The organism is Streptomyces sp. TP-A0356, assembly GCF_001417775.1.
Taxonomy (GTDB): Bacteria; Actinomycetota; Actinomycetes; order Streptomycetales; family Streptomycetaceae; genus Streptomyces.
In genome coordinates this window covers 1-53,588 of sequence record NZ_BBZJ01000039.1, presented here as the reverse complement: position 1 = coordinate 53,588, position 53,588 = coordinate 1, and the positions used below count along the sequence as shown (strand labels likewise).

Genomic DNA, 53,588 nt, shown 5'->3' with positions numbered 1-53,588 from the left:
AGGCCACCGACCCAGATCTCAAACGCGGTCTGAGCGGCAGTGAGATGAAGGGAGTTCCTGGAAGAACGTCGGCGGGAACCCTCCGTCGGCCGTGTGTGCAAAGCGGTGAATGTGATGTCCGAGTCCGGCGTGATTTCAGCCCCTCGTGTCGTGGTGGGGGTCGGCGGTTCGCCGGAGTCTCTCACCGCCCTGCGCCGGGCTGCCGAGGAGGCCCGGCTGCGGGGAGCGCAGCTGTGGGCGGTCTTGGCCTGGGAGCCGCCCGAGGGGGACCTTCCGGCACACCGCTCCCATACACCTCTTTCTTGCTCGACGAGTGGCAGCGCCGGGCGAGAGAGAAGCTGGCAACTGCGCTCCCGGAGGTGTTCGGCGCCGACGTGCCGGATCTTCCCCCTGATGGCTCTCGTCGCTCGGGGTGCTCCGGGACGTGCGCTAGTGGAGATCGCTGAGGACGAGCAGGACGTCCTGGTAGTCGGTGCGGGGCGGCGCCGGCGGCTGCATCGGGTGCTGCGGCCTTCGGTGAGCCGGTACTGCCTCGCCCACACCACCTGCCCGGTCCTTGCGGTGCCGCCCTCGCCACTGGACGCCGGGCTCAGGGACGTGCACCGCCGTAACGTCCTGGCGCTGAGGCTGGACACGCGCCAGACGCTGAAGGCGTTCCAGACGGTTCCGCCCGGAGCCTGAGGCCCGTGCGGGCCCGGCTACTCATGTCGTGACGGCGGATGCGCGCTCGGGCTTCTCCGGGCGGCGTTGCGGCAGAGTGAGGAGCATTGTGAGGCTGCCGCCGAGTGTCCTCGGCGTTGAGGGTGCCACCGATGGCCTCCGCGAAGCCGCGTGCCACCGCGAGGCCGAGGCCGACGCTGGCACCGCGCGGTGAGTCGCCGTAGCGCTGGAACGGTTCGAAGATGCCGGACTTGGCCTCGTCCGGGACGCCGGGGCCGCGGTCGACGACACGGACCTTTAGGCCGGAACTGACCACCAGTTGGAGAGACGAGCCGACATGAGATGCCGAAGTTGGAAGGGCGCACGCCTGCCGTCCTCCGCTGCGGTGAGAACCAACGAGACGACCACGTCCGTCCGGTTGTCAGCGGCGTCTACTTCTTTCTCACCTTGCAATAGTTACCCTCATCGGGGTCTCCCATGTGCCTCCAGAGCACAAGCTTTCCCCCTTCCCTGCTCACACCCAGCCCGAGATAAGTTTTGTCGAATACGAATTGCACCCCCATTCCGTGACCCCAGTCACCGGTCTGCGCTATAGCCCAAGTACCGTCTACAGAGGCAGGAGCCGCGTCCGGTCCGAAGCCGCAGGAATTCTGCGCAGAGAAGGTTCCGTTGCTACGCAAAACCAGTTTCCCGCCCCCTGCGGCTTTCCACGGGCCGATCAGTTGCGAGGAGTTGACGCTCACAGATGCAGGTTGATCGTCGGGGTGGTACAGAAAAGTGGCAACAATACCGATCAGAAGCGCAGCGGGAAGGAGGCATCCGAGCCAGAGAACCTTCCGCGCGCCCCTTCCGGACCGGGAACCAACTGCAGAGTTTTCCACTGGATCAACCTTCTCTTGACTGCCGCTTACCCGGCAGCATTCCGCACCCATCGTCGCGTCCCCCTGCCCGGCGGGATAGTACCTTCCTCGCCGACGGAAAGTCACGTCATGTAGGCGATGTCTAACACGCGCGGGGAGTGTTTTGAAGAAACTGAAAGCCCGCTTGTACCGCATACCGGTACAAGCGGGCTGGTGATCAGTTCGCGAGCTCGACCATTCCCGGCGGAACTTCCCCTACCTGGACCGTCTTGGTCCAGAAGAACTTCTCCTCGATGGTCGCTCCCGGTCCACTGGACGTGTTATGACCGTGCTGGGTCCACGCATGCTCGAATGATTCAAAGCCGCTCTTGTTGTCGACGTAGAAGTCGACCACCGCCGTGGATGTGCGCGGGTTGTAGGAACGGACTGTGACCGTCTCGGTGTACGAGCCCAGGAAGCCGTCGACCGGGGGACGTCCGAACAACCCGTGACTGATGCCGGCCAGCGCGTCGAGGGGGAGATTCTGCAGGCCCGCGTCTGAATAGTCCTCGTGACGTGTGACCCCCGCGGTGGTGCAGTAGGTATCACTCATCCTGCAGTTGTCGAGGATGTCCTGGTTATGCGGGTCCTTTTCGAGTTCCCGGGTCAACAGGTCGCTCTCGTCGAACCTGATCGTCGGGTACCAGGTTCCCATCCCCCAGGCCCACAGCGAGGTCATCTCGTACGGACCCACATCCCGCATGTCCAGTTCCGGCAGCGAGTAGCGCTTCTCCAGGGCGGCGTAGGCCGCCTTGTCCTCCGCCTGGGACCGCTTGATGTACTGTCAGTACGAATCGCAGCCGTGGTATGCCGGCCGGCCTCGGCTGTAATCGTAGTTGCCCATGTCGGCGAGGTTGAGGCCGCCGTATCGCGGATTGCCGTTGTCGTCGACCATGTTGCCGTTGCTGTCGAAGCCGCCCTGGTAGACCCAGTTGTTCTCGGCGGTGAGCCAGGAACTGCCGTCATCGCCTTCGGCGCCGGTGGGGTCGCTCAGGGTGATGGGGTCGTTGCCCGCGTAGTCGTATCCGCCGAGCTGGTCTGGCAGGCCCTGACGGACGCGCAGCGCGAGCGCCTGGAGCAACTCGGCATCCCACCGCCGGCCCCGGAACCGGAGGAGCCCGCCAAGGCCCTAAAGGCGACCTCTGGAGCCTTCGAGCGGGGCATCGCGGCCCTGGCGCAGTACAAGACCCGGGAAGGGCACCTGAGGGTCCCCAGGGCCCACGTAGAACGCCTGGAAGACGGAACCGAGGTCAAGCTCGGGGTGTTCCTGAGCAACAGCAAGACCAGGCGCGCCAAGCTCACTGCGGACAAGCTCCAGGCACTGGCGGACCTCGGGCTGGAGTGGGCGGCGGCGTAGGGGCGCTGAACCGGCTTTGCCCTCGTGGTCATCTGCGATCGCAGGTGCGATCGCACTTCTGCGGTGAAACCCCACCCTCACGCATCCATAGGTGCGTTAGGGTGGGGTCACCGACCTAGTTGACAACTAGTTATCAACTAGGCGACGAGGCCCCCGCCGCTGCTACGGCAAGGGCCCCGAGCCCGCATTCCGGGCTCCGTCCCCAGCTCAACGAGAGTGAGCTGGGGACGGCGTCAGGGCTGATGCCAGCACCACGTGCGGACCATCTGCCCCACCCAGAAAACGGTGGCCGACACCGGCGCCATCCAGAGTCGGATACTTCGCAGAACCCTCTTCCAGTTCGTCGGCTCTGGCCTCGCGTGCTTCCCCATGGAGTCCCCCTCGGGACGGTGAGACCGACACCTTGCTGTCGGACCCCGGGCCCGAGGACCCGCTCGTGCGGTCCCCTCCGAAGGCTCTTCGCTGGGAAGCGAGCAACAACTTACACGTTGTCAGGGGCACCCACGGGCGCTTTACAGAAGGCAAGTTGGCCTTGTCGTCAGACGAGCTGGCCCTGTCGGTCAGCACAGCGTTACCCGACCGGGCGGTCGGGCCAATCCCATCGGCTGCTGAGGCATGAAGGTGGTTGGCACTGAGCCATGTTCATGGATTTCCGGCAAACCGGGCAGCCGGACGCCCGGGTAACTCAAAGTGAGCAAGAGATGCGGTGTGGCGACGCCACATACTGCAAGCGGCAATTTCTGTTGAACACCAAGAGCCGGCGGGCGAAGCTCACCACCGACAAGCTCCAGGCCCTGGCTGACCTTGGGCTGGAGTGGCGGACCCCGAGCGCTGTGTGCGGCCCGGGGTCCTTCGCTGTCCCGGGCTGTGACTTCGCGCTGGAGTGCGTGTAGGCACTGGGAAACGCATCTGCTGGGCCCCGGGGCCCAGTACCGGCTACCAGTGGCGGTGGAGCTGGGTGCGTTCGGCGGCGAGCTGGTTGATGAGTTCCGCGTCGCTGACAGGCAGGGGCCGGCTGAGACGGTTGGAGACGTCGCGGTGGAGGCGTAGCCCGTCGCCGACAGCGGCGAGGAGGGTCGACCACAGGGGGTTCTCGGGGGCTGTGTCGCTCTCCACCAGCGCCAGCAGTTCCACCTTGTCATCGTGGTCCAGGCGGCTCAGCTGGTGCAGGCCGGTCTTCTGCTGGATCTCCGACCAGGTGATGGTGCGTCCCTCACGGGCCGCCTTCTTCAGCGCACCGCGGACGGCCAGGGTGAACTTCTCCACCTTCTCAACGCGGGCCTGCTGGACGTGGCGTTCCCTGGCCTCGGCCTGTTCGCGCTCCTGCGCTTCGCGCCGTTCGGCCCGCTCACACTCTCGGGCTGCTCGCTCCTGCTCCTCAGCACGCCGGGCGCGGGCCTCGGCGGCAGCGACGGTCTCCCTCTCCTCTGCCGAGGCGTCAGGGTCCTTCACCAGGTCGACCGCCTGCCAGTACAGCGCGGGGGTTGACTGGTCCTTCAGCCGCTCCACGACTGTCCGCCTGAGTCGTGCGCGCTCTTTCAGCCAGCGCTCACCACGGCCCAGAGCGATGCGCAGCCTTGCGACGTCGTCCGGTCTCTGGTCGGTCTCCAGGATCTGTCGGATGACCTGCACTGCGGCCAGGATTCGCCCTGGATGGTCGCGTAGGGCGACGTCGAGGTGAAGCAGCGCTTGCTGGACAGGATCGGCCTGCCGTGCAGCGGGTGCGGTACGGCCGGTGGAGGGAGCGACGGTGACGATCACCCGCTCGGCTGGAACGGTCATCCGCTGCGTGACGTCGGCCGGCGCGGAAATGGCGACGGGCTTGGTCGTGATAACCAGGCTGTCGGAGGTCAGGACGACTTCGTTCAGGCTGCTGCTCCAGTTGCTGCCTTCTCCGGGAACCTGGGTGCCGAATCGCATGGTGCGGCCGCCGCCGGGACGGTCGTCGAAGCGGATCCTGTGGACGTAGCCGCGCTGGGCAAGGACGCCGTCGGCGATGCGTACGCCGGGCCCCAGGATGGTCTCCCACGCGTCATTGTCCCAGGCGACGGGCCGGTTTCGGTCGAGGTGGACCAGAAGGCTCCGCCCGTCTTCCAAGCGGACCACCACAGCGGATCCGAGGGGCTCGGGGTAAGTGAACTCAGCAGCGATGTCCTGGGCTCGCAGCCAGGGCACCAAGTGATGCTTGACGAAAAGATGGTTGGCGCTGTTTTCGTCCCGCCCCTTGCGGCCGCACTGATGGTCGGAGCCGTCGCTTCTGTAGTGAGCGAAGTGGCAGATTTTGTCGGTGCACCGCCTGGTCATGAGCTGACGGCCGCAGCCGCCCTCGAACATGGTGCCGCACCAGAAGGTGACACCTTCGTGCTCAAGCTTGAAGGCATCCAGTTCCTCAGCGGTCTCGGGACACAGCGCCGGCTCGTCGGAGTCCGGGCTCCCAAAGACCGCGGTACGGATAAGGCGTCTGTCCATCCTGCTCCTGTTGCTCCAGATGAGTGGCTTCTCATCATTGTGCTCCTGGGCACTGACAACAGGGCTGCACGATAGTTCCCGCTGACCGGTCCGATCCGCAGCTCCCGCCTGCCCGCAGAGCCTGGGGTTGGCGGGGGCCAGCACGGCCACGAGCGCGTGGGAGGTTCGCGGACGGAGGGGCGGGCCGGGGCCGGTCAGTCGAGGTCGGTGGTGCCGGAGGCGGCGTGGGGTCGACAGGTTCTCCTTCGCCGACACTTCGCGATGTTGGCTCGCCAGGAAAACTCTCACGGTGCTGCGCCCCGTGGACGCGCATCACATGCCGCGCCCTGGTCCAACGCCGCAGCGGGATCAGAGGCTCCAGGAGACCAACCGGGGCAGGCACCTGCACATCCCGGCCATCACCACAGCGTGTCTGCTGTGTCCTCTCCCAGGGCGGAATCCACGTGGGCGTGAAAGGCCACTTCTGCGAGGAGGCCGGGGGTCGCTGCGTAGGCGGCAGCCGCCGAAATGGGCTGGCCGGTGATCTCGATAATGCGGTTCAGGACAGCGACAACTGCCGCTTTCGTATCACCGGCTGGTGCACTTACGTCGTGGGGATGGAGCATGGGCAGTGGATCCTCGCGGACCCGGATGAGCGTGTACCCGGCAATGCGAATGGCGTCGGATTTGCGCCTGTCGCGGGCCTCGGAATCGGGCTGGGCGTGCCAGTAGCGGCCATCGAACTCGACGACGACACGGTGCGCGGGAATGAGGATGTCGACCTCCCAGCGCCTGCCAGCCGCAGTCAGCTTGGCGCCGGTCGGCTGAGTGTCTGGGAGCAGGGCCTGGAGTTCGAAGCCGAGTGCGAGTTGTCGGCGGGACACGCGAGATAGGCGGCAGTGGGGGCAGCCTGAGCGCAATGGGCCGGTGCGGGCGGAGCAGGAAGTGGTCCACACGTGCAGAGGGTTTCGGCGGCAGCGCCAGGTGATGCTGCGGCTGCTGGACACGGTGACCTGCCACGATGTGAGGCCGTCGTTGAGACTCGGGTCGAGTTCGGCAGCAACATCCGGGGCGCGGGCCGCTAGCGCGTTGGTAACCGAGACCAGATGGCCGGCGCAGTATGGGCACCCGCTGCCAAGGGTGGTGCGGACAGACGGCGCGGCTTGCCATCGGTGGTCGGGACCTGCGGGGCACGCCCACCAGACTTTGGCGCGTGACCGGCCGGAGACCGTGCCGGGGGTCCGCGGAGCATTGCAATCCAGGTCGAACTGGGCCGCAACGTCGGGATACTGGGACAGACGGTTGGTGACCGACGCCCGTCGGCCGGCGCAGAAGGGGCAGCCGTTACCCGTTGCCGTGCGGTGCACCACAGGTGAAGACCAGACGTGATCGGGACCCTCCGGACAACGCCAGGTGACGACCCTGCGCGTCCCGGCGAGGACTTCCTCGGGCGTCAGTCCATCGTTGAGTGCCGGATCGAGCTCGGCAGCGAGCTCGGGGTGACGCGCGGCCAGACTGTTGGTGACCGACAACTGGTACCCGGAACAGCAAGGGCAGCCCGTTGGATTCGATGCGCTAGTCCGAGCATAGACGGCGGCCTGCCACCGGTGGTCCGGGCCAGCAGAGCAACGCCACCACACCACACGCTTGGAGCCGTAAGAGACCTGCCCGGGATCAAGACCCACGTTGCGGTCGACGTCGAACTCCGCCGCCACCCGCGGGTGCGTCACCGCTAGCGAACGCAACATGGGGTCGAGGCGATTGCCAGAACACCACGGACAACCCGCAGGCCGCGGCTTCGTCTTCGTGCGGGTGTGCACCGCCGCCTGCCACACATGCGCAGGATCGGCAGCGCAGCGCCACCACACGCGCGCGTGACTGCCCGGTAGCAGTTTCTCCGCCCGCAACCCATCGTTGAGCGTGGCATCGAGCTCCGCCGCGACAGCCGGGTGCAGCACGGCAAGGTTCCGGCCGACGCTCGGCCGTTTTCCCGCGCAATAGGGACAACCATGGCCCAGCACGCCCCGGTTGTATGGAGACGCCTCCCACTGGTGATCCGCACCCCGCGGGCACACCCACGCCACTTTCCCCCGGCGCCGCAACGACACGAGATGCGCCGGGCCCGCCTCCTCAGCCAGCTGCGCCACAAGCTCCGGACGGTCGGCCACCGTCTCATCCACCCTGTGCCCCCTCCTCCGTGTGCGAGGAGGGCAGCATGGCGTACGCCACTGACAACGACCGCCGCGCCGGCTCCCGTACACGGCCACTGTCTACGAGATCACCAACCTTGCGCCGGAGACAGCCCCCGTCGTAAAAGGGCCACTGCCATCTGGCAAGACCGGAGCAGAGCTCATCACCGAGCAGACGCAACGCCTCGCGCAGCTCGCCGCCGAGCACCGCGGATCTGCCCGCATCGTCGGCGGCTGCCGTCCGCAGGACATCAGTGCAGCCATCGCGAAGTGGATCCTGCGCAACACCGAGCTCCAGAAAGAGCTGCGTTACGACGCGGCCCCGACCTCCGTCATGGCCGAAGCGATCCTGAGGCGACTTGGACCCACGGACGAAGAGCCCCGCCTCAGTGCCCTCGTCATCCTCGACACGCAACGCGCCGCGCAACCAGGCCCCGAAGGCCAAAGGGGTCACACCCATGCCTGACCGGCGAGGACTTGGTCGAGTAGGGGCCGGTCCATTTCCAGTGCCTCAGCGACCTGGTCCTGCCCGACAGCCGTGGCGGTGCTCGAGGCGGCGATAAGCCCCTCGGCCCACAACTGCCGGAGGGCCACGCCGATGTGCCGCTGAGCGTCGTGGAGGGGGACTGCGTCGTCCGGCCAATCTTCTCGCAGCTGACTGAGACCGTGGCTGGCGGCCTTAACGACCGCGGATGGGTAGTTGTCGACTTGCTCGAGGACGTAGTTGCACTCGCCCCGTTCGATCAGGACGTAGACGGCGCCGGTGTAGGCGCTCACGCGGACATGGGCATCGCCGAATGTCCAGGCCCGTTCGCCAGGTTCGCTGAGCATGTCGTCAGCGAGCCAGAGGTTGAAGCAGTCGGTGACGCACCACTCGTCGGGCGCGATCATGACCCGGTCTTCTCCCGGGTACCGCACGACGACGGCGAGAGCTCCGTCCTCTTTGGTCGTACCGCGGCCGAAGACGGTGTCACCCCACTTCTCTACCGGCTCCCAGATGACGTCCTCTACAGAAAGGTCCGCGACATACCAGTCGGGATCGTCCATCGGTGGCCTCCTTGCCGTGCCGTTGGGGAGTCGTTTGCGTAAGCCCACAAGTTTGGCTGGGTTCATCGGAGTGACATCGGCAGCACCGTACGCATGAGTTGTTCGCCGCGTGTGGTGATGGCCTCAAAGTAGCTACGGTTCATGGCCGCGAAGTTGGTCGGGTAGGTGGCGACCGCGCTGCGGGGGACGAGATCGGCGGGTGGCGCGGGCAGGCGTTCGTCCTTCATGCCGAGGTAGGCCAGGGCGAAGCCGTGGATGCGTCCGCTCGAGGCCCATTCGTGAAGGCGTGCCCGGGCGGAGTCCTGTGCCTTCCGGTAGATGGTGCCAAAGGAGCGGTTGAGACGACCGAACATGAAGTGCGACGTCTTCAAGGAGAGTTCGCCTTGTCCTGCGTCGCAGGAGACGATGAAAGGCACGTCGTAGACGTGCTGCGTGTGGTGCGGTGAGCGTCCGGGTTCGAGGACGGACAGGCCGAGGTTGTCGTAGACGCCGCCGTCGGTGAGCAGCACGGTGTGCTGCTGGTGGTGTCCGTCGCGGTGCTGGAAGGTGAAGGTGCGTTCCAGGGCCGGCAGGAGGGCGGGATAGGCGGCGGAGGCGGCCACGGCGGTGGCGACGTGGATGGGTTCGGTGATGGTGCCGTAGCGGGAGCAGGCGCTGCGGGTGCTGCCGAAACGGACGGCGTTGGTGGTGGCAAGGTCGGTGGCGGTGAGGACGACGTCGAGACCGGGGTGGGTGACGTCAGCCATGGTCTTGGTGCCGAACGCCTTACGGGTGAGGACGGCGGCCAGGGCGTCGGTCCGGTTGGCGGGGCGGGCGACGCTGACGCCGCCCCCGCGCGTGAGTATTCCGCGTGTGCCGGCCCGGGCGGCTGCGGTGAGATTGCGTACGGCCGCAGTCGCCGGGGCCGTTGTCTCTGGCGGACTCACTCTTGCGACCTACCTCCCTATGGCCAAAAGGCTGAAGAAGCACCTCTCCAGATTGGAGCTGACGAGGCCAACACACCGAGTTGTAGATGGGGAAGTCGTAGAAGAAGTTCACGAGCTCTTCGCCACAGAACGCGCTGAGCAGCATGACGTAGACGACACTGCCGTCGAGCTGGAGAATCCCGCACCGCGTAGCTCACCGGCCTTCCAGTGTCGGTGGCCGTTCCACGACGGCCATGATCCGCCCTCGCGCGGCCTCAGTCGCAAATCGCGGTGTTGATCCGGCCGCTGAGCTCCCTCCATGATGCGAGCAACTGATCGAGGACGCATTCGGTGAGGCCTTCGACGAGGTTCCCGCCGCCGGGTGGCGGAGCGAGCTCGGCGTACTGCAGGTAGAGCCATCTGTTCGCCCAGGCCTTGCCCGATTCCGGCTTGAGGGCGGCGTACACGGCTTGGTCGGGAACGAATGCGCCGATGAACGGGCGAAGTTCGGTCTTGAAGACGTCGATGGCCGGTTCGGGCTCACCGGCCTTGCGCAGACGATAGCCAAAGCCGACACTAGCCCGCGGCCGGCCGTCCGCGGTGAGCCAGTTCCGCCGTGCCAAGGCCACTGCCTGCTCCGGGTAAGGCGGCCTGCCCGGGCGCCTTACCGATTGGTACGCGTACGTCTCCTGGAGAACCTCCACGTCGGCGCCCAGCGTCATCTCGGCCACGATCTCCTCCAGGCGACCTGGCAGAGCCTTCGTCAGGCGTTCCAGGACCCGTGCAGAGGCTGCTTCGGCTTCCTTTATAACCATTCCGTGGGTCAGCCACAGTCGTGCCGCGTCGTCGTCCAGCGCAGTTATCCGATTCATCCTTTGCAGCGTTGCTAGATAGTCACAGGCAGCAGTTCGCGCGGTGTGACCGTCGGCGCTGGCAGGGTGTGGCGCGCTGCACAGGGACGCTTTCAGGTCGTCGGCGAACTGGCTCAAGGTCATCGGATGGAATCGCTGCGAGCGAGGAGGACTGCCGTGCAGTGTGAGGAACACGAACACCGGTGTCGCCTCGTGGGCGTAGCTGTCGGCCAGTCGCTCGGTTTGCCGGCGGCCTTCCGTCGCGTGCACTTTGAGTTCGATGACCAAGGTGCACGCCTCGGTTCTGATCACGATGTCGGCCCGGGTGCCGGGCGGCTGCTCCACTTCCTGGTGGACCTCCGCCTCGGCCAGTGCCTGCGCCGGCAGGTCTCTATGCCCGGCTCGCCTCAGCATGGAGGTGAGCAGGCGTTCTCCGAGCTGGTGGGGCTGCGACGGGTCCAGGAGCCAGGCGATCACTTTCTGATGGTGTCGTTCGAGATCCGCAAGGCCGAGGACCTCCAACGCGGTTGCCCTTCTCGGCCCTCCGAGCCCCGCATCCCCGAGTCGGCGCAGTTCCCTTTCGATCCAACCCCAATCGGGATGGCTTCCTTCGGCCACCATGTCCCCCCTTGACGTCTGACAAGACTCTCGGCTGTACAGGCCACATCGCCGCGGGACGGGCACTCGGCCAAGTCCTCGCTGATGCTCACATGAGGTCGGTGTATCCGACGGCCGGTTCGTGGTCGCCGGCCAGGCCGGCGCTGGCTTGGTTCTCCTGGTGGCCCTACCGGGCTTGAGCCGGCCTCCTTCAGCTCTCTTCGGAGAGAGAAGCTCGCAGGGTGTCCAGGGAGAGTTGACCCTCTGGTGTGTCCGCCAGCCAAAACGTCCAGCCATTGGCTCCAGCACCGACTGCGTTGGCGGCTCCGGAGGGTGTGTCGTGGGCTTGGCCGTCGATGATGATGCGTCCCTGGTCGTCGACGACAGCGGTCTGGTCGTAGTCCTCCCAGGCGGGAGTGAGGACAGTGCCTTCGCTGATCAAGCCGGCGTCCAACAGCTCCGACAGCTTGACTCTGCGGGAGGGGACTGTGCTTGTGGAGCGTTGCGTGGGCACGGTTGCCGTCACCTGGTAGACGGGGTGGTAGGTGGCGTTTTCCAGCTGCACGAAGGCGTCCCGGATGACCTGCGCCATGAGGGTGCGGCGGGCGGAGAGGAAGGATTCGAACCCCATCGATGGCCAGTCCTCCGGCAGGGCGTGCAGGTAGAGCTGGCGAGCCAGGGCCTCGGCGGGAATTCTTTTGGCGGCCAGCTGCTGGGGCCAGTAGTCCATTGGCGCCTGGTCGGAGATGGCGATGTTGTCGGTCCATTCCAGCAGTGCCATGTTGGCGATCTGGTTGATGCGCGCGGTCTGGGTGATGCCGAGGGTCTTTTGTAGGTACTTGCGGGGGAAGAGATGGTGGCGTTCGACGCCCTTGCGGGCGAGGATGGCCGGGTCGAGTCGGGTGCGCACCTTGGTGGTGGACAGCAGGACGTCGGCGTCCAGGATGTTTAAAGCCGCGATGTAGGCGAGCAGGGCAGGGGACTTCGCGGCGGAGCTGTTGAGCGCGTTGGGCAGCGTGATGCTCCAGAAGTCGGAGGTGAGGGTCTCGTGGACCACCCGGTCCAGAGCGGCGGTGAAGCCGCGCGTGTCTGCGGGCTGCAAGTCCCGCAGTAGGGCCAGGTCCTGCTCCATCTGGGTTTCCACGGAACCTGAGTAGCGGCCCGTGAGCTGGGCCATGAAGAACCAGCGCGCGATGGTCGAGCGCAGCTGGTCGATGGGGACGGCGTAGTGGACGCGGCCGATGAGCCAGAGCGCGTAGCTGTAGAGCAGCGTGTTCTGACTGGAGATCATCTTCTCGCCGCGGAAGCCGGCGTGCTCCAGGCAGAGGAAGAACTCGTGCCAGTGCTTTAGGTCGAGGACGTGTTCTTGTGCCTGCTGCAGCCGTGCGAAGCGTTCTTCGCGCCGTGCTGGGGACAGTTTGCCGGTGGTGTCGCGGCCTCGTAGGGCGGCGTACACCTGCTTGAGCACCGCGGAGTCCAGGCCGACGGCGGCGACTACGCGCAGCAGCTGGGGCGGCTTGGGCTTGATGTACCAGTTGAAGGGTGACGCGCCTTGGAGGGAGGGGACCCGGGATTCTCGGCAGAATTCCTCCAGAGCGCGGCGTCCCTCTTCCCAGAAGACGGAGGTGAGCGTGAGGATGAAGTCCGCTTGGTCGAGCTTTACGCCTTCGCTGTTGATCCGGACGAAGATTTCCGCGACCTGTTCTTCGTCGATGTCGGCCGAGAGCACGACACCTTTGAAGGGGTAGCTCTCGAGGTCGTGAAGGCGGTCGAGCGCATCCTGGATGTGGTCTTCTTCGTCCTCGGCCAAGGGCCGTTTGTCGTTCAGGCGGGCCAGGAAGTCGCGGATGACCTTGCGGCGTCCCGTGGCGGTGTCCCACAGAACGCTGATGTCGGGGAGGTACTCGGGATCCTTCTCGATCGCCGCGTCCGTGACCGCGAAGGTGGCGTCGGCAGGGCGGAAGGCGAGCCGAATCCGGGTGGAGCGGTAGTCCTCCCTCATGACCGGGGTGCCGGTCATGACGGCGAAGAGGGAGGTGAGGCGCTGCTGGCCGTCGACGATGAGCCGGTGAGCGGCCTCCGGTTTGTTTCCTTCGCCGATCTGCCGGGCGCCGGGTTCGACGCCTGTCTCCCAGAAGAGCAGGTAGCCGACCGGGAACCCCTTGTACATGGAGTCGAACAGCTCACGCGCTTTGGCCGGCTCCCATACGTAGGGCCGTTGCAGGTCGGGCAGAGCGATCTCGCCGCGTCGGATGTCGGTGATCAAGTCGGCCACCTGGTGGGTGGTGTCTTTGAACAGCACGGTGGCCATCGACGGGGCCTCCTTTGGCGCGCGGCAAGATCGGGGCTGGGGAACGGATTGTTGTGCGTTTGCCGTGGGGGTCAGTCGGCCGTGGCGAGGAACGGGCTGGGCTGACCAGTCCAGGTGATGGCGAGTTGTTCACGGGCGCGGGTGGCGGAGACGAACAGCAGGGACCGCTCGCGCTGGAGGTCACGGGCGTACTGCAGGTGGTCCTCGGCCTTGTCGATGACGGCGTTGGGCTGGGGGACGTAGTCGGCGCCGACGCCGACGATGGCCACAGCCCGGTATTCCAAGCCCTTGATGCGGTGCATCGTCAGGACCTGAACGCCGGCGTCAGCCGCGGGGGCCTGCCGCGACTGGACGTGGACCGCGTCGACGCCTGCCTGGGCCAGAGCCTGAGCGGCAGCCACGGCCAGTGCGTTGGTACGGGCCACCACCGCGATTTCGTTGCCCTGGATGCCGTCCTGCTTCCAGCCCTCGATCCGCGCGACGAGCGCCTGGAGCTCGGCGGCCTGTGCCGGGTAACCGGCCAGGTGGGGGGTGGCTCCCTGCAGGACGGAGCGGTAGCCGCCGAGGTCCTCGGTGCCCTCGTCGAGATTGTCGAACTTCTCCTCACCCAGCAGCCGTAGCGAGGCGGCGAGGATTTGACGGGTGGTGCGGTAGTTGAGGGTGAGCTTTTTGGAGCGGCCGACGACGTCAATGCCGTGGCTGCGCAGGGAGGTCTTGTTGTCGTAGATGCGCTGGTGTGCGTCGCCGACGATGAACAGGTCGTCTTCGCCGACCGGAACGAGGGCGCGCAGCAGTTTCCAGTGTGCCGGGTGGAGGTCTTGGGCTTCGTCGACGACGATGTGTCGATAGGGGCGGGCGTCGTCGTTCCAGCCGGAGGCTATCCGGGCGGCCTGGGCGGCGAGTTGGGTGATGCCGACGGCCTTGTCGCGGTCCAGGCGGCGCTCGAACTCCTCGATGAGGCTCCACACCTGGGCGCGTTGGATCCGGTTGAGGCGTCGGCCGCGTCCGGCCCTGCTTGCGGTGAAGTACTGGTCGCGGCTGCGGACGTCCTGGGCCAGGACGACCTGCTTCCACTCGGCGTCCAGGAACCGGCCGTCCCAGCCGAGCTCGTTGTGTTCTTCGGCGAGTTCCTCCCAGCGTCTGCGGATGTCGGCGTCGTTGAGTGTGTGGAAGCTCTTGGCGCCGAAGGCGTCTTTGACCGTGCCGTAGGCGACCTTGTCGATGTTGCGGACGTCGACCCGGGCGGTGAGCTGGCTGCCGCCGAGGTCTTCCAGGAGGGAGCGCAGGAGGTCGGCGAGGGTGGTGGTAAAGGTGGTGAGCAGGATGGCCTGGCCGGGGGGCAGCCGGTCGGCGAGCGCCTTGACGCGGTGGAGGGCGACGACGGTCTTGCCGGTGCCGGGACCTCCGGTGACGCGCACGGGCCCCTTGTAGGGGCTCTTGCGTTCGGCGAGGGCGCGTTGTGCGGGGTGCAGGAAGACGCGCCAGGCGGACAGCGGTTCGGTCATGATGCGGCTGAGGGCGCCCACGTCGCCGGTGACGACGAAGGCTTCCTTGGTCGCGGGGCGTTCGTTGGCGGCCTCGTAGTCCTGTGTGTCAACCTCGTCCGGGGTGGCGGCGGGGGCGCTGATCTCCTCCCAGACCTTCTGCACGCTCCAGCCGTCGGCGAGGCACAGGATGACGTCGCGGGCGAGATTGGGCAGGTGCTCGACGAAGCCGAGGATCGCCTCTTCGCTGTGGATCTCGCGCAGGGCCGGGATGATGGCCGCATTGACGCCAAGTTTTTCGAAGTCGGCGTCGGAGACGTCGGCGAAGACGGAGGGCGCCTGTTCCGCTGCCTTGGGGGCGGGTTGGCCGCTGAGGGTGCCGGTGAGGCTGCCGAGGTTGATCACCTCGATACCGCCGGTGACCTTGTTGATGTCGAAGATGATGTTGGAGGCGAGATCGTAGGCCTCGTCGTGGGGCTTGACCGCCACGAGGTAGTAAATCTTCTGCGAGTGGTGCATCAGCACGGCCCGGTAGTTGTCGTTGACCCGTGCGGTGCGCACCCGCGCGTCCTTGGCGCCCTTCGGGGGCTTGAGGTTGAGCCCCTTGGTGTCCTTGTTCTGCTGCATTTTCATGATGAACTGCAGCACCAGAGGCTGGACCGATCCGTCGAGCGCGTCGTAGGACTTGCCGAAGGTGTCCGCCATGATCACTGTCGCCCCGGACATCAGCATCTCTCCAAACGCTCGATCAACTCATCCGCCGTCACGCTCTGCGCGTGCGCCACATGCCATCCCGCCGCCACGAAGGCGGCGTCGCGGTGCGCATCTTCGTCAATGAAGACCGCCACCTTGCAGCCAGGCCAGGCCAGTTCGGCCTGGAAGGTGCCGTCGTCCCACTCGTAGCCGACTTCCGGTACGTCGGTGCCGTGCCGGTGCGCCTTCTTAGCGAGGTCGGCCAGCAGTTCCTGCACATGCAGCGAGGCGTACTCCATGGCCTGGGCCCATGCTTCCGGCAGCTTCCCGGGAGCGCCTGCTGTGGTGGGCAGTGCCCCGGCGAAGAGGGCGACGGTGTGGGGGTCGACCTGCTCGGCGGTGGAGAGGGCGACCTGCTGGAAGAAGCGCGGCAATTCGTCGGCGCCGCTGGGGGCGAGCAGTTGCAGCAGGTTGGACCAGCGCAGCCAGTCCGCCCACCGGGCGCGGTGGTCGGGCTCGGTGAGGGCGTCGGCACGGTCGTCCAGCACGGTGAACACTGACCAGGCATGCATGCTGGGCCGCTTGATCGTCGGTTCGGGGCGGTAGTCGAGGAAGCCGACGATGCGCAGTCCGCCGGTGGTGCGGACGTCGATCGCGCCGGCGTCCCCGGCCGTCTGGGTGGGCAGTGGGGTCGCGCCGGTCAGAATCCCGGGCAGCAGTTCGCCCAGCTGCGCCCGGGTGACCGGTTGTCGCGAGGCCATCGCGTAACCGGCCAGCAGCGCCGCCGCGCGCCGCGACCACCGGGAGGGGGCGGGGTCGGCGAGGAAGGCCAGCAGAGTTTCGAGGGGATTGCGCAGTGCGGGCTCAAGAATGTCCTCGGCGCCGGTCGCTCCGAGCACCTGTTGGTGCACCTTCTGGGCCGTGGTGAGCAGCGTGTGGCCGACCAGGGGCGTGGACGGGGTTTGGGTTTGGCGTCCGGGGGCGGCTTTGTCGACCGCTTCGGTCCATGCCTTGACGTCTTCCCAGGTGAACTGCCACACGTACGTGCCTGCGGCGCGCAGCGCGGTCCGCTTGGCGGCGTCGTCCGCGATCCGGTTGATGTGCGTGCTGGCGTGGTAGGCGTAGCCGTCCAGGAAGACGGCGACGCGGGTGGCCGGCCCGTCGGTGCGGGTGAGCAGGTAGTCGGGCTCGCTGGGCTCGGTGGTGTGCTGGCGGACGTGGTCCTGCAGCAGCCAGCGGGTCGTGGCGCCCTCGGGCCCGGTGAAACGCAGCTCGTACTCCAAGCCCCGCTCCCCCGCCCGCGGTGTCACGGAGCCGCACTCCTCGGGCCGGCTGCCCCATTTCACGAGGGTGCGCACGAACTGTGCCTCCAGCTCGCTGTCGGCGAGCTGGTCGATGCGCACGCCGGACAGGGTGTCGACGCGGTCGGTGGCCCACTCCTGCAGCAGTTCCTCCAGCAGCTCCTTGGCGACCCGCGAGGAGACGTGCGGGTGCTCGCTGCTGGAGGCGTGCGGCAGCAGACAGCGGTGGCAGGGCGTGCGCTGCCCCTCCTTTTGGCAGGGGCAGTCGCGCAGCGCGGCATAGGCGAGGGTGAGCACGCGGTGCAGCACGGCCGGGTCGGCGAGGTGCTCGAGATAGCCGGTGCCGCCGGGCATGGAGTCGTGCAGCACCAAGAACCGGCGGCGCAGGTCCTCGGTACCGGACGGCATGGAGTCCTCGACGATCCGGATGTGGTCGGGCGCTCCGCCGAAGTGCCGGGTGATGCCGAGCAGCAGGGCGGCCTTGAAAGAGGCGAGCTTGGTGTCCAGGTCCATGGAGGAGAACGGCAGCAGGATGCGTAGGGCCTGGGTGGTCAGCTCATGGGCCAGCACCAGGCGGACCACCGGCTCGGCCGTGATGCCGTCGTCCCGGTGACTGCACCAGCCACTGTGGCGTGTACCGATCCGCTCGGCGACGGGGTCCCAGGCCTGGGGATGCGCGCCGCGTACGGCGCCGCACTCCGGGCAGGTCTCGAAGCCGGGGACCTGCTCTTCGCTGCCCGCGATGGTGTGCTCGGGCCCGGAGCTGGTGGCGGGGCCGAGGTTGAGGGTGCGGATAGTGGCGACGCGGGCGAACTCCACGCCGAACGGCACGCTTCCCCTGCGCCGCCAGGCGCGCAGGCCCTGCGGCTGGTCCGGGTCGATGTCCACCAGGGTGACCATGGCGAAGCGCCGCTGCTCACGCTCGTCGCGTTCGTCGGTGAGCCGGGCGTCCTCGCGCCGCTCACGGGCGGTGACACGCTCGGGCACGAGAACGTTGTGGACTGCGCCGGGGTCGGCGATCCGCGGCGTGCGGCAGCGCGGGCAGGCCGTCACGGCCAGGCCGGTCTCCTCGGTGGCGACGAAGCCGCACTCCGGGCACAGTCGCCACTTGGCGTACGCGGTCTGGCCCTCGCCGGCGGAGGAGCCGAGGTCGAGGCCGTTGACGATGTACTTGTAGCCGTCGGTGTGGAAGAAGTTGCCGGGAGCCAGCTCGGCGAGGGCCAGCCGGGCGCCGCGTCCGTACTCGGTCAGCTGCTCCTGGAACTCGCCGTCGCTGTCCTTCCACCACAAGGTGGCGTCCAACAACGTGGCGTCGTCGTGCAGGGTGTAGTTGGGCAGCAGACCGAGGCGGACCATCGCGTTGATGGAGTTCTCGGCGATCAGCGCATCGCGGCGCCTGCGCACCGACGTCTGCTCGGCGTACAGCTGGCGGCGCAGCGCATCCCGGTTGGCATCCCCGGTGGCGGTGGCGAGTTCGTCGAAGGCCCGGCCGATCTGCCGCAACCGGGCCGCCAGGGCGTCCACGCGCTTGCGCCAGGCCGTTGCGGCGGTGGCGACGGCCTGTTCCAGCCCGCCGGCGGCGAAGACCTCAACCCCCTGCTTCGCCACCGGCGTCATGGCGGGGAAGAGCGAGGTGAAGGCGTCGACGAGTTCGGCGTGCCGGGCCTGGGCGACGTCCAGGAAGCGACGGAACCAGCCGTCCTCGGCAAGACCGCGCCGGAAGAGCTCCCCGATCCGTGGCGGCATGGGCCGCTCGGGGATGGCGGTTGCGTGCCACAGGCTGCGGTCGGCGGCCCGGTCCAGCAGGAACGCCAGGTACTGGCGGTGCAGGATCTCGGAGGCGTCCAGGTAGCAGTCGGGCGGAATGATCCGGCCCGCCAGCATCTTCTCGGGGGCGTGCAGATAGTACTGGTTGCGGGCGCCGCGCGGCACGAAGGTGACGGCGAGCGAGTTGCCGGTGCGGCGGCCGGCCCGGCCGATGCGCTGCGCATAGTTCGCCGGCGCGGGTGGCAGGGAGGCCAGCAGGACCGAGGACAGGTCGCCGATGTCGATCCCGAGTTCCAGGGTAGGCGTGCAGGTGAGCACGTTCGGGTCGAAGGCGGAGGCCCGGTGCTTGAACGCCTGCTCGACCTCCTCGCGGCGGGTGCGGGTGAGTGCCCCGGTGTGCTCGGCCGTGAGCACGTCACCCGGCCAGTCGACCGAGTACAGGTGCCGGTAGTAGTCCTGGGTGTAGTCGCGGTCGTCGGGCACGAATCGTCCGCCGCACTGGAAGCGCAGGCAGGGCGTACCCAGCCAGGCGTCCTGGCGGCCGGCCGGTACGGTCTGCCGCCACGTGCAGGTGTCGCAGCGCACGCCGCAGTCGTTGACGCCTGGGCCACCGGTGCTGGTGGCGGTTGCCTCATCGGTGAGGCTGTGGATGAGGACGTGGCGGGGCCGCAGCGCATAGACAGTGGCGCCGCCGTCGGCCGGGTAGGTCGCCAAGACCTCACGCTGAGCGAGGAGTTTCATCGCCGCGGCGACGACGGCTCGCGCTTCCTTGCGGTCGCAGCCGAGTACCCGGTGCCCCCAGTCGGCGAACCAGGTGCCGTCGCGGTTGAGGGAGTCGAAGTCGGTCCGTCCGGTCTTGCCGGAGATGGGGAAGGTGGGGGCCGCCAGGCCGCGTGGGAAGGCTGGCATGCCGACCGGACGGCCGCCCCAGATCGGCCAGCGCCGGGCACCTGCCTGCTCGATGTACGTGCTCAGCCACGGGTGGTACAGGGCGCCGCGCAGTCGCATCCGCTCCAGCAAGCCGCGTACGAGGACCAGATAGTCGGCGTCGTCAGCGGGCAGGGTGATCTGCCCCGGCAGGCGCTGGTGTATCTCCCGCAGCAGGGTGCACAGCGTCTCGGGTTCGGGCAGGAGTACCTCTGCGGCGGCGGTGCGGGTCAACTCCAGGGTGCGGCCCAGCCGGGAGCGCAGGCCGAACTCCAAGAGGGTCTGGAAGACCATCCGGCCGTGCAGCATCTCCTCCCCCGCCTCGCTGAAGCTGTCGGAGCCATCGAGGAGGGTGCGTATCTCCGGGTTGTCGCGCAGGTCCGGCGGCACGATGGAGGCCAGTTGCCCCCTCTCGCCCTGTCCCGCGGCCTTGACCACGGCATCGGCGGCGTCGGCGGCCAAATCGTGCACGGCGACGGGCGTACCGGGCTTGAGCTGCGCGGTGAGCAGACCGCGGAAGGTGAAGCCGAAGCTGCGGTTGGCGATGAACGCGGCTCGGTGGGTGGCGTCCTGTACCGAGTCGGTGAAGACCAGCAGCTTGCGCTCGTCGCCGGCAAGACCTCGATCGGAGAACAGCTGGGTCGTGGTCACCGACGCCAAGGTGGCGGTGCCCGCACCCAGGAACCGCATACCGTCGTCCAGCCCGCACGACGGGCACCTGTCACCAGTCCCGGCGGGCAGGGGGCCGAGCGGGGTGATGACGGCAACAGTCTCGTCGGTGGGGACGGTGCGCAGCGCCTGGTCCTCCGCGTGGAGGTGGACCACCGCCTGTTCCCCAGGCCGGGCGCGCAGCATCCAGCGCACGGCCCGGTTGCCCTGGGCGGAAGCCCGGTAGATCTCCAGGGGCTTGATCTTCAGCTGCTGCCACTCCAAATCGGTGGACAGCGCAGCCCATCCGGAGCGCCCGCAGTGGCGGCAGTAGACCGCGGGCAAGTGGGCCCGGTAGGCCGGTGCGACAACCCCAGCCTGGATGCCGCCCAAGGTCGCCACGTCTGCCGCGGCATCGACCTCGGCCGGCGGATAGACGGCGAGGTTCGCAGCGTTGGGCGGGGTGTCACCGGTCGGGCCGTCGTCGTCGAACCAGCGAAAGTGCGGCTCGGGTGTCGCCGCCCGGATGACACGCCGTACCTCACGGACCCACAGCTGGGCTTCCACCCGCAGGAACGGCATCAGCCGGCCGGTGTCCGCGTCGAGGATGCGCGCCTCCGACACCAGGGCCAGCAGCCGGGCCAGGCCCATCGCGACCAGCGGCATATCAGTGCGGGCCGCCTCGTCCCACGCGGCACCACCGCCGCGCTTGGCGAACTCGCGGGCGATGTCGGGAACGGTGACCGGAGTCGCACCGGCGACGTCCAACAGAGCCTTGATGAGGTTGTGCTTACGCAACGCCAGGCCGAGGGCAACGGGGTCCGCATTGTCCAGGCCTACGACCAGGCGAGCCAGCTCGTCCAACGCGGATCGATCGTCGAGGGGGTCGGGGACGGCCGCGAGGTCCGCCGGAGCCGGGAGCGGCAGGAGGAAGTCCGGCTCGGCGACGAACTCGGCAGGCGACTGCCGGTCCTCACCGATCAGGGCGCTGTTCGGGAAGGGCGTGCCGAAGACCTTTTCCGCGAACTCCAGGAGCAGTTCCCGGTCCGACTTCTCCGGACCATTCAACGTCGCCTCGTCGGTGAACGGGCCCCCGCCGAGCGTGGCGGACGTGGCAACAGGGGTGATCGAGCCGAGAGGACGCTCGGGGCGGGCAGCACGCGTGGCCGCACCAAGACGACGCAGCAGCATAACCACGTCCGTCCCCTGAGCGCCGTCATAGGTGTGGAACTCATCCAGGACGACGTACGTGAGGGATTCCGTCTGCCACAGCGGGACATCGGGGATCCGCTGGAGGAGCAGGTCCAGCATCTTGTAGTTGGTCAGCAGGATGTCCGGCGGATCGGCGCGGATCGCGTCCCGATCGGTGATCAAACGGCTGACGGACGGGTCGCCAGCGAGCGTCGTGGAACCAGTGTCACGTCCGTATGTGGCGGGGTCGTTCCCGTCCTCGTCCTCGGCAGGGCGACCAGAGGCACCGCCGATGTAGATGCCGGCAGTGACGTCCTTCAGGGCGGCGTTCTCTGTGAGGAGCTCGTCGATACGCCGGGCCTGGTCATCGGCCAGGGCGTTCATCGGGTAGAGGAGCAGCGCCTTGACGCCGTTATGGCCAGCGGCGCGGGCACGGGCACAGTGGTCCAGGATCGGGATGAGGAACGACTCGGTCTTGCCAGACCCGGTACCCGTGGTGACGAGGGTCGGCTCGGGCGTGTGGCCGCCCTTGGTGGAGAGGCGCTGCCAGGCGGTGGCCTGGTGGGTGTAGGGCCTGAAGCCCTTGGGCCACCAGTCCAGGACTTGCTCCCACCCGGGGGTGGCTTCCCGGAACGGAGTGCGCACGCGGAGGTAGGGGCCGCGGAAAAGCCGGCTCTCCGGCCGCTCCAGGAAAGCCTCGAGTTCGTCACGGACGTCGTCATCGGCGAGCGCGAAACTCGTCGTCAGGTACGCGGCCAGGGCACGACGCAAATCCTCGACGGCCAAAGAGGGAAGCATGGCGGCTTGTTACCTGCTTTCCGAATCAGCGGAGGTGGGGAGCGAGTCGGCGGCGAGGAGGTTGCCGTGATCGCCATGCTCTGCGGCATAAGCGGCGTAATCCCCGTACTCACCGGCCAGAAGGCGGGCAGTGAAGGCCGCATGTGCCCTAGTCATCTCGGCCTCGCGGTCAGGTTTCACCCAACCCTCGGGGATAGCGGGCGTGGGATCACCGTTACGAGCAGCCTTGACCCAGGCCTTGACGAACTCGGTCTCCTCCTTGGTCTGGCGGATACCGACATTGTGCGTCGCAGCGCCGATCTTGTGACCGTCAGCGGCGAAGAACATCTCCCATTCGTACTTGCGCAACACGGCGAACTGCGAGCGGTACATCGCGCACAGCTGCTCAGCGGTCAAGCCGAGCATGACGGCGACGACCGCGTCGGTCTCTACTAGGGCCATCCGGCGGTCGTACTCCGTGCGGAGGGGCGTTGTCATCGACCAGGTCGGCTCGACGTGCTGAATCGCCGGACGGGTGGACGACGGATTGGTCCAACGGTCCAAGCGCCAGGCCGGATCGAAAAGCTCCTCCCAAAGAGCGGCGTAGTCGCGAATTAGGCAATTCAGACGGAGAGTTCGGAGAAGGAGGGGGTTGGTTAGTGGGTGGGAGAAAGGTGCGGGGAACTGCGCGACGAGTTCAGCCCGGATATCCGCCTTACCCGACACCTTCACGAGATAGTCAAATGGCAGGCTGGCCCACAGACCAGCAACTATTGCGGTATCTCGAACCGCAGGCATCGCCAGTGTTTGGACGGCGTCGACGTGTGTCGGCCCTGGCGGGAAAAGAGCAGCGTGCAACCCTCGCTCAAGCTCCGACGAAGTCATGCGCCGCCAGGCAACCCGGAAGTATCCCGTTGCAGCCCGATCACCCCACGGCTTGACAACCTTCGAAAATTCCTCCGGACATGCACGAACGTAGTTTGTCCGCGGCACTGTGAATTCCGGCAGGCTCTCCAACGCGACGACAGAGTAATCCTTGTTCGATTTGCAGTCCGGATTGGGCTGCTTATTGAACGGGTTACCCACGCTAAAATGTGGCCCCTGCAGCACAACTTCCGACCAGGACGACGGGAATCCCGTCCCCCACCTAATCACCCCATCTTCTTTTGCAATTTTCTCATTCAGCGCCGACGTCGACCAAAATTCAAAATCAGCCAGGCGCTCCGGAAATACAGAAACGATCTCCAGCGCCTCATTGTCGCCAACCGTAAGCGGACGCATCATCCTGGCCTTAAGGGGATCCGCCCCCTCCCCATCAATCAAAGCCGCCCAGCTTGCCAGAATCGAATCATTAACCATTATGGCGCGACTTGAATGCGGCCTAATATCCCATCCCCCAGCTTCATATTGAAGACCGGGGGTTTCGCCGCTCCCATCATGATCCAGGGAGCGTTCGACGGTATCAGGAATGAACACCCAACTCATATTGATAAAGTCTGGCTCTCGCGGAGTTCCATAGATATGAATTCCGTACTCGAATGTATTATGCACCTCATCAAACAATCGCGCCTCATTTCTAAACTGAAAATGCCTACGAAGTCGTCGATATGCGGCGACTCGCAGTTCACCAGCATTAGGATCGGTAAAGTGTGCTTCTGGGTGCAGCAGACCAACGACTCCCGCCCCGGCGAGGCTTCGCCAAGTCCGCTCCATGAAATTCATATACAGGTTTGTGCGGAGCCCGCCGAGTATGGCATGTTCGATCGGTGACCGGAGTGTGGTGGTCAGTCCAGCCCATGAGCTAAGGTCGCCGAGGTACCTTTGCACGGCTACAGGGTTAGCAAGGACAGCCGCACGCCTCTCGCTTTTGACTTTTTCTGCAGCCCTCTCCGTCAACGCGAACCAAGGATCCGACTCTGCAAGCGCAATATGATCTTCCCAGTCGAGTCTCACCCAAGGAGGGTTACCGACTTGCAGATCGAACCCGCCGCGTTCAAATACGTGGGCGAACTCCAACTCCCAGTGGAAAAAGCCCTCCCGGCGGCTTATGGCGTCTACCTCAGCCAACCAGGGGAAGTTCACGGCGATTGTCGGCAGGTCAGCGCACTGGCTCAGGAGCCGGTCGTACTCATCGTCCAGCCCGAGCTGCTCGAAGTCACCTGTGTCGGCGAAGAGGCCGAGCGTGTCGTCGTGCCCGGCCGCACCGCCGCGTCCACGGCTCGCCTTTGCCTTAGCTGGCGGAACGCCGAGCGCGGCCTCGCAGAAGGCCAGCCACTCATCCATGCTCGGCGGTTTCGGTGTAGTCGGCTGGCCGATCGGCCAGAACCACAGCGCGCACCAAGCATCCATGACAAGCTTCAGTCGGCTGAGTGGCGCTCCCGGGGCCCTCAGTGCGCTCTCAACCCGCTCGCGAGAGACGGCACCGGATGAACGCGGCAGGGGCTGGTCATCCGAAACCCGCCAAACCTGGATGTCACGGCGGATCTCTCGCTCAGAGACGATGAGGCGACGGCGGGCGAGCTCCCATAGCCGTTCGACGCGGGTAGCAAGTGCTAGCAGCCGCTTGGCCTCAGAGGCCAAGGGCGTCTTGGTGACTGCCGTACGCCAGGCGGCAAGGGCGTCACGCTCGTCCTTGGCCAGTTCCTTCGCATACTTGGCGTCAGCAACCGTGCCCCAGCCCTTGGCCGGCAGCAGAAAGTGGTGGATATCCTTGCCCGCCTGGAACTCGCCATCTTCGGCTCCGGTCCCCTGAGGCCGGTCAGTCGGGACGGTGGTCAACCATGCCTTCTTCTTCAACGCCGCAGCGTCATACACCGCTCGCCGCGCGCCAATCAAAGAGTTGCCGCGCCGTAGGTGCATGCCGAACCAGGGCGCCTTCAGCCCTTCATGCATGGCGTTGAGCCACAGAGAGACCTCGGCGAGTTCTACAGCCGTCTGGTTGAGGTCGACGCCGTAGCAGTTGTGCAGAGCTAGGTAGGCCTTGGTCTTCTGCAGCTCCACCTCGTAGCGGTCCGGCGGCAGTTGCTCGCCAACCTCGACCATCCGCCGTCGCAAGTACTCGGCAGCGAGCTGATTGATGGCCTCATTGAGGAACGCGCCCGAGCCAAGGGCGGGCTCGCACACGGTCAGGTCGAGGATCTCCCGGGCCGTCGTAGTCTTGCCGTCCTGGTCAAGGAGTTCAGCCAAGGCGTGCTTGACCGTGCTACGGGTGAGGACCTCCGGCGTGTAATACGACGCGGAGCGCTGCCGCTCGCGCCCCGACAGACGGAAGACGAACGAGCCCTTCTTGTGGAGCACCCGCTTGAGCACTCCGGTCAGCTCGTCAGGGCGCTTGACGAAAACCTCCTCGGCGTAGTTGTCGGCATCCTTCACCGGCACGACCCAGGTGCCGGCCAGCCCGTCCGAGTCCGGCTTGGCAACCTCGTACAAGTCCTCGTCGGCGAAGAAGCCGGTGTAGGACATAAGGCCCTCATACACCGCGCCGAGCTGGTTGATGCCGAGCTGTGCGTAGGAGATGAAGCCCTTGCCGGTGGCGCCGCCAGCCTTGGCCCCGTTCTTGCCCTGGGTCAGCATGAGGAGGTTGAGCACCCGCCAGAGCACCTCGTTGCGCAGCCGGGTGTCGATGCGCTCGCCGTCGATGTTGACGGAGCCAATCAGCGGGGTCGCCTCGGCCTTGAACAGGTCGCTGCGCAGGGCCTCGAAGCGGAGCCCGTCCACGTCCGCGACGGTCTCGGCCGGGACACTCTCCTCCTCCAGGGCACGGTGGCCCTGGTCGACGAGGCGGAAGAGCAGGTCCAGCGACTCGTAGAAGTGGAAGCCGTCCCGAGACTCCTCGGGCAGGTCATATGAGACGAGCTCTCCCAGGCGCGCCAGGCCGTAGCCGTCCTGGTAGGCGTCGTCCTTGGCCGGGAGGATGCCCAGTTCCGGGCGGGCTTCTGCGTAGAGGAGGAAGAGGATGCGGTACAGGTAGCGCAGCGACTCGCGCGAGAGCCGGGTGGCAAGCTCGCCGCTGTCGCCCAGCTCGGCCGGGTCTGCCCCCTGTTCGGCGATGCGGGCAAGGATCTCCTCGGCGATCAACTCGATCGAGCGCCGCAGACCCTCGCGTAGCTCCTTGGAGACACCGACGGCGTGCTTGCGGCCCTTGTCGACCAGGCTGTCCAGGAAGCCAGCAACGCCGCCCTCGGTCAGTAGCGACTCGACGCCGAACAGGGCGGAGATGGCCTCTAGTTCCTCGCCGTCGGCGGAGAGGTTGCGGTCCAGGGCCTCGTCCACGCTGACGGCGAGGAACCGGCCCTCGTGCCAGGCGGTGCGGTCGGCGAGCAGCAGCGAGCCGCCCGCGAGCAGCAGCACGAAACGGGGAGCGTAGGCGTCCTCGCAGCCGAAGAGGAAGGTGACAGCGTCGGCGCCCCCGGTGATCTGTTGCTTGCCGTCGAGGGCGATCGCGTCGAGCAGGAGGGCGCCGCCGTCTTCGGGGTCGGCGACGAGGAGTTCGGCGTCGGTGCTCCAGGTGACGTCGAGGGCGACCAGTTCGGTGCCGCCGGGGCCGGTCATCGCGAAGGCGACCGGTACCTCGCGGGCCTTGTCGGCGTGGATGACCTCGAAGACCGTGCGGTGCAGGCGCGTGTGGGCGCCCTTCTGAGGCTCGGACTCCGGCGTCTGCGATGTGCCGGGGGTGACATAGGCGAGCGCGGCCAGCAGGCGGTCGTTGAGAGCGCGCAGCTCAACGCTGTCGGCGGTCTCCGACTCGGTGATGCGGACCTTGGCCTTGAAGTACTCCCGGCCCAGGCCCTTCACGCCGGACCGGGACGACGGTGCCCCGGCCCGGTCGGCGGCGGCCCAGCGCTTGCGCAGGTCGGTGAGGTCTTTGGTGAACAGTTCGGCGAGGTAGTGGGCGGAGATGTACTCACCGCGGTTGATGATCGCTTCGAATGCCACGGTGTTCACGCGCCCTTCTGCTCGGTGCCGACGGCGGGGACCAGGACCCCGATCAGCCGGACCATGGATTCGCCTTGGGTGGCCAGCTGCTCGATGAGCTGTGCGACCTCTATCGCCGTCTTCTGTACGCGCTGTTCGGCGTGACGCCGGCGGACGCCGGTCACCTGCTCGTACGTCGACTCGCTCGCGATGCGCCAGGCCGCCAGCCGCTTCTCGTACTCGGCCAGCTGCTCGAGCAGCGGTTCCTCCTGCACGGCCTGCAGCTGCGCCATGTGCGCGCGCATGGCCTCGACCGCGGCTGGGACGAGTGCCTGCAGGTCGGTGAGGTCGCCGGTGAAGGGCCGGTTGAGCATCTTGGGCTTGACTCCGGCCCGCTCCAGGACGCCGACCAGGTCGTCGTCGAAGCGGGGTGTGCCGGTGTGCAGGCCGGTCACGCAGGACCAGGCCAGCACGGTGGGGTGGCCTTTTGCGTTGGAGTACATGCCCTGCATCAGGAAGACGGGCTCGGGCACTTGCGCGGTGATGACGGGTGCGGTGTTGCGGGCGAGGCGGACGAGGACCTTGTCGGTGAGCCACTCCACGACCGGGTGCTGGTCGGTGAGGTAGCTGACGTCCGGCCAGCCGGAGGTCTCGGTGCGTTCCTGCTTGGTGATGGCGCCCTTGCTGCGGTTGCCGCTGAGTTCGCGGGCTCGGTCCAGGCGCTGCTGGGCGAAGCCCGCATCGAAGGTGAGGCGAAGCTGTTCGAGGACACGGCGCTCGTCGAGGTAGGACTTGGGCAGCACGAGCAGGCGGCGCTGCAGTTCCCGGTCGGGGGTGAAGACGAGCATTTCGGGGTGGTCGGGATCCCAGCGCTTGTCGATCTTCTGTTCGGGGTTGCCGTAGACCTCGGCGAGCGCCTCTTCGACGAAGGCGCGGGTGGAGGCGAACAGTTGCGGCACCCGGTAGTCCTCGGCGGCGCCGGCCGGGGTGTGGCTGGCCATGAACAGCTCGAACGGGTCGGACGTCTCATCCGGCAGCACGGTGTCGAAGGAGGCGCCGGAGGCCAGGCCCTCCATGATGGCGGTTTTCTCGGCCTCCTCGTCCCTGAGGCCAAGGATGGAGGCGGCCTCGCCGAGAGTGCGGTGGACCTCGTCCTCCCGCTCCAGCAGCCGCTGGGAAACCTTGCGGTCGGCCGACGGGTCGTCGGGGTCCTCGTTCTGCAGGAGCAGGAGCAGGGCCCGGATCTCCGGGGAGTGCTGCTGCCCGTAGCGGTCGATGCGGCCGTTGCGCTGCTCGATGGTGATCAGCGACCAGGGCAGGTCGTAATGGATCATCTGGTGGCACTGGCGGTGCAGGTTGACGCCCTCAGCGGCGATGTCGCCGGTGAGCAGGACCCGCAGGTCGCTGCCGGCCAGGGAGAAGTCCTTGACGATGCGCTGCTGCTCGTCGTCGGAGAGGCCGCCGTGCAGCTGGCGGACGGCGCCGGTGAGCTTGGTGCCCTGGGTGAAGCCGAGGGCGGCCGGCAGGGCGTCCTGGAGCATCCGCAGGGTGGCGCGGCGCTCCGAGAAGATCACCACACGGGTGTCCGAGTGCGGGCCGACACCGATGGTGTGCTTCAGCTCGTCGACCAGCTGCTGGAACTTGCTGGCCTGCTCCACCTTCACCTCGGCGGCCAGCTCGCCCAGCGTGACGAGTGCGGCACGCTCACGGGCGCGCTCCTGGGGGTTCTTGCCGCCGTCGATGGAGTCGATCCGGTTCTGCACGGTCTCGGCGAGCGCCTCGTGGGAGGAGAGGAACGCCTTGAGCAGCGTGTAGGGGAACAGCCGGGCGCCCTTGCCGGTCACCGGGGCGGGTTGCCCGTCCTGTGGGTTGATCCACACGTTGTACAGCTCGTCGAAGACGTGCTGCTCGGCGGGCGAGGCCGTGCACTCGATGGACATCGGCTTCTTGCGGGTGGCCCATTTGTGGCCGATCTCCGCGGAGACGTCCGGGGACATCTTGTGCCGACGGATGTAGAGGTGCTCCAGCTGCTTCTCGTCGTAGTCGCTGGTGTCGGGGATGGCGGTGGGATCCAGCAGGCTCAGCAGCTCACCGAAGGACGCCCGATCGCCGTTGTGCGGCGTGGCGCTGGCGAGGACGAGGGCGTCGGTCTTGGGGGCGAGGAGCTGGGCGAGGCGGTTGTTCTTGGTTCCAGTGTTGATGAGTTTGTGGGACTCGTCGATGACCACGGCGTCCCAGTTCACCTGCATGAGGTGGCTGCGCCAGCGGTCGGAGCGGAGGGTGTCGATCGAGATGATCGCCCGCTTGTAGTAGGAGAAGGGGTTGCGGCCGGCCGGGATGCGCTGCTTGATCTGTTCGATGCCCGCGGAGTCCAGACGTACCAGGGGGATCGCGAAGCGGGTCCACAGCTCGTGCTGGAACTGCTCCAGGATGTGCTTGGGCGTGACGACCAGGATGCGCTCGCCGCGGCCGCGGCGGATCAGCTCGGACAGCAGCAGGCCGACTTCCAGGGTCTTGCCCAAGCCGACCGCGTCGGCGATCAGCAGCCGGGGGCGCAGGCCCCGCAGTGCTGCCTTGGCGGGCTCGCGCTGGTAGGCGAGGTCGTCGACGAGGTGGGTGCCGACGGTGGCCAGGCGCTGCTCGGACAGCGGCAGCGGGGTCTTACGGATGAGTGCGTCGATGAAGAGCCGGGAGCGGCGGCACTCGGGCGAGTCGTCGGCGACGAGCTCGGTGTCCTCGGGGCGCAGGGGGGTGACCTGGTCGAGGTCTGGGTGGGCGAAGAACACCGCGCGCTGGTCACGAACCAGGGGGGAGGTGCCGCGCACATCGAGGCGGGTGCCGTCCTTGGCGGTCTCGGAGACCTCGACGACCAGCCAGTCCTCGTCCCTGGCCCTCACCTGCATGCCAGGGGCGAACTTCGCAGCGCCTGCCGCGCCCTCTACGGCGGTCGTCACCGGCGTGTCTCCTTGATCGTGCGGAATTTTCGATGGTCAGCGTGGCCGCTTCGGCTTGCGTGGCTTGCGCGGCTGTCGCGGCGTGGGAGGTTTCGGCGGTTTGGGAGGTCTGGGTCGTCTGACTGCCGATGCCATCAGTCGCTCAACCCCCGTAGTCACCACGTCGCTTGTTGATCCGGCCCCGCCAGCGTTCGCTCCAGGGATCGTCCTGCTGCGGGGGTATCGCAGGATCCGCCGCGGGCGTCTGCGTCAGAGGCCGGCGTTCCGGCCTTCTGGGTGCGGGCGGCGCGGGCAGTGACGGGGTGGCGGTCGGAGGGTCCAGCGGGGCCGTCTGCCGCTCCAGGACGTCGGTGAGGAACGCCTTCGGCAGCGGCGGGTAGGCCTGGCTGTCCGTGGGCATGCCCTCTTCCAGCAGCCGCTCCATCGCCTCCTCAAGGACGTCGTGGGCGGTCGGCCGGTCTTCGGCCTCGTAGGCCAAGGTGTGGGTGACCAGGTCGTACAGGCGCCCTCGCGGCATCCCGCTCAGATCGGGCGCGACGTCCAGAGTCCGCTGGGCCGCCACCTGGGCGTGGAAGGGTGGGTGCCCGGTCATCGCCTGGACCAGGGTCGCCCCAAGGCTGTAGACGTCGGCGGCCTCACTGGCCTTGCGTGAGTCCTTCGCCTGTTCGGGGGCCATGTAGGCGAGCGTGCCGAGGGCCGCGTCGGCGGTGGTCAGTCCGGTTGCGCCTCCGACGTGCGAGATGCCGAAGTCGATGACCCGTACTCCGTCCCCTGCGACCAGCACGTTGCTGGGCTTGAGGTCACGATGCAGCAGTCGGACGGAGTGGATGTGCATCAGGGCGTCGGCCAGGCCCGCCGCGAGCCACCACGCGCCCAGTTCGCTGACGGCTCCGTGCTCCTCGATGAGGCTGAGCAGCGAGGGGGCGTGGACGTACTCGGTGGCGATCCAGGGCTGCCCCGCGTTCGCGTCCGCGTCGACGAGAGCTGCGGTGTGAAAGCCGCCGACGCGGCGAATCGCCTCCAGCTCCTGGGCGAAGCGGGCACGGAAGTACGGGTCATCGGCGAGCGCAGCCTTGATGACCTTCACGGCGACGGGACGGGTCGAGCGGTAGCCGAGGTAGACGACTCCCATCGCGCCCTGGCCGAGCCTGCCGGTCAGGCGGAAACCGCCGATATTGCGCGGGTCGGCTTCCCTGAGCGGTTCCAGCACTTTCAGCCCCGTCCCCCGGCGTCTGCGGCTCTGCAGCCCCGCCATCTGCGTGCATAGTGAATCGATGGCGAGAGTACCAACAGTTTCGAGCCGTTCTCCCCGCCTCCCGCCAACTCTGCACGCACTTTCTTCACGTCGATAGGGTCGGGCAACCAGGTGTCGGTGGTGGCATAGCGCCGACAGGGCAGATGTCCCACTCGCGATGACCCGCTCGCGCACCGCTCCCCCTCCCTCTGCTGCCGCCGTTGAGCCCCGTGCCGCACGAAAGACCGCCGTGATCCGCCTGCCGTTGTCAGCCCGGAGGGGCCGCCTCGGGCGGTAGCAGGACGCCGCTGGTGAGGGACTGGGTGAGCAAGCCGTTGGTGTCCGCGGTCAGCTCCGCGACCTGGCGTGCCAGGGCCCGTAGTGTGTGCAGGTGACGGAACGCCAGGCCGTATTTGCGTTGTTCGTCAAGCGGCAGCAGGGGGACGCGCAGGCGCCGCGGGTCGATGTGCAGCGATGTGGAGCCGGTGGAGGCGCTGTTGACGTTGTCCTCGGCCGCCAGGAAGCCCGCGAGGAACCAGGGATCGAGGCGTTCGGGGTCGGGCCGGATCAGGTGGATGTGCAGGCCGAGTAGGCATCCCGCGTCCTCGTCGTCGGCGACGCGAGCGGTGCCGCCTTGGGGGGCGCGGATGCCCGGGATCAGGACGTCTCCCGCCTCGATGACGGTGGAACCGGCCAGCGGCTGCTCGTCGGTGTCTGCGGAGGCGCGGCTGCCGGTCGCCAGATCGTGTCCGGTGAGGGTGCTCAGGCCCGCCTGCTCCGGTGGGAGGGGGGTGTCGTGGGAGCCGCGTCCTGCAGGCACGGCTCGGTGCACGGTCAGCGCGCCGCCTCGTGCGAGGTCGGAGACCGTCGCCGTGCGCCAGGAACGGGATTGCTCCTCGGCCGGCGTCCATGCGGTGTGAGCGCTGGCTTCGGCCAGGGCGAGGGCACTCTCCTTCAAGCGGTCCTCGAGATGACGTGCGTTCTTGGCCACCGCAGCCGGGTCGGCGCTGGGCGGGGTGACCCGGACGTGACGGGTGGGGGTGATGTCGACGAGGTCGTCGAGGAGTTCGACGACGGGCACGGCGCACGCCGTGCCGGGCTGGTCGGTGAAGTGCGCCGGGTCCGCGGCGAACGCCTGCCAGTGATCCAGCACGGCCGTGCTCAGTCCGGTCCAGTCGAGCGGCGCCCTTCCGCCGCGTGACCGGTTGGCGGGGTTCGCGGAGCCGTGCAAAGTGGGTGGGTCGTGCGGACGCTGCTCGGCGGTGGTGTCGATGAACAGCACGGTCCGCCGGTCACTGCTGCCGGGCTGGGGGCGCTGCAGGATCCATAGTTGCAGTCCGATGTGCAGCGGCGTCGCTGCACCCGGCGGCAGGGAGACCACGGCGCGCAGTGCGCCACTGCGCAGCAGCTCAGCGCGGACCCGGCGGCCGGAGGCGCGGGAGGCGGTGGCGGGTGGCAGCAACATCACCGCGAAGGCCCCCGGGATGAGATGGGCCAAGGCGTGCTGGGTCCAGGCCAGTTCGGACTCCGCGCGCGGCGGCACGCCGTAGGCCCAGCGGGGGTCGTAGGCGAGTTCGTCGTGGCCCCAGTCGCGGTCAGCGTACGGCGGGTTGCACAGCACCGCGTCCGCGGCCAGGTCCGGGAAGGCGTCCGCGCGCAGGGTGTCGCCGGCCCGTACCGCGACGTGCGCTTCGGGTGCGGCAAGGCGCAGCCGTACGGCGGTGCGTTGGGCCTGGACCGGCAGAGAGTCTTGGGCGAACAGGCCGGTGGCTCCGTGCCGTGCGGCTGCGACGAGCAGGGCACCGCTGCCGCACGCGGGATCCAACACCCGGGCGGGGTAGGGGCTGTGGGGGTGTGGGGTGAGCAAGCGGGCCATCAGGTCGGCCAGTTGCTCGGGGGTTTGGTAGGCGCCGCTGGCGGCGCTGTCCTCCAGTTCGCGCTCAGCCAAGACGTCGAGCGCCGCCTGTCCGCTTTCGTCGCGCACGCAGTGCAGCAGCGCGCGGAGCACGGGGGCGTCGGCCGGAGCGTAGGTGACCGTGTCCGCACCTGGAACGGTGTCGGCGAGTTCGGCCACCGCGTCGTGACAGCGGGCGGCCAGCTCTCCATCGGGGAGGTCGCTCAGTGCGGCCAATGCTTCCCGGTCGTGTTGGGCGCCAGCGAGGACGACGGGAAGCAGCCGCGTGGGTACGCCGCCGCTGCCGGCGTGCAGGCGCAGTGCGGCGCGCAACTCCTCGGTGGCAGAGGCGGCGGTTCCGTGGCCGCGTGAGCCGAGCCAGGCACGGACGGCTTCGAGGTCGTACAGCGGGCTGGTGTCGGTGCCGCCGGCCGGGGCCGGGAAGTCGGCGTGTCGGCGGCGCCAGTTGCTGACCGTGGCACGCGTGACTCCGGCGAGCCGCGAGATCTCGGCCGCGGTCACCTGCGCGGAGGGCTTCGGCATGGCACTCCAGGCCTCGAGGTGGACTGACCGCACACACACTACAGCATCAACCTCATCGAGAGTCCTGATTGACAGTGCTTTCATGGCAATGCTTATCTGTTAACGCTTCCGCTAGCGGCGCAGCCTGGGCTGTGGTGCCAGCGTTTCTTCCGCATTCCGATGCTTTCTTCACACGCAGATGGGGGACCTACGCATGTCCACGCCTACCTGGGCCCAGCCGCCACATCAGCCCCACCGGCCGCACCAGCCGTTCCAGGCGCAGGCCCCGGTACCGCCGAAGAAGGGCAAGGCCAAGACCTGTGCTGGGGCCGGCTGCCTCGGCATCGTCGGCGTCCTGGTCCTCGGCGGCGTGATCTCCGCTGCCGGCGGCGGTAAATCCGGCGGAACCGCCGACATGCCGGCCGCCGCGCCCTCCCACGCAAACGACGGCACCAAGACCGCCGCCCAGCACTCTGCGGCCACGAAGCAGACGCCGCAGACGGTCACCTACGTCGTCACCGGCACCAGCGGCGCCGACGTGCAGTACGGCCCGGCCGGGTCCTCCGCCCAGGGCACGGTGCCCATGAGCGTGACCAAGCCGCTCAAGAACCCGCAGTACTACTCGATCACCGCTCAGCTTCAGGGCGCAGGCCGTGTCACCTGCCAGCTGAAGGTCAACGGCAAGGTCATCTCGCAGTCCACTGCCGCGGGCGGCTACAACATCGCCTCCTGCGAGATCAGCAAGGACATCTTCAGCGACAAGTGGACCGACACCAACGCCGGCTGACGCACCACCGCCGGCGCGCCAGCCGGACTCCGGACGCGGCCAGAGGCGTCCGCTTTCCCGCCGACCACCGCCCCGCGGCCGCCTGCGCGGCTTTCGCCTCCGCCCGATCCCTTGCACGAAGGACACCAGTGAACCGGCCCAAGGTCATCGCCATCACCGCTTGCGGGTTGACCGTCCTGTCCGTCACGGCAGCCACGGTGGACCACGTCAGCACCCACACCGCGCTTGCGGCCGCCCGCCGTCAGGCGGCCGCAGCTGACCACCGAGCGCAGCAGGCCGCATCCCGCCCGGCCAAGGTCGTCACCAAGACGGTGGACAAGCCCGTCTTCGGCCGCTCCACCCTCCTTGGCGCCTACGCGGCTGGCACGATCTCCGGAGGCGTCTACACGGACGACGGCAACCTGACCTACACCGCCAGCGAGGCCACCTGCTCCCAGCAGTACGCCACGATCTCGCAGCAGCCCAACGGCGGCACCATCCATCGCGACGCCTTCATGAAGGCCTGCCTCGACAACGTCAACGACACCGCCAAGACCGACCCCGGGCCATGACCGGACGCGGGCGAGGAGCGCAGCCGTTCCTCAGCGTCTGCGCCCAGGTCCGCCCCGCTTTGCCCCCAGCCCTGCGCCGAACCAGACAACCACTACGGCGGACGGCGGGCGCCGCTCGTCACCTCCCGCTGCTCCGTTGCGAAGACAAGGACTGCCATGGGCCGCCGTTCTCCTCTCGCCCACGCACCCCGCCCCACCAGGTCCACTCGCCGCCAGGTATTCGTGAACGACAAGGTCAAGGCCGTCGCCGGGGCGATCGTGCTGGCCACTGACGCCTCGGTCGGCCCCGACCACGTGGCCTCCGGCTACCTCGCCACCACCGGCCACACCGGTCTGCGCGCCCATCTCTACCCCCGCTACCTCGTGCGCCCTCACTCCCGCGTGGTCGTCACCGAACTGCGCGCCGTGTACAGGGGACTCAAGGCAGTCCTGGGCACAATCCCCGGCCGGCCTATCGAGGTCCGCGTGGACAACCTGCAGGCACTGCGGTACCTGCACGGCTGGCAGCAGGGTGGGACGGACATGCCCGAGGGCTACGACACTCACCTGCGCTCCCAGGGCCGCAAGCCCAGCCTGGTCAAACTGCAGATGCTCGCCGAGTACACCCCGCACGTCACCTTCGTCCACGAGAAAGCCCACGCAGGTCACCCCCTCAACGAAGCCGCCGACTCCCTCGCCAAACTCGGCCTGCGCTGCCTGCGCGGCACCGTCCCGCGCACCGAACTCCCTCGCCTGGTCCCGCTGTGGGCCACCGGCGCTCTCACCGACTACCGGCGCTCCCAGGCCGCCTGAACCCGTGGTTGCCGGAGCCCAGACCACGAACGTACCGGGACCGAACGCGCAGGCCTGTCACCCGGTTCTTGCACGTCGCAGCCGGTTCCTGGCCTACCCGGTTGTAGGGGGCGCACCCGGTCCGCACTGCCCGCGCACTCGGAAAATCAGCCGGGGTGTGTCGCCGACAGCCGTGGGACTCTCCCAAGCCCTCACGGCCCCGTCCATTCATGCAGTGCCTGCCCGGCACGCCCGTAGCTCCGAAGGGACCAGCTCATGACGAGTCATCAGCAGCGCAAGCCCGCCACGCGAAAATCCACGCTTCACCGGCTGAAGGTTCCCGACGGGCGGACGGTCGAACTGCGCGACCTGGTCCGCCACCACTACCTCGAGCGCCCCGGCTACCAGGCCAGGCCATTCTCCCGGGATGGAATCGAAGGGCTGCTCATCACGGGCGGTATTCCCCGGGACAGAGCCGACTGGTGCACCGCGGTGCAGGAGATCACCGGTCTCGAGGTCAACGAGCGTAGTCACTCCGCGGCCGGTCTGGTCATCGTGCGCACTCATCGCGGTCTGTATGCCCTCAGCTACGGCGTGGGCTTCCACATGCTGGACCCGTACTACCGGGACGACGAGTTCGGACTGGAGTTCGCCACCCGCAGTCTGGACGAGGACGGCGTCATCAAGATCCGAAACCAGATCATGGACGGCCGGGGACGCGTCGACGAATACTCCGTCGCGCGAGGCGAACGCATAGACGGGTTCGGGCTCGACCGCTTTGGCTCCATCGTCAAGCGTCTGTGCGGCACCGTCAGCGGGATTCCGCTCACCTCCGTGCGCGCCGGCAAGGTACAGCAGGTCAAGGTCGAGTGCGCGGAGTCGACGATCAAGTTGCCGCTGGCGACCAGACCGGAGGAGTTCCTCAGCGACCTGCGTGCCGTCGAGGAGGTGTGCGCTCGAAAGGAACCTCTTCCGGAGCTGCGGTTCGTCGACCGCGTACGCAGGTTCGAAGCCTCAAGTCGCAAGGCAGCGGACGCGCAGAAGGCTCTGGAGGAGCTGCTCACGAACCCGGCCAGCCCCCGACTGGCTCTCGGCGTGCCGGAGGCCTGCCAGGACGCATTCGGCTCCGCCCAGGTGTTCCGGCTGACCAGGGCCGGGCGCTCCATGGACGTGACGGAACTCAGCCTCAAGGCTCTCCTGCGCTTCGTCGAAGACGTCGAGGCAGGCGGCCGGCTCAGGGCCCTCGGCCAGGTTCGGATCCTCATGTACAACGACGATGACGGCCTGACACCGGCAAGTGCGGCCACCAACGGCAGGGAATGGCTCATCGCGGACATCCCCGTCGGAGCCAACCGCTATTTCTACGGCCAGGGCAAGTGGTACGAGATCGGGGCGGGTTACCTTCAGACGCTGGAAGAAGAACTTCAGCAGCTCCTGGACAAGCGCTCGACGGTGTCCCTTCCACCGTGGCCGAAGGGCGCGCTCGGCGCACGCGGGCAGGACTCGCACGACGAAGGCTGGTACAACAGCCAGGCCGCAGCCCAGACGGGCTACATGCTTTTCGACAAGAAGAACATCGTCACTGAGAAGTTCAAGGGCGGCGGACTGGAGATCTGCGACCTGCTCGGGCCCGACAACCAGCTCATCTGCATCAAGAAGGCTGCCTCCAAGACCGCCCCGCTCAGCCACCTCTTCGCACAGGGGGTGGCCGCCGTCGAGACACTGCGCAGCGACGAGGAGGTCCGCAGCCGCTTTCTGGCCCAGGTGGCCCGCCATACTCCCGGACATCGCATGCTGGAGGATTTCGGCACTCTGCGTGTCGTCTTCGGCATCCTGCTCAAGGACGGCCAGGACATCACCGTCAACTCGCTCTTCGCTTTCGCCCAGGTCTCGCTCCTGCAGTCCGCCCGTCGGCTGCGGGCGATGAACGCCGAGGTCGAGATCGTGCCCATCCGCCGCTGAACACGACTGCGATCTGCCCTGTGGCGGCAGACCATGACCGCTGGTCTTCTGCCATGTCGGTCCGATGCCGCCCTCCTGCCCGCCACATCAGGCAGGTTGAAGGGCGGTTCCGCACCCGGAGGGCGCAGGAAGCACGAAGGAATCCACGATCAGCGATGTGCCATGACCACCAGTACGAGATCGGCCCCGCCTACGAGCAGGTGCGCGCCTGGCGTACGCAGGTGGGCTAGATCATCCGGACGCTGGAGAGTCCCCTGACTACTTGTAACCGGCAAGTTCTGATAGTTGTTCCGCTGGGGGGCGGGCGTAGGCCCGTCGCGGCGCTGTTGGGGTGCGCCGCAAGGGAGGGAAAGCACATGGCCATCACCACGACACGCGACCAGGTCATCGCCGACGAGCAGAAGGCAGTCGATCACGCCTACGACTGCTACACCGCGCGACTGGCCGAGATGAGCGGAACATCAACCGCTACGGCGTCGGCCACCGGCAAGGACGGCATCGCCAACCGCAAGGAGGCGGAGGAGCGGGCAGCGGCGTACGGCGGCCTCGGCAACGAATCTCTCGTCTTCGCCCGCATCGACGCGCCGGAGGATCCCGATGGCGACGTCAGAAAGTGGTACGTCGGCCGGCGTGCCGTCTCCGACGTCCACACCCGTGACACCGTGGTCGTCCTGTGGACCAGCCCACTGGCGAAGAAGTGGTTGCAGGCGCGGCCCGAGGCTCCGGGCGAGGTGCTACTGCGAAGGCAACTGCGGTGTGTGCGGCGCATCGTTGAGGACTATGCCGACGAGATCACATCGGCGGCCCCCGATCGTGCTCCCGCTGCCCTCCTTCCTGCAACCGCGGCGGTTCCGAAACCGCGGTCGGCCCCGGACGACGTACCCACCGGCGAGGACACCGCGCCCGCTGCCCCCGCACGGCGGGAGGCCGGCAAGGGCAAGAGGCCGGAGCACGCGCCCGCCCACACGCCCTCCGACATCGTCCGCATCCAGCGCCGCAAGGCCCTGCAGCCGGATGAGTTCCTCCTGCGCGAACTCCAGCGCTCGCGCAGCGGTCGCATGCGGGACATCGTCGAGACCATCCGCCGCGACCAGATGGACCTGGTCACCGGTTCCCCCTCCGATATCCTTGTCGTGCAGGGCGGCCCGGGCACCGGCAAGTCCGCGGTCGGGCTGCACCGCGTCACCTGGCTCGTCAACAACGAGCATTTCCTGGCCCAGGACATCCTCGTCGTCGGCCCCCACCAGCGGTTCCTCGACTACGTCGGTCAGGTCCTTCCCACCCTGGGCACCCGCAACGTCAACGCCGTCCAGCTCACCCGGCTGTGGGACGGTGAAGTCCTGGGCACCGACACGTCGGCGGCCCGGCTGGTGAAATCCGACGAGCGCATGGCGGATGTTCTGCGGCGGCGCGTGGAGCACGACTGCCGGCCTGAGGCGCTCGATGAGCTCACCACTGCTGCCTCCTTCGAGGGCGACGAGCCCGCGGTCGTCGTGACCACCGGCAGTACCACCCTGCGCATCCCGCGATCGGAGGTCCTCGCCCTCCTCGAAGAGGCGCGCGCCGGAGAGGGCGCCTACCGTCAGCGTCGCGAGCACTTCCGCAGTCTGCTCGTTGACCGCCTTCTTGGCGAGCTCGCCGCCCTCGCCCCGCGTCGCGGTCAGGACGGCACGATCCGCCGGGAGCTGGAACGCAACCGGCGCCTGGAGCGCCTCATCGACCGCGTCTGGCCCTCCCCGGGTGCCCGGGAGGCCTTGCGGGCGCTGTATGACTCGGCCGACCTTTTGCGTGTGTGCGCCGACGGCATCCTCGACGACGCCGAACAGGCCGCCCTTCACCGTGACCGCGCTGACAAGGCCGACGCCGAGCCCTGGACCCTGGACGACCGGGTCTGCCTCGAAGAACTCCAATACCTCATCACGGGCGAGGCACCGCGTCGCTATGGGCACATCGTCATCGACGAGGCCCAGGATGTGACCCCCATGCAGGCCCGTTCACTGCGCCGCCGGTGCGCGGTCAACGGCTCGATGACGGTCCTGGGTGACCTGGCCCAGGCGACCGGTCCCCACCTCTACACCGATTGGGAGCGCCTGGGCGCCATCCTGTCCGACCACGGCGACTGGAGGGTCGCCGAACTGAACACGAGTTACCGTGTGCCCGCGGAGATCATGGAGTTCGTGGCTCCCCTGGCCCGCAGGATCGCTCCCACGCTGCGGTATCCGCAGGCCGTGCGGGCGGTGGGTGACCAGGCCGTCCGGACGGTGGCGATCGAGCCGTGGAGGCTCCTCGATGACACTGTCGCTCAGGCAACCCGCCTCGTCGGCACCAGCGACGGGAGCACCCTGCGCTCCGTCGCGGTCATCGTGCCCGACGACTCCGGCTGGCTGGGCGAGATCAGCGGGCACCTGGACCGAGCCGACCAGATCACGGCTCAAGGGCGTGAGGCGGTGTCCGTCCTGGCCGCCGCCCAGGCCAAGGGCATGGAATACGACCACGTCCTCGTCGTCGAACCGGCCACCATCGCCGACCGCGGCCCGGCCGGCCTGCGCCAGCTCTATGTCGCCCTGACCCGCAGCACCCAGAGCCTGACCGTCCTGCACACCTCGCCGCTCCCCGAGGCCTTCACGCCCAGCGACGACACCAGCGAACAGGCGACCGCCGACACCGGACCGAGCGCGGCGGGGGGCGATGTGCCCGACATCGGCACAGACATCCGCATCCGGGTTACCGGCCCGGGCCCCGGCGGCCGATACAAGGTCACGGCCCTCTCCCCCGCCGTCACCTGCCCCCTGATCCTGACCGTTCGCCACGGCGCGGCTGCCCCGCGTCCCGGCGACGAGCTGGACTGCTGGGTATTCGCCCACGAGTCAACCCACTGTGTACTCACCGCAGACCAGCGCGGCAGGCAGCCGATCTCGCCCAGGATGGCACCCCGCTACACGGCCGCGCTCGGCGTTATGGACGAGCTGACCAGGGGCGAGGGCGCCGTGGCACAGGACGCCCGCGATCGTCTGTCAGAGCTCAAGGGCATGGCCAACCGCGTCCTGCGCCGGGATCAGGCTGACTGGGTCGACGTGCGGCGTGTGCTCGGATCGCCGGACAGGCACCGTCTGACCCTCCTGCGCAACCTTGCGGCACACGCCCACCGCGCACTCAAGGACGATCACCTCGATGCGGGTCGGCTCAAGGACGATCTGGAACGTTCCGGCTGGGCCGACGCCCTGCTCACCGCGCGCCACACGCTCCAGCAGCGCCTGGCCGCAGCCGACCCGGAGGCGGCAAGCGACACCACCCCCGCCGCCCCGCACACGAGCGAGCCGAAGGACCCCGACGCCATGCCCGCCATTGCAACCGACACCCCCGCGCCGATGGCAGCCGCACCCCCCAGCCTCCTGCAGGCCCTTCAGACGGCGGCGACCGCCGAGCGTACCTGCAATACCCACGAGGCCGTGCGCCTGGAACTGATGGCCGCGCTCCTGCGAGCGGACCTGCAGCCCACCAACACCTCCATCATCGACGTCAGTTGCGCCACGAAGGACGGCCACTTCCTCTACGAGGTCCTCGGCGCCGGCCACTGCACCTACGCCGACCTGCGTTCGGGAGCCGTCCGCCTCCTGGAGATCAACCATACCCTTCCCACCCCCGCCGACCGCCTCCACCTGGTCCTGTGCCAACCCCCCGCCGAAGACTGGTCAGCCGACACCCTCCACGACATCTTCAACGTCCACGTCCTGTGGCGTACCAAGGAAGGCTGGAGCGGCCAGGACATCGAAACCGCCCCGGGCACCGAACCGACATGACCCCCGGCCGGCCGTTCCACCCAACACCAACCCACCGCCCCGTGCGCGAGATGCCACGGTGTTCGCAGCAACTTCCGCACCGCCAAAAAGGGGGGCCCGTGCGCCGTATCGTCTCGGCTGTCGCTCTGCTCGCTGTCCTGCCTCTCGCCGCCTGCTCCGCAAAACCCGCTTCCCCGGCGGCTCCGGCCGTTACCGTGACGCGCACCGTGCCGGCCTCCGTGCCCCCCACCTCGACGCCCCCAACCGCCGGCCCCACGCCGACGTCCGCGGCACCGACCACCGTGCCCAAGACGGTACCTCCGGCCACTCCTCGGCCGCATCTGACCAACGCCTCGGCGGTGGTCTCGCAGTACTACCAGGACATCACCGATCACGACTACGCGGCCGCCTGGGCGCTCGGCGGCTCGCACATCGCCGGGACGACCTACGACCGGTGGGTGGCCGGGTTCGCCACCACCCAGAACATCACCCTGGGCACCATCAGCGCATTCGGAGCCTCCCGCGTCCACGCCGTCCTGTACGCCACCCAAACCGACGGCACACTCAAGACATACGCGGGCGACTACACCGTTGCCGACGGCATCCTCGTCGGCGCCTCGATCCACCAAACCAGCTGACAGTCAGTGGGAACTCAAGCCGCCAGGCTCCGCTGACGGCGAGACGCAGTTCCCACAGCATGCCGGCCCTCTGCTTGCGATCTGCAGCGCAGTGGACTGCTTTGACGGTCGGGACTGCCGGGGCCTGCGAAAGGCCCCGACGCCTTCCCGGGCTCGGGCAACCGTTGCACCTGAGTGGGCGGTGCCGGGCCGTGGGATCCGGTGCGATGCGGGCCCCATCCGGGCGGCCTTTCCGGCCAGCCTCTGGAGCGCGATGCCGGAGCCGGCCTACGGCAAGAGGGTCCGGGCGGTGCTGACGACACCCGATAAGGCGCGAGTGGCGCGCCCTCGCCCCCTGGCGAACGGCGGTCCAGCGGCCAGCTCACTGCCGGTAACGCCAGATCTGCCGCAACCGCAGAGCCTCCATGGCCCGATGGGTCTCGATTTCCGTATCAGGGAGTGGTTTCCGGCCGAGACCGAGGCGCACCTGGCGATAGAGCCGGTGCGGGGCGGCGACGGAACTGTCGACCAGCGTGGACAGGAGCGGTTCGTCAGCCAGTGTGCCGCGGTCCGCCGCGACAAGCAAGGCGACTTGGTCGTCCGGGTGGAGGGACGGGAGCTGCCCGCCTGCCCTGACACGGAGGTCGCCCCAGTTCAGCGGTGTACCACCGTTGCGGGCCAGGTCCTTCAGGATGCTGCGGACGATGACGGCCAGCTTAGCGATGCTCTCGGCCGAAAGGCGGTCGTCCTGCGGTGGCTCGGCGGTACGGCCTGCTTTCAGCGCAGTGTTTCGCGAGGCGGCCGCCACCTGGGTGGAGCGCTCGGCGGCCTTCCGGTCCTCCAGTCTGCGCCGCCACCGATCGACAAGCTTGGCTTCCACCGCAGGCAGCGGTTGCGCGAGTTGGTTGCGATGTTCGCCGATCTCGTCAAGCAACCGCAGCAGTTCCTGGGTGGGCCGAGCCTCATAAGTCCGGTCCAGCTCGCCGAGCAGGCGACGGATCTTCCTGAGATTCGGATCCTTCTTCTTGTCTGGTCCCGGCACGACAACGACGGTGCGAGGCCCTGCCTTGACAGAGGTCACGGTGATCGGACGACCGATCAGACGGTCGAGGTCGTCCAAGACGCGATCAACGGCCACGAGCCAGTCACGAAGAGCCCGCCTGCGACGGCAGACCTCTTCGTAGCGCTGGAGATGCGCCTCCCCTCGTTGGATTGCCTGTGACAAGCGCTGCGCACGCAACCCCTTTGACCGGCCTCGAGTCTTCGCCCCCTCCTTCAGCTTTTCCCGTATCTCCGCCTGTTTCTGGCGTGCCCAACGCAGGTCGCTCTCAAGGGGCGCATTCTCCTTGGCAGCCAGTGGTCCGCAGCAGGCGACGGAGCGGCCGGCACGCGTGCCTGCCGGCTCCCGTATGCCTCGTGCGTCTTGTTGATCTCGGCTGCCGCCCACTGCTGCAGAGCGAACTCCGAGGCCGGCTCGACGGCCCCGAGTCGGTGCAGTACCTGGCCCAGGTACGGAAGGTGCCTGCCCAAGTGGGTGACGACCAGGACGCTCAGCAGCGGGCGGTCGGGGACCCGCGGCTTGTCCACCTCGACCAGCAACTCCTGACGCTTGGGGTTCGGCAGGTCATAGACCCACCTGCCAAGCCGCTCGGCCAGCTCGCTCCACGTGATCGTGGCGCCCTTCGCCGCGACCTCCTCCAGGACCTTCCTGAGCGCATCGGCTGTCTTCGCCGGTGTGATTTCCGGCGGTTTGGGGCCGCTGGGCGCGGGTTCGGCGAGCGGGGTCCGCTCACAGGCGCTGGAGACGCGAGGCGCCGGGAGGTGCTTCTCGTCAAGCGCGACGCTGGGACGCCACAACCCAGTGCGCTCCGCCTCCAGGCCGTTGAGCCGTACCAGGGTGTCGGCCCGGACGGCCCACGAGGAACCTTCTGCCTCAACGACGTCCGTGACCAGCAGCCGGACGGAGCCTGCAAGACGGTAGACGTACTGGTCCGTGGGAGCCGGCACCGTGTCGGGCAGGGACAGACAGGCCCGGACGATGCGGCTTCCCGTCGGCTTGACGAAGCCGGGAATCAGGCGCCTGCCGGGCACGTCCAACGGCGACGAGGACAGGGGGGCTGCTTCTGTGTCCACCGCGAAGACGACCTGTCCGCTGGGAAGGGGCACGCTGCTGGGAAGCGGCTCGCAGCCGATGCCGTCGTCACGGATGACTCCCTTGGCACGCAGCTCCTCGAGTGCAGGCGGGACGAGGCCGTTTTCGGTCATCCGGCATTGCTCCAGGGAAGCCCAGGGCGTTTTCTTTCCGTCGGTCACGGTGCCGATGAACACACGACGGTCATTACCCTCGGTCTCGCACCGCACGAGAAGCGCGTACCCTCGGCGCGCCACCATGTCGCGTGCGAGCGCGTCGTCCTGGCCGAAGACCCACTCGATACGGCCTTCCTTCGCACCCAGGCTGTCCGCTGCCTTGCGCCAGCTGCGGTAGTCCTCCCGGGCGGAGCTCGAACCGGAGATGCGTTCTTGTGCGACGCAGCCAAAAGTCCACGGCATCACCTTGGCAATGGCCGAAGCTGCGCAGCTCACCCTGGGTCGCGTAACCCTGCTCGGCCAGCCAGCGAGTGACATGGGCCTTGATGAACAAGTGGTCGGCACCGTCCGCGCTGTGGGTGGTCCGGTGGCATTCCCCACGGCCGGGGTCGGCTTCGTGGGCGAAGTGGCAGACCCTGGTCACATACCGCTTGGGGCGCAGCGGTTCTCCACAGCCGCCGAGAAGTGTGCCGCACCAGAAGTCGTCCCGTCCGAACTGACGGAGGAACTCGTCGAGGTTGTGCGGCTGCTCCGGAAGGATCACCGGCTGGTCCGAGTCGCGGCCGCCGATGACCGCGGTCTGGATGAGACGCGTGTCGATCTGCCTCAACGTTGAATCCTTCGGTGGACAGGTGAGGTGAATGCCTGGAGGGACAGAAGGGTTGGAGCGTGTTGTCGCATCCGTGTGGCGAGTGCACCACGTGTCTTAGATAGAAAAACCCAGGTCGGGGTACAGGCCGAGGCGCTCGGAAGTCACTCGCCGCACATCGGGCCGTGTCGAAACCGGGTCGGCTTCATCGCATGCTCGTGGAGGAGTTGTTGATCTGCTCGCGGGTCAGTCGCACTGGCTCACCGGTGACGTTGTCGAACCGACGTCGCACCAGAATGCTGAACCCGAGCTCATGCAGGGCCATCTCGGCGACATTGGTGTTGCTCGGGCTTTGGCCGTTGAGCGCGTTCCGCACCAGCGCGAGCGCGGGGAGGTTCTTTCCGCCGACCACGGCGAGCACATGGAAGTTGTCGTCTTCGGGGGTGTGCAGGGCAGCGACGGCAACGTCCGCGAGGGTGAGAACGGCATCCCCACCATCTTTCAGAGAAGCGCGGGTTTCTGCAATCGTGTTGTCGGGCTCGGTGGCCATGACGTCTCCTCAATCGGCCCTAGACGGATTGTTCTCCGGCCGTGCGGGCCAGAGCGGTACACACCGTGCGGCACAGACCACCTCCCGCGGTAGCCATCGTCATGTGGCCGCGGGACGCAGCTTCCTGTCAGGTCTCCCAGCCCTGCTGGGCAACCTTCACAGTTCCTCCCCACAAGTAGCGGCGTGATTCTATGTTCAACAACGCGTGAAAGGAAGTTGTGATCAACGTCGTGACGTGCAGTTCCTTGCTTACTGCAAGCATCAGCAGCCGCTACTGGGCCGCTGGCCTGCTGGCTCGCGCGTCGGGGTGATGCGCATCTACGACGGCGCGTACGGCCTCGATCGCATCCATGCGGGCACCATCAGCACCAACCCTCCCCGCGTGCACACGATTTCTGGGAATACCGACCTGTCTCAGGCCAGACTTACGCTTGAGCCGCCAAAGGTCGGGGAGCTCAACGCAGTTGATGCGGCCGGGGCCCGGATCGACCCCGAGGTCCCGAAGGCCGCCCTCATGACGGAGGTTTCCAGAGTGGGAGCGGATGGCGTGGACTTCGCACGGCATGCCGTGCAATCCGCGGCGGCAGGGACGCCGCCCGCATTTCCCCTGCGATTGAACGCGCGCGGGGATCGATGTCTCGCTATGACTGGCCGCTCAGGTCTATCCCGCCAGCCCGGGCATAGAAGTACGGCCAGTGCGGCAGACGTGCTGCCGCTGCCGCGCGCCCTGGTACCCGGACGGCTGCACGGCCGAGGCCGTACCATGGCCGGTCTGCCGAGTTCGGCGGACCACGCACTCATGTGCCGATGAGCGGGCGTTTCGGGGCTTGCCAGAGCCGGGTGCACGTGATCCGCGAGGTGGCGTCGATGTCTGCGCCGGTGGGCCGCGCACCTAGGCCCATGAGGAGCGAGTGAGCATCGATCACGCGCGAAAGCTGCTCACTCGCTCCCTTGAACGTGCCTGCCTCTGGCACCCATGCCGACCGCCGTACGTGACCGGGCTCGGTACGTGCGGTCGGGGTGGCCCCTCGTCAAGTGGCTCGAGGCCTACTCGGCAGCGCAGGTCGTGGCCTCGGATCCAGTCGATTCCGTAGACCTCGCGCCCGTGCTCTCGTCCTTCTTGCCCGCCTCGATAGGGGTGTAGCGCCGCCGTTGCAGCGCATCGCGTTCACTGTCCGGGATCGTCATCGACTCGGCAAGCACGGCGGCGAGCGCGTCTACTTGAGTGGTGTCGATGTCCGTGTGGAAGTGCCACCGGATGTTCTCGTCGCGTGTGATGAGGTCGATCGCCGAGCGCGCGTTTTTGTCCTGTGTGGTTGCTGCTCGGACGTATCGCACCTGGTCGATCGGGATGACTTGACGGATCTCGCCTTGCTCAAGGAAGGCGTTCGTCTGGGCCGTGATGATGCGGCGATCCGTGACGGCGATCAGTGTCTTTGCCGGGGTTTTGTCCATCGCTGCCGCCCACATATCCTTCGCTCCGCCGAGGATCGCAGAAAGGGGATCGGGGGCATCGAGCTGGTCGGGGAAGCCGAGGACACGTAGGGTCTCGCCGTCCTCAAGGTTCCATCGCAGGATGCGCAGGTACGGCTCGAGGGCCAACGATTTGGGTGCGCAGACGACGTCCGGAGCCTTGAGTGCCGGGGCCGGCGGATGGAGAGCGTCGGCGAGAGGCTCGATCGCCTCCAGAAGACGGGCGGAGATGTGGCGGGCTGCGTCCGAGTCCCTCCGCTTGCTCAGCAGTGGCAGTGTGTCGCGTCCGGGGAGTTCGGCGATGATGCGTAGCTCCCGCGTCAGCGAGTCGACGAGGCTCGTCGTCTCGGCGAGTGCGGAGTCGAGCTCTTCGCGAGTGTCGCGCGCGATGATGTCGACGAGCCGCGCCTCGCCTGCGTCGTCGGGTCCCGCAGCTCTTGCCCGCGCGGCGTGGAGCGCTTGGTATCCGGTCCATGCCTTGAGGGAAGACAGCAGGGCGTTGGTGTCGAAGAAGATCGCCGCGGCGTTCGTCTGGAGGTACTCGCGGCGGCTATGCAGGTCGAGCTCATGGATCTGCCCGATGTGGTCGCGGACGTTGAGTCGGTACAGCTCCAGCTGCTTGCCCAGGTCCGCCTCTTTATCCGCGACCTTGTGCCACAAGGTGGTGGGGACCGATCCGACCTCTCGCGCGTGGTCGACTGCGCGATCGACGGTGGCGACGAGCCCCGTCAGTTCGGCCCACTGCTCGTTGCGCAGGGTTGTGAGTACCTGGCCTGTCAGCGCGATGTTGGTCCTGACAAGGCCCGTGACCTCACTCAACTGCATCTGAAGGCCGACCATGGCCAGCGCCGGCCCGATCGCAGCCGCGGTCTGCGCCGCGCTCACCGCAGTCACGGGAATGAAGCGGGCCTGAGCGACGAAGCGGCTGGAGGAGATCACCGTTCCGAGGTTCGCGCCATCCTTGACGGCGAGCGCTGCGCCGGCCCTCAGGAGAGCCTGTGTCGCGTCGCTGATCCTGTAGAGCCCCTGCACGCTGGCGAATGCGTGTCCGAAGTTGCCGGCCACGGTCGCTGTGTTTCCGATCGAGGCCAGGACGCTGGAGATGCGCTTGCGGTCGGCGGCCGGCACGAGCCCAAAGTCGAGCAGATCGGGCTTGAGTTCCGCCGGGACCTCGCCGAAGACGACAGCAACCCCTGGGAGCACCTCCGCCAGGACCGTCGATGCCGCCGTTGAGCCGATGTCCGAGTCGGGTGTCGGATCGTCCGCAGCAGGTGAGTCGGCGGTATTGCTCCGGCCGTTCTCCTCAGGCTCGGCGATCTCCGTCGAGTCCGAAGAATCCTGCATGCGATCTCCTCCCCGCGGGCGCGCAACGGCCAGACGTCGTCGGCGCTTTCGTGCCGAAGTCTACGGCTCGTCGCCCCGCGGTCCACTCCGAACGGCTCGAACACCACGGGACGACCGGCACGACCGGTGGGTGGCCGGCTTCGACACCACCCAAGGCGTCCGCCCTGGGCGCCATCAGCGCATTCGGGGCGCCTCCAGGCCGTCCTGTATGCCACCCAGAGCGACGGCATGCTCAAGACGTATGCCGGCCACTACACCGGGGCCGATGGCATCCTCGTCGATGCATCCAACCGCCGGAGCCGCTGGCGGTCAGCGAAGAGGCGCAACAAGTCCCCCGCCTCGGCGTGCAGCGGGTGTAGCCGTACGGCCAGCATCAGGGCCGCAAGGGCGGATCGTGCCCCTCCCCGCTGGCGCTGATGAGCCACGTGCCCGTCGCAACGGAGTACCTCCCACCCGCCGCACTGCTACGGTCGCGTGTATGACGCTCTCGGTCTCCACGGGTCGGACTGTTGATCTACGGGTGCAGCCGGTTGATGAGGTTCTTGATCACATCGAGCGGTCTCTCCGGGTGCGCTTGCTATCGGACACGGTGATCCGCAAGCGTCGGTCTGTGGGGGCCCAGACGGACCGCGATACCTGGGTCCGGATCGAGCGACGCTTGCTCGACAAGATCACGGACCAGGGGTGGAACGGCGCCGAATGTGCCGCGCGTCTGGAAGGGGTCGCCCAGCCCGCATGGTGGGGATGTGTGGTCTGGCGGGACACGAATGCGCCAGTGATGTGGCGGGCTGACGAGACGGAGCTGCTGCCGGGCGCTCCTGTCGGTACCGCCGTGTTGAGCGAGGCCCCGGAACTGCCGAATGAGTGGTGGGGAGCGCTGAACGCCTCGTTGGACGCGCTGGCGGCTCAGAGCACGACGCGGGTTGCCACACCGGACACCGTCACCGTCACCCAGGCCCTCGTCACCGAGTCCATCCGCAGTGTCTTTGCCGGCGGCTTCGACACAACTGTGGAGCGGTGGGTGCCGGCCCATGCGGATCTGAACTGGGCCAACGTGACCGCTCCGACGTTCAGCCTCTTCGACTGGGAGGACTGGGGCAACGCGCCGCGGGGGATGGATTCCGCCTCTCTGTGGGCGAGTTCCCTTGCTGTCCCGGCTCTGGCCGATCGCGTTCGGCTCGAGCGCCGCTCCGATTTCGAGAGTCGGGACGGCAAGTTGATGACGTTGTTCGTCTGTTCGAAGATCCTCGGGCCTCATGCGCACCCGGAGGACCCTCGGCTGGAACCTGCTCGGCGCATGGCCGAGCAGGTCATCGAGGAGCTTCAGTCGGGCTGACCGCGCGAGCGGGCTCGAAGGAGATTCCGGTACTCCTGAACGGTCCGCATCTCGACCTCGCCCGCCAGGGCGCCGACGAGTTCACTCAGGTGGGCGGGTTCATCGGTGCCCACGGCGACCGAGTCGACCTGCGGGAGGTGATAGGCGGTTCTGAACGCCGCTTGCACGCGGGAGAGTCGGCTGTTGTTCCGGAGGAAGACGCGTGGGTCGATCCTGTCCCACACCGGTGCGCTGGTACTGCCTCCGAAGGGAGTCATCCCCCACACCGTGCCGACGCCCGGGCACCACGCGTTGATAAGCGCATCTGCGGCATCTAGCGTTCTGGCTCCGACAAGCAAGCCGGCGCGGACCATGAGGGCCGCTGGCCTCGGCGCGGTCGTGTCGATCAGGTGCAGCAGCGGTGCCGGGTCCCAGGATGCGACGCCCCAGGCGGCGCACAGTCCCTTCGCTGCGGCGGCGTCGAGGGCGGTGCACGCCTGTGCGAGCAGGTCGTGGTGGTGAGGGGCGGCTTCGCGGAGTGAATGTTCCGGGTTGTGCAGGAACACCAGGTCCGGCTCACGTCCGAGGTCCTTGGCCGCCTGTTCCACTGCCGAGTGCAGCCGTATGGGATCCAGGGAGTGCTCCGCCCCGTCCGGCCCCGGGAAATAGCCGACCTTGGTGGAGAGCGTGAACTTCGGCAGCAGGTCACCGGCTGTCCGCGCCAGCATCTGGTGCGAGCGGAAATCGAAGTAGTTGCTGCTGGTGTCGAGTGCGGTGACACCAAGGTCCAATGCCCCGATCAGGAGACGGCGTTCGTGACGAGACCGGTGTAGCCCGAGGACAACTCGGGGGTCAGTACCGCGCACAGTTCCTCCTTCACCAGGATCTCGGCAAGCTCCGTCACTTCAGTCCCGACGACGGCTGCGGCCCGCTCCAGCGGGACGGGCCTGCCGCTCAGCAGCAGACGCAGTGCGGGAAGGGCCTTGGCCGCGAGGGTGAGCTTTTTCCCCGAGGCCACGACGTCGACGCTCTCCCCGTTCCCCTGGATCCGGGGAGGGAAGTGGGTGGTGCACGCCACGGCGTCGAGCGGTCCGAGGATGTCGAGGAACGGCACATGCCGAGGCAGCGTCGTCTCCTGCTCGTAGGCGGCCAGGAAGTCGGCCGGGGAGCGTTCGCCGACCAGCTGGGCGGCAGCCGTGGTCAGGGCTTCGCCGCCGGTGTCGTGCCAGCGGTCGAGATCGTGGCGGAAGATCTCGCGCTCGCGGCACCAGTCGGCAAGCCAGGCGAGCCAGCTCGCTCCCGTGCGCTTGGTGATGCCGAAGGTGACATGAAGGCTCTTGCCGGAACCGCTGCCAGTCCGTGTCGCCTGATGCCAGTGGCCTCGAGGGATGTGCATGACGTCACCGGCCCGCATGACGCCCGACCAGATGATCTTGTCGCTCGGGGTGTTGTTGGGGTCGGAGTCCCGGTACATCGGGACCTTTCGGGAGGCAGCGCGGACCTCCCACTCCTTCTCACCGGCGAGTTGGACGATCACGACGTCGTGGTCATCCCAGTGCAGGGGGAAGCCGGCGGCATCGTTGGTCGTCAGGTACGCGTTGACCTGGACTCGCTCGCGGGACCACCACTGCAGGGCCCGGCAGGCGACCTCCATCGTCGGATCGAAGACGTTGGCCTGGTCCATGATCACCGTTGCGCCTTCCTGCAGGAGCTTGCCCAGGCTGCGCATGTTGACCATGGGGATGCTCTGACCTCGGGGGCTGACGCTGTCGGTGTAGTAGATGGCCGGGTGGACCTCCTCGCCCTTCTGGAAGCATCGGAACTGCGGGCGGTTCAGGCTCCGGCGCATCGCGATGTCGAGCAGGCGGTTCGCAGTCATGATGCGGGAGACGAGTGCGGGGTCCTCCATGCTCCCGCGTACGAATCCCTTGCCCAGCTCCTCCCCTCCACTCCATCCGAGCGCTGTCTCGATGGCGCTGATCAACCGATGTTCCATCGCTGCGTCCTCCATGGGTGCGACCACGTGATCCGGACACGGTGGGGTCGGCACGGCCGACCGCGCCGGCCCCCACCGCTTGGCGCCTACTCGCTGTCGTGCAGGTTGCCGTCGCCACCCGGCCACGGCGCGTCGCCGGAACTCCCGGCGTTGTCCGACCGGAGGCTGTCGTACCGGTCGTGGACGGCGGTCAGCTCTTCCACCGCCACCAAGAGGCCACTTTGGGCCGGAGGCGGTGCCGTGTGCTCTGCCACCTCGTGCTCCTTCCTCTTCGGTTCTCCCGCCAGGGCTCCGGCGGGAGGTCAGTGACTGCCCCACGGCAGTGGGAGAAGTGGGGTGCCGTGGAGCGGCGGTCATTGGGGGGCGCGACGAGCCACACGGTCCTACACCGAAGACCGGGCAGGTCCGCGCTCCATCGACAGGACGCCCACGTCCCGGCGCATGTTGGTCTCCAGAACGCGCTGGTCCAGTTCGTACAGACACGCGCGGCAGGCGTAGAGGGCCGCGTGCATTCCGCTCGAGCGGACGGGCCCGATCCACGTCACCTCGACGTCGTCGCGTCCGCACCACAGCCAGCACTCGCCGCGCGCCAGCCATTCGTGGCGATCCCACAGCGCATACGCAGTGGGCTCCCTTGTGTTGGGGTCGATGTCGCGGCGGGTGGGCCGGAAGACCACATCGGCATCAGGAAGCGGATTCGCTCGTAAGGCGTGCCGTCCCATCACGCAACCGCCACAGTGAGCAACTCGGGCTCGGCAACGCCGCGCTTCGGCCGGAACCCGAATAACCTGCGCAGAACGGCGGCTCGGATAGCGGGCGCCGTCATGGGAAGCGCGATCTCCGCCCATACGCGCTTTCCGCGGCCGGAGGGTTCCCAGGCACACCGCGAAGCGAGAAGTCCGACCAGCCTCAGGCCGCGCCCACTCTCGTCATCGTTCTGGAGACAACTCGTTCTCGGAGCCGCGGGATTGTCATCGAGGACGTCGATCACCAGGCGACCGGGCCGGTGGTACAGCGTGACGGTGACGGGTCCCTTCCCATGGACCACGGCGTTGGTGATCAGCTCGGAGGCGACAAGACGGATGGCGTCAGCCGTCTCGTCGTCCATCGGCACGCCCCACGTGCGCACCGTGTCGACGACCTTGCACCGGGCTAGGGACACTTCCCTAGCCGCACCCGCGAGGGTGAACCGATGGACGAGCGTGGGCATGGCGGACGCCTCCGAAGAGCTGGAGAGCGACTCCGTCCCCGACGGGGGAAACAGGGGCGGAGCCGCCGATCTGAGGACCGTTTTAGAGCGAACACCCTGAGCGTGCTCCGTGGACGGCTGATACTCAGTCAACGGCCCCCAGCCCCCAGGGCGGAACGTTTCTAGGGGGTTCCTCATGGGGACGCCCTCCCCCGTACGCGGCCACGCGAAGTAGCCTCCGCGCTACGCCGTGAGGGGATGACGGGAGTGATGACGTGTCTGCTGAGCAGTTGGCAATCCACCCGCTGAGCTTCCTCCGCCAGATGCACGGTTGGGGGAAGGCCGAGTTCGCCCGACTCATGCAGGCGCACGGGCGGTTGCTCGGAATTCCGCTCGCGACCAACCGGACGACTGTTTGGAAGTGGGAGCAGGGCCAGGAGCCGGACACGGACGCCCAGCGCGTGCTCGCCGACTTACTGCGCGTCCCGTACGAACAGGTGCGTGAGGAAGGATGGCCCCGGTGGCTTCCGGTCTGGGAGGTGACGGGGCTCACCGCCCCGTGGACCGAGGCCGGTACCGTTGAGGCGTTGTCCGAACTCGTGGGGAGTGGCCGCATGGATCGCCGGGGCTTTCTCACCATCACCGGCGCCGCCCTGACAGGCCTCGCGGCGAGCTGGGTGGCCGCGCCCTCCGCCTTCGCCTCAGCCCTCAACGGGGATCAGGTCACGGACACAATGGTCTCGACGATCGAGCAGCGCATCAACACGCTCCGTACCCTCGACGACCAA

Annotated in this window: 32 protein-coding genes and 3 pseudogenes; 11 read left to right on the top strand and 24 right to left on the bottom strand. The window is 67.6% G+C overall.

Features of this window, described 5'->3' with window-relative positions; all coding sequences use genetic code 11:
* Positions 1 to 114: 114 nt before the first annotated feature.
* Entirely contained in the window at positions 115 to 681 is a 567-nt protein-coding gene (locus tag ASC56_RS35055) for a universal stress protein (RefSeq protein ID WP_234377217.1), read from the top strand.
* Positions 682 to 702: 21 nt separating this feature from the next.
* On the opposite strand, the pseudogene ASC56_RS39015 reads toward ASC56_RS35055, so the two are convergent.
* The 3 genes and pseudogenes from ASC56_RS39015 to ASC56_RS42540 all read right to left on the bottom strand — a co-directional run.
* Positions 703 to 961: pseudogene (locus tag ASC56_RS39015) on the bottom strand (sensor histidine kinase); the annotation flags it as partial.
* A gap of 776 nt (positions 962 to 1,737) precedes the next feature.
* Complete coding sequence (locus ASC56_RS35050) at positions 1,738 to 2,262, bottom strand: hypothetical protein (RefSeq protein ID WP_055495649.1); 525 nt, start codon at positions 2,260 to 2,262, stop codon at positions 1,738 to 1,740.
* An 81-nt stretch (positions 2,263 to 2,343) separates the two neighbouring features.
* Positions 2,344 to 2,640: a hypothetical protein gene (locus ASC56_RS42540; RefSeq protein WP_234377218.1), complete on the bottom strand. Its 297-nt coding sequence runs from the start codon at positions 2,638 to 2,640 to the stop codon at positions 2,344 to 2,346.
* On the opposite strand from ASC56_RS42540, the pseudogene ASC56_RS42535 reads away from it, so the two are divergent.
* Positions 2,596 to 2,916 (top strand): annotated as a pseudogene (locus ASC56_RS42535) (helicase associated domain-containing protein); the annotation flags it as partial. The gene ASC56_RS42540 and the pseudogene ASC56_RS42535 sit on opposite strands and share 45 nt — an antisense overlap.
* A 936-nt stretch (positions 2,917 to 3,852) precedes the next feature.
* Here ASC56_RS42535 and ASC56_RS35035 read toward each other — a convergent pair.
* The 12 genes from ASC56_RS35035 to ASC56_RS34975 form a co-directional block, all read right to left on the bottom strand.
* Complete coding sequence (locus ASC56_RS35035; RefSeq protein ID WP_159039795.1) at positions 3,853 to 5,535, bottom strand: hypothetical protein; 1,683 nt, start codon at positions 5,533 to 5,535, stop codon at positions 3,853 to 3,855.
* A 248-nt stretch (positions 5,536 to 5,783) separates the two neighbouring features.
* Positions 5,784 to 7,544 carry a zinc-ribbon domain-containing protein gene (locus ASC56_RS39005; RefSeq protein WP_159039794.1) on the bottom strand — a complete coding sequence of 587 codons (1,761 nt, stop codon included), beginning with the start codon at positions 7,542 to 7,544 and terminating at the stop codon, positions 5,784 to 5,786.
* A 459-nt stretch (positions 7,545 to 8,003) separates the two neighbouring features.
* Positions 8,004 to 8,600 (bottom strand): hypothetical protein, encoded by a 597-nt coding sequence (locus ASC56_RS35020; RefSeq protein ID WP_055495644.1) that lies wholly within the window; start codon positions 8,598 to 8,600, stop codon positions 8,004 to 8,006.
* Between the two features lie 62 nt (positions 8,601 to 8,662).
* On the bottom strand, positions 8,663 to 9,526 hold the full coding sequence (locus ASC56_RS35015; protein WP_055495643.1) for a hypothetical protein: 864 nt from the start codon (positions 9,524 to 9,526) through the stop codon (positions 8,663 to 8,665).
* 254 nt (positions 9,527 to 9,780) lie between these two features.
* Positions 9,781 to 10,977: a PD-(D/E)XK nuclease family protein gene (locus ASC56_RS35010; protein ID WP_159039793.1), complete on the bottom strand. Its 1,197-nt coding sequence runs from the start codon at positions 10,975 to 10,977 to the stop codon at positions 9,781 to 9,783.
* Between the two features lie 187 nt (positions 10,978 to 11,164).
* Positions 11,165 to 13,264, bottom strand: a complete 2,100-nt coding sequence (locus tag ASC56_RS35005) for a DUF262 domain-containing protein (RefSeq protein WP_055495641.1) — start codon at positions 13,262 to 13,264, stop codon at positions 11,165 to 11,167.
* Positions 13,265 to 13,335: 71 nt separating this feature from the next.
* Positions 13,336 to 15,474 (bottom strand): UvrD-helicase domain-containing protein, encoded by a 2,139-nt coding sequence (locus ASC56_RS35000; RefSeq protein WP_055495655.1) that lies wholly within the window; start codon positions 15,472 to 15,474, stop codon positions 13,336 to 13,338.
* Positions 15,474 to 22,073, bottom strand: coding sequence for a DEAD/DEAH box helicase (locus ASC56_RS34995; protein ID WP_055495640.1), 6,600 nt, complete (start codon positions 22,071 to 22,073; stop codon positions 15,474 to 15,476). Before ASC56_RS34995 ends, ASC56_RS35000 begins: the two co-directional genes overlap by 1 nt.
* Positions 22,074 to 22,082: 9 nt before the next feature.
* Positions 22,083 to 26,996, bottom strand: coding sequence for an Eco57I restriction-modification methylase domain-containing protein (locus ASC56_RS34990; RefSeq protein ID WP_234377216.1), 4,914 nt, complete (start codon positions 26,994 to 26,996; stop codon positions 22,083 to 22,085).
* Entirely contained in the window at positions 26,993 to 29,920 is a 2,928-nt protein-coding gene (locus ASC56_RS34985) for a DEAD/DEAH box helicase (RefSeq protein ID WP_234377215.1), read from the bottom strand. The genes ASC56_RS34990 and ASC56_RS34985 overlap by 4 nt, the downstream gene beginning before the upstream one ends.
* Before the next feature lie 142 nt (positions 29,921 to 30,062).
* A complete protein-coding gene (locus tag ASC56_RS34980; RefSeq protein WP_079102920.1) occupies positions 30,063 to 31,175 on the bottom strand; it encodes a serine/threonine-protein kinase in 1,113 nt (370 codons plus the stop codon).
* A 247-nt stretch (positions 31,176 to 31,422) separates the two neighbouring features.
* Positions 31,423 to 33,591: an N-6 DNA methylase gene (locus ASC56_RS34975; RefSeq protein WP_199836156.1), complete on the bottom strand. Its 2,169-nt coding sequence runs from the start codon at positions 33,589 to 33,591 to the stop codon at positions 31,423 to 31,425.
* A 193-nt stretch (positions 33,592 to 33,784) separates the two neighbouring features.
* Here ASC56_RS34975 and ASC56_RS34970 point away from each other — a divergent pair, with 193 nt between their 5' ends.
* From ASC56_RS34970 to ASC56_RS34945, 6 genes are all read left to right on the top strand, one after another.
* Positions 33,785 to 34,357: a hypothetical protein gene (locus ASC56_RS34970; protein WP_055495638.1), complete on the top strand. Its 573-nt coding sequence runs from the start codon at positions 33,785 to 33,787 to the stop codon at positions 34,355 to 34,357.
* A gap of 128 nt (positions 34,358 to 34,485) precedes the next feature.
* The gene (locus ASC56_RS34965; RefSeq protein ID WP_055495637.1) at positions 34,486 to 34,908 is read left to right on the top strand and encodes a hypothetical protein; all 423 of its coding nucleotides are present in this window, start codon (positions 34,486 to 34,488) and stop codon (positions 34,906 to 34,908) included.
* A 222-nt stretch (positions 34,909 to 35,130) separates the two neighbouring features.
* Positions 35,131 to 35,700, top strand: coding sequence for an RNase H family protein (locus ASC56_RS34960; RefSeq protein ID WP_055495636.1), 570 nt, complete (start codon positions 35,131 to 35,133; stop codon positions 35,698 to 35,700).
* A gap of 255 nt (positions 35,701 to 35,955) precedes the next feature.
* Positions 35,956 to 37,641 carry a DUF6119 family protein gene (locus ASC56_RS34955; RefSeq protein WP_079102919.1) on the top strand — a complete coding sequence of 562 codons (1,686 nt, stop codon included), beginning with the start codon at positions 35,956 to 35,958 and terminating at the stop codon, positions 37,639 to 37,641.
* Between the two features lie 356 nt (positions 37,642 to 37,997).
* Positions 37,998 to 41,441 carry an AAA family ATPase gene (locus tag ASC56_RS34950; protein WP_055495635.1) on the top strand — a complete coding sequence of 1,148 codons (3,444 nt, stop codon included), beginning with the start codon at positions 37,998 to 38,000 and terminating at the stop codon, positions 41,439 to 41,441.
* A 281-nt stretch (positions 41,442 to 41,722) separates the two neighbouring features.
* Positions 41,723 to 42,058, top strand: coding sequence for a hypothetical protein (locus ASC56_RS34945; protein WP_055495634.1), 336 nt, complete (start codon positions 41,723 to 41,725; stop codon positions 42,056 to 42,058).
* A 361-nt stretch (positions 42,059 to 42,419) separates the two neighbouring features.
* Here ASC56_RS34945 and ASC56_RS34940 read toward each other — a convergent pair whose 3' ends face one another.
* Positions 42,420 to 43,157 (bottom strand): hypothetical protein, encoded by a 738-nt coding sequence (locus ASC56_RS34940; protein ID WP_055495633.1) that lies wholly within the window; start codon positions 43,155 to 43,157, stop codon positions 42,420 to 42,422.
* A 155-nt stretch (positions 43,158 to 43,312) separates the two neighbouring features.
* The gene (locus ASC56_RS34935) at positions 43,313 to 44,620 is read right to left on the bottom strand and encodes a hypothetical protein (RefSeq protein WP_159039792.1); all 1,308 of its coding nucleotides are present in this window, start codon (positions 44,618 to 44,620) and stop codon (positions 43,313 to 43,315) included.
* On the opposite strand from ASC56_RS34935, the gene ASC56_RS34930 reads away from it, so the two are divergent.
* A complete protein-coding gene (locus ASC56_RS34930) occupies positions 44,598 to 44,960 on the top strand; it encodes a hypothetical protein (RefSeq protein WP_159039791.1) in 363 nt (120 codons plus the stop codon). The genes ASC56_RS34935 and ASC56_RS34930 overlap by 23 nt on opposite strands.
* A 178-nt stretch (positions 44,961 to 45,138) precedes the next feature.
* On the opposite strand, the gene ASC56_RS34925 is transcribed toward ASC56_RS34930, so the two are convergent.
* Both ASC56_RS34925 and ASC56_RS34920 read right to left on the bottom strand, forming a co-directional pair.
* Entirely contained in the window at positions 45,139 to 45,483 is a 345-nt protein-coding gene (locus ASC56_RS34925; RefSeq protein WP_055495630.1) for a hypothetical protein, read from the bottom strand.
* A gap of 1,047 nt (positions 45,484 to 46,530) precedes the next feature.
* A complete protein-coding gene (locus tag ASC56_RS34920; protein WP_055495629.1) occupies positions 46,531 to 48,300 on the bottom strand; it encodes a hypothetical protein in 1,770 nt (589 codons plus the stop codon).
* Positions 48,301 to 48,778: 478 nt separating this feature from the next.
* Between ASC56_RS34920 and ASC56_RS34915 the strand changes: the two genes are divergently transcribed.
* Positions 48,779 to 49,636: a hypothetical protein gene (locus tag ASC56_RS34915; protein ID WP_055495628.1), complete on the top strand. Its 858-nt coding sequence runs from the start codon at positions 48,779 to 48,781 to the stop codon at positions 49,634 to 49,636.
* Here ASC56_RS34915 and ASC56_RS34910 read toward each other — a convergent pair.
* From ASC56_RS34910 to ASC56_RS42525, 5 genes are all read right to left on the bottom strand, one after another.
* Positions 49,624 to 50,481: an aldo/keto reductase gene (locus ASC56_RS34910; RefSeq protein WP_055495627.1), complete on the bottom strand. Its 858-nt coding sequence runs from the start codon at positions 50,479 to 50,481 to the stop codon at positions 49,624 to 49,626. The genes ASC56_RS34915 and ASC56_RS34910 overlap by 13 nt on opposite strands.
* The gene (locus ASC56_RS34905; protein ID WP_055495626.1) at positions 50,415 to 51,611 is read right to left on the bottom strand and encodes a JmjC domain-containing protein; all 1,197 of its coding nucleotides are present in this window, start codon (positions 51,609 to 51,611) and stop codon (positions 50,415 to 50,417) included. Before ASC56_RS34905 ends, ASC56_RS34910 begins: the two co-directional genes overlap by 67 nt.
* Positions 51,612 to 51,697: 86 nt before the next feature.
* Complete coding sequence (locus tag ASC56_RS41395) at positions 51,698 to 51,865, bottom strand: hypothetical protein (RefSeq protein ID WP_181924954.1); 168 nt, start codon at positions 51,863 to 51,865, stop codon at positions 51,698 to 51,700.
* Between the two features lie 129 nt (positions 51,866 to 51,994).
* On the bottom strand, positions 51,995 to 52,288 hold the full coding sequence (locus tag ASC56_RS42530) for a hypothetical protein (protein ID WP_234377214.1): 294 nt from the start codon (positions 52,286 to 52,288) through the stop codon (positions 51,995 to 51,997).
* 44 nt (positions 52,289 to 52,332) lie between these two features.
* A complete protein-coding gene (locus tag ASC56_RS42525; RefSeq protein WP_055495625.1) occupies positions 52,333 to 52,821 on the bottom strand; it encodes an ATP-binding protein in 489 nt (162 codons plus the stop codon).
* A 254-nt stretch (positions 52,822 to 53,075) separates the two neighbouring features.
* On the opposite strand from ASC56_RS42525, the pseudogene ASC56_RS34890 reads away from it, so the two are divergent.
* Positions 53,076 to 53,588 (top strand): annotated as a pseudogene (locus ASC56_RS34890) (transcriptional regulator); the annotation flags it as partial.

Excerpts from the sequence above, each read along its gene's own strand:
- ASC56_RS35055 (WP_234377217.1), top strand. The coding sequence starts at position 115 with ATGTCCGAGTCCGGCGTGATTTCAGCCCCTCGTGTCGTGGTGGGGGTC.
- ASC56_RS35050 (WP_055495649.1), bottom strand. The coding sequence starts at position 2,262 with ATGCGGGATGTGGGTCCGTACGAGATGACCTCGCTGTGGGCCTGGGGG.
- ASC56_RS35020 (WP_055495644.1), bottom strand. The coding sequence starts at position 8,600 with ATGGACGATCCCGACTGGTATGTCGCGGACCTTTCTGTAGAGGACGTC.
- ASC56_RS35010 (WP_159039793.1), bottom strand. The coding sequence starts at position 10,977 with ATGGTGGCCGAAGGAAGCCATCCCGATTGGGGTTGGATCGAAAGGGAA.
- ASC56_RS35005 (WP_055495641.1), bottom strand. The coding sequence starts at position 13,264 with ATGGCCACCGTGCTGTTCAAAGACACCACCCACCAGGTGGCCGACTTG.
- ASC56_RS35000 (WP_055495655.1), bottom strand. The coding sequence starts at position 15,474 with ATGTCCGGGGCGACAGTGATCATGGCGGACACCTTCGGCAAGTCCTAC.
- ASC56_RS34995 (WP_055495640.1), bottom strand. The coding sequence starts at position 22,073 with ATGCTTCCCTCTTTGGCCGTCGAGGATTTGCGTCGTGCCCTGGCCGCG.
- ASC56_RS34980 (WP_079102920.1), bottom strand. The coding sequence starts at position 31,175 with ATGGCGGGGCTGCAGAGCCGCAGACGCCGGGGGACGGGGCTGAAAGTG.
- ASC56_RS34975 (WP_199836156.1), bottom strand. The coding sequence starts at position 33,591 with ATGCCGAAGCCCTCCGCGCAGGTGACCGCGGCCGAGATCTCGCGGCTC.
- ASC56_RS34970 (WP_055495638.1), top strand. The coding sequence starts at position 33,785 with ATGTCCACGCCTACCTGGGCCCAGCCGCCACATCAGCCCCACCGGCCG.
- ASC56_RS34955 (WP_079102919.1), top strand. The coding sequence starts at position 35,956 with ATGACGAGTCATCAGCAGCGCAAGCCCGCCACGCGAAAATCCACGCTT.
- ASC56_RS34950 (WP_055495635.1), top strand. The coding sequence starts at position 37,998 with ATGGCCATCACCACGACACGCGACCAGGTCATCGCCGACGAGCAGAAG.
- ASC56_RS34930 (WP_159039791.1), top strand. The coding sequence starts at position 44,598 with ATGGCCGAAGCTGCGCAGCTCACCCTGGGTCGCGTAACCCTGCTCGGC.
- ASC56_RS34925 (WP_055495630.1), bottom strand. The coding sequence starts at position 45,483 with ATGGCCACCGAGCCCGACAACACGATTGCAGAAACCCGCGCTTCTCTG.
- ASC56_RS34920 (WP_055495629.1), bottom strand. The coding sequence starts at position 48,300 with ATGCAGGATTCTTCGGACTCGACGGAGATCGCCGAGCCTGAGGAGAAC.
- ASC56_RS34915 (WP_055495628.1), top strand. The coding sequence starts at position 48,779 with ATGACGCTCTCGGTCTCCACGGGTCGGACTGTTGATCTACGGGTGCAG.
- ASC56_RS34905 (WP_055495626.1), bottom strand. The coding sequence starts at position 51,611 with ATGGAACATCGGTTGATCAGCGCCATCGAGACAGCGCTCGGATGGAGT.
- ASC56_RS42525 (WP_055495625.1), bottom strand. The coding sequence starts at position 52,821 with ATGCCCACGCTCGTCCATCGGTTCACCCTCGCGGGTGCGGCTAGGGAA.